Origin of the sequence: Nostoc sp. S13 (assembly GCF_029379315.1) — a bacterium.
Classification (GTDB): Bacteria; Cyanobacteriota; Cyanobacteriia; order Cyanobacteriales; family Nostocaceae; genus Nostoc.
In genome coordinates this window covers 1-57,671 of record NZ_JAQYWQ010000028.1, presented here as the reverse complement: position 1 = coordinate 57,671, position 57,671 = coordinate 1, and the positions used below count along the sequence as shown (strand labels likewise).

Genomic DNA, 57,671 nt, shown 5'->3' with positions numbered 1-57,671 from the left:
GCAATGTCTGTGTCGTGATATTACTAAGCGGATCTCGTTTTGATATAACATGCGGTAAGGACACAGCAATGCTGTGCCCCTTCTATTCCACACAATTAAAATCGGCTATATTGCCTCTACGAAGCATTTTGCAACTCAGCTGTGCGTATTGAAAGCTGCTGTGTCTGATTACCTCGTTGCACTTTCACCTGTAATACTTGACCAAGACGACTGTCTTCCACAACATTCTGCAATTGTTCAGCACTGGTAATAGCTTTACCATCAACTTGCAAAATTACATCCCCGCGCCGGATACCCGCAGATGCAGCTGGCGAATTTGGGACAACTCGCATGACAAAAACACCATTAATTTCTGGTATCTGAACAGGAGAGTTGGGATCGGTGTTATTTTGCTTGGCAAGCTCGGGTGTCAAAGTTAGCATTTGCACACCTAAATAGGGGTGAGCAACTTTACCATCACGTTGCAGTTGCGTGGCGATCGCTTTGGCTTTATCAATGGGAATAGCAAACCCAATACCCATTGCATCAGGACGAATGGCTGTGTTAATGCCAATCACTTCACCTTGGCCATTTAATAGTGGGCCGCCAGAGTTACCAGGATTAATCGCAGCATCGGTTTGTATAAAATCTAAGCGTTTGTCACTAATGCCGACTTGGGCGCTGGAACGTTTGAGGGTACTAACAATTCCCAAGGTAACGGTGTTATCAAATCCCAAAGGATTACCAACTGCGATCGCCCAGTCTCCTACCTGTACATTATTGGAAGAACCCAAGGGCGCCACTGGCAAATCATTGCCAGCGTTAATCTTGACTACTGCCAAATCTGTAACTTCATCAATGCCTTGAACTTTTCCTTCAAAGGTGCGGCCATCTTTGAGGCGGACTGTTACTTTATCAGCCTTATCAACCACATGAGCATTAGTCAGAACTAAGCCGCTTTTGTCAATAATGAAACCTGAACCTAGACCGCGCAACTGTTGCTCAGGAGGCATCTGTTGAGAGAAACCGTCACCAAAAAACCGACGGAAAAAAGGGTCTTCCGAAAATGGATCAACGCGACGAGTAATTGTCCGCTCAGTATCAATTCGGACAACTGCTGTGCCCACACGATTCACTGCTGCTGTGACAAAGCTAGTGCTACTGATCGCCGCAGTAGCTGATGATTGCCGTTGGGCAATTAGTTTTGAACTATCAAGAGCAGTTACTGTGGGTGCTGGTTCGGCTTGGGAGGGTAACACCTGCAATGTACTAACCGTTAGCAGAACTCCGAGCACGATCGCTAAAACATTAGTAGTAAGTTGACGTAGAGACCGGGATATTTTGGGAAATCGCATAATCACAGCCAACATTCTTATAAGCCTAATTGTTGCTTAGTCGTGACAAATCTATATATAGTTATTTTTACCAAGATTAACTAACTTTTGTAGGACTTACACACTTACGACTAAAAAATAAGGCTTTGCGTTCGCGAAGCGTGTCCGAAGGACTTATGCTTCCCTACCCTGGAAGAACGCTAAAAGCGAACGGTCGCAATGACGAAATTACGTTATTGTTGCCTAAGTCCTGTTTTGAACAAGATTTCATTGCGACTGGTTGCGCCTAGCTGGGGTAAAGAGTTGATAACTGAGTGGGGAGTCAGGGCAGCAGGAACGGTTGGAGATACTTGTAATTGTTTTACAACACTTTGCAATAGTTGGTCTTGTCCAGTCCGCAAACCCCAGACATTTGTGCCACGGTTAATAATGGCAAACCAAACCAAACCGCGATCGCGTGTGGGCATCACTCCCGCTAAAGCGCTCACATCCCGGAGAGTACCAGTTTTAATCACAGTCGCAAAGGGAATGTGTCTGGTGTGTAGTGTCCCCCGGTGATCAAATCCAGACATGGGGAACAAGTCAGCTAGATTCAGTTGATGGGTAGATGCCTCAATTTGAATAGCCATCAGCATGGCACAAATAGCCCTGGGGGAAATGCGATTTTCGGGGCCGAGTCCAGAACCATTGATTAACTGAATTTCCACTGGTGACACCCTCGCAAGGCTGGCGGCGGTTGATTGCACCACAGTTGCTCCCCCTACTGAGTCTGCCAGCATCTGTGCCATATCGTTGTTACTGTAAACGTTCATTTCCTTGATTAGTTGCTTCAAGGGCAACGAGCGATGACGCAGTAACAAAGTTTGTTGAGGATTTGGTTGCGCCGTAACTTTCACCCCACCAGCAATCACAACTTGAGGCTTAGGTGTTCCCTTGGGCATAATTGAGTACGTGTAAATAGCGGGGCGGCCCCAAGTCGCACTATTTAGTGTTTGCTTGAGCATCAGACCCGCTAGCATCGGCTGACGTTGGAAATTCATGGCAAAACTGCCAGTAATGATCAAATTTCCTTTTACCTGCTTGATGCCCATTTTATTGAGAGTATTACCAAGAGCGATCGCTTCTTCCCAAACAAACAAAGGATCGCCACGGCCTGTAATCACCAAATCGCCCTGCACAACCCCATTTACCACTGGCCCAGTGACGCTGACCAAAGTATCAAATTGGTAATCTGGCCCCCAAGTTTTCAAAGCAACTAATGTAGTGGCAATTTTGGTTAAGGAGGCAGCAGGCAGAGGTGTCGTACCTTGGTGATTTGCCATCAGCATCGGCCCTGACTGCATCCAAATTCCCTGACTCTCAACCAGATTTGGCGCCACCACTTTTGATGTTATCAGCTTTTTCAGATATTCCTGCACCGTAGTCGCCCCAGCTGGATTGGGATCAGGAGCAAGAACCAAGCCAGGGCTACTTTGCCAAGTCAAAGCATCTAAGGCATCTAGAGGCTTGATTTGTACGCCGGCCATTTCCAGCCAAAGCGACACCAAACCTGAACCCAATAATTCCAGCATGTTTTATTCCTCTGTTAGGATTCTGATATGTTGTTTCCTGTGCTAATATACAAGCTTTTTTAGGATAATCAGTATTGAGTCATAATGACTGCTGTTTTTCTGATGTGTAAGTAGGGTGAATCCGATTGTTTTAGTGACTCCTTTGACTTTTAGAGAACAAGGAGAGAAGCAGGAGCGGCGACTGACGGCATTGGCGCAGCCCGCCGCAGGCATCTGAACTTCGGGGGCAAAGGAAAAAAGAAAAAACCCCTTGTCATAAGGTTTTAAATCGTTTTTCCGGATTAAGCACTTTTAAATTAGCTTTGATCCAAGCGCAGTACTGCCATAAAGGCTTCCTGGGGTACGTCCACAGTACCTACAGATTTCATCCGCTTTTTACCTTTTGCTTGCTTCTGCAAAAGTTTCTTCTTGCGGCTGATGTCACCACCGTAGCACTTGGCTAGGACATCTTTCCGCAAGGCGGGAATGTGTTCGCTGGCGATAACTTTACTGCCAATAGACGCTTGAATTGGCACTTTAAATTGATGGCGGGGAATTAGTTCCTTGAGTTTTTCTGCCATTGCCCGCCCAACGTTGTAAGCTTTATCTCGATGCACAATCATCGCCAAGGAATCCACCGGATCGCCGTTAATCATGATATCCAGCTTCACCAGAGGATTTTCACGGTAGCCAATCAGGTGATATTCCATGCTGGCATAACCGCGCGATCGCGATTTCATCTGATCAAAAAAGTCAGTCACAACTTCTGCTAAGGGAAGCTCATAGGTAAGGGTGGTTCGTCCTTGAGTGAGATATTTCATATCTTTAAAGATGCCACGGCGATTTTGTGATAACTCCATCAAGCTACCGACATAGGTTTCCGGCGTAATCATCTCTACTTTGACGTAGGGTTCTTCAATTCTTTCGCGATCGTTGGGAGAAGGTAAACGGCTAGGATTATCGATGTACATCTCCTCACCTTTAATGGTGATCACTTTATAAACCACCGAGGGGGCTGTAATGATTAAATCTAGGTTATACTCTCGCTCTAGACGTTCTTGGACAATTTCCATGTGCAGCAAACCCAAGAACCCGCAACGGAAACCAAACCCCATCGCGCTCGAAGTTTCTGGTTCGTAGTGCAGCGCCGCATCGTTGAGTTCGAGCTTTTCCAAGGCTTCCCGCAAGTCTTCAAATTGGTCAGCATCAATGGGGAACATCCCACAATAAACCATCGGCTTCGCTTCTGCGTAGCCTGGTAAAGGTACCTCTGCTTTCGCCTTACTCAGGGTAATTGTATCGCCCACCCGTGCATCAGCTACAGCTCTAATTGCCGCTGCCAAATAGCCTACTTCCCCAGCGTGCAGTTCTTCAACTTGCTTTTGAGTCGGAGAAAGGACGCCTAACTCATCAATTTCAAATTCTTTACCGGATGCCATTAAATGGATGCGATCGCCTTTTCTCACGGTACCATCCATCACCCGGAAATAGACAATTACTCCCCGGTAACTGTCGTAATAGCTATCAAAAATTAGCGCCCGTAAGCGTTCATTTATCGTATTCGGCGGTGGCGGTATCCGCTCAACAACTGCTTCTAAAATCTGATCAATACCAATTCCTTCTTTAGCAGAGGCCAGAATTGCCCCACTGCAATCTAGACCAATAATTTCTTCAATTTCGCCAATTACCCGTTCTGGTTCAGCCCCAGGCAAATCGATTTTATTCAAAACCGGGATAATTTCCAGGTTACTCTCTAACGCTAAATATACATTTGCCAAAGTTTGCGCCTCCACACCTTGGGACGCATCTACTACCAATAGCGCTCCTTCACAAGCTACAAGAGAGCGCGAGACTTCATAGGAGAAATCCACATGTCCAGGAGTATCAATTAGGTTTAGCACATACTGCTGACCATCCTTAGCAGTGTAGTTCATCCGGGCAGCTTGCAGCTTAATTGTAATGCCGCGCTCCCGTTCCAGATCCATATTGTCGAGAAACTGTTCCTTCATCTGTCGGTCTTCAACAGTACCAGTAGCTTGCAACAAGCGATCGGCGAGGGTTGATTTCCCGTGGTCGATGTGAGCAATAATACAAAAATTGCGAATGCGAACTGCGGGAACGTCAGTCATATACTATCTTTGCCTTAGCAGCAACCAAAGTTAAAAGAGCAATTTACTTAATGTATTTTAATGCTTTCTTAGCCAAGACGCTGCTAGCTTTTAGTGCGGGGTGGGGAGTGGGGAGTGGGGAGTTTGGAGTAGAGACGCGATTAATCGCGTCTCTACTGGTGTGAAGAGTTATTATTTCCCCACAATGCCCCATGCCAATGCCCAATGCCCCATGCCCAATGCCCCATGCCCAATGCCCCATGCCCAATGCCCCATGCCCCATGCCCAATGCCCCATGCCCAATGCCCAATTCCCATCTTCACCCCATCTTTAACTTTCGATCTAAATAGGTGGACTTTTAAGAATATTATGAAAGTCTATTTGTCGCTGCTAGTATTCAACAGCTAGGAGCGTACAATGAATGTAAATAAGTACATGTAGGGATCATGTAGGGATCATGAGTAATTGCGACTTGTAATTACCCAGAATCCTTGATTTACCGACAAAACTTCTAGAGCCATTGTTTAGTCAGTTATATGAAAAATGCGATTTGAAACTTAAAGCTGTTACTTTGCTGCTATTTTGGGGAACTATGTAATTGTGCCCTTGAAGGTTTTTCAGTTAATTAGCCCAAATGATGAATATAACTACTTCACAAAGCTTTAGACAAAACCAATTCAGAGTATATAAACCTATGAATATGCAAGAGAAAACTACCGAAGCGGAAAACACACGAGCCGATAAGGTAGAAATTGCTGTCCGCCTAGACTCCGAGTTACTAGAGCAAATTCAGCATCTCACTAATGACCCAAGTAAAGTGATTGAGGTGGCGATTCGCCAGTGGTTGCGGGGTGAAATCCTCAGAGATGACGAATTGACCCGCACGCCTGTGCGTACCCCCGTTCCTCCTCGCGGTGAATGGAACGATTGATGCCATCAGTCAGCTATCAATGCAAGTTAAAAAAAAATGAAGTTTGCCAATCTGGATTTCTAAACATCAACAAATACACAATAAAAAACGAAAAAGCTGTAAAAATTTATGCAAAAATTTGAGCAGCTTTAGTAAAATTACGGTCGGATACTTTTTGTATATCCAACTCAATTAATGACTATTACTGCCAATTCCCAATTGCCGAATGTATTTTCCCAAAATCTGGAATCTATTACCAGTCAGACTGATGGCTCATTACCAACTCTAGGAGCCGAGTTGGTATATACGCAAGATGCGGCAGGGCGCTATCTGACCTTTTGTTGGCAGCACAGCGAACTCCTAGGGTTAAATACCGAAAAAATAGTTGACGAGCTCAACCAGACCCAAACTTTTGCCCCGGTGGATAAGGTTAGTTATTTGGAACGCTTGCACCGAATTTTGATAAGTTTAGTGCCAGAAAGGTTTCAGTGTTGGTTTAGCTACCATCAGGAATTATTTGAGTTGGACTTAGTGATTAGTCCGATTATGCCGAGTTTAGGAATGGCAGCCACTACAGTTTTAGTGATGGGACGGTTAGTGCAAGCGACACTCAACAAAAAACAAGTACGTGTGGCATCAAAAACGCCCACACAAATAGAGTTGGCTTTACGTTCACAGCAACACCAAAAACTAGTAAATCGGATTACCAAAAATATTCGGCGGACATTGGATTTAGATATTATTTGGCAGCAAACAGTTGACAGTTTGGGGAAAGCACTACGGTTAGAGCGCTGCATTATTTGTCCTTATCAGTCCTCTAGCTCAAAAGTGGAGGTGAAGGCTGAGTATCGCCAGCCAGAACTCAAATCAATGCTTGGCTTAGAAATAGATATAGCTTCTGAATCTGCCTTTGCTCAAGTTTTGGCAACCCTAGAACCAGTTGTGATGGAAGTGCCTGGATATACGGAGTTTGGGCGGCAGAAAACTTTGGTGGTTGCGACTTGCTATCAAGACCAGGCGAATGGATTGGTTGCCTTGAATTGGCAGGATGAATGCTACACATTAACAGAATCGGAATTAGAACTGGCAAAAGAAGCAGCAGATCAATTGGGAACTGCGATCGCACATGCTACTTTATATAAAGAATTAGAAGCAGCGCGTCAAAAAGCCGAAGAAGCTTCCCGCCTCAAAAGTGAGTTTCTGGCTAATGTATCCCATGAAATTCGTACCCCCCTCAATGGCATGATTGGCTTCATGAAGCTGATTTTAGAAGGGATGGCAGATGACCCAGAAGAACAAAACCAATTTTTGGCAGAAGCTCACCACTTATCGATACATCTGCTAAATATCATCAACGATATTTTGGACATTGCCAAAATCGAAGCTGGTAAAATGGAGCTAGTTTACGCTCCAGTCAAGCTAGATGAGCTATTCAGTGCTGTAGAAAATTTCATGCGTCCCCAAGCAGAAATGAGAAACCTCAGCTTTCGGATGCAAATGCCTGCTATCTCCGATGAGATTATTGTCCAAAGCAACTACCAACGGTTGCTACAAGTTATGCTCAATTTGGTAGGTAATGCCATCAAATTTACCCATGAAGGTGGTATCACCGTCAGCGCTGATTTAGTACTCAAAAAAGCGAAGCCGAACTTTCAAGGTCAGGAATTTCCTGGCATGGTGAGAGTCCGGGTGGCAGACACTGGCATCGGTGTTTCTTTGGACAAACAAGATAAACTGTTTCAATTATTCTCTCAGGTGGATGGCTCCCGCACTCGCCACTATGGCGGTACAGGTTTAGGACTGGCTATATCCCAGAAGCTAGTGGAGGCAATGGGTGGTGAGGTACATTTTTATAGTCTGGGCGAAGGACTTGGCTCAACAGTCACATTTACAGTGCCACTATATCAACAACCTGTCATGGTTTCATCTATTGATAGCGACTCAACAAACAGTTAGGAGTTAGGAGTTAGGAGTTAGGAGTTTGGAGTTTGGATACTTGGCAGTACTGGGTTTTGAGTTTTTAACTTTAAATTATTTGAGCAATTATTATTTAATAACTAAATTAGAAATTGGGAATAATTCTGTTCCTGCCACAAAAATTGTATAATTAAAGATTGGGTTGAAGAACAAAACACAACAAACGCCTAAATGTTGGCTTTTGCTCCGCTCTACTCAATCTACGAAAAATAGATTTTTGACCCCTTTTGACGCAAAGGTGTACTTAGGAGCATTAAATCCTGCCTTCCGTCGGACTGCAAAGCAGAACCAAAAGGCTAGAGTAAAGTAGGAGGCTCAGACGAAAACAATGTTTCAGCTAATCTGATATCAAGTTGCTAAAACCAGTAGTGGTTTAGTCAAAAGTCATCAAAGCTGGAAAATAAAATTTTGGATAATGGTTAATGAGTAACGGCATATACGGCACAAGGATCATTATTATTCAATGCCCAATGCCCAATGCCCAATGCCCAATGCCCAATGCCCCATTCCCAATGCCCATCATTAACTTAGCAGGTCTAAAACTATGGAACTTACAATTGACAACGTTGAAACAGTCTTAGATGAAATGCGCCCTTATCTCATGTCTGATGGCGGCAATGTGGAACTCGTTGAACTCGATGGGCCTGTTGTAAAACTGCGGTTGCAAGGTGCCTGTGGTTCTTGTCCCAGTTCTGCAATGACCCTGAGAATGGGTATTGAGCGCCGCCTCAAGGAAATGATTCCCGAAATTGCAGAAATTGAGCAAGTGGTGTAAAAGTTAGGAGTTAGGAGTTAGGAGTTATGAGTTTTCAGTTAACTCCTAACTCCTCATTCTTAACTCCTAACTATTCCTATGTCCCATCCTCTCTACATCGCTTTTATCTGGCATCAACATCAGCCGCTGTACAAATCCCCTGGCAGCGGCGTTTCGCTAGCTTCTAGTCAGCAGTACCGGCTTCCTTGGGTACGTTTGCATGGGACTAAAGATTATTTGGATTTGGTATTGCTCTTAGAGCGGTATCCTAAGTTACACCAAACGGTGAATTTAGTTCCATCGCTGATATTGCAACTGGAAGATTATATTGCTGGCACTGCTTTTGACCCTTATCTCACGGCAAGCTTGACACCAGATGAACAACTCACCCAGGAACAGCGCGAATTTATTATCCAACACTTTTTTGATGCCAATCACCACACGCTGATTGACCCTCATCCCCGCTATGCCGAGTTGTACCAGCAAAGGCAGGAAAAAGGGCAGGCTTGGTGTTTAGCAAATTGGGAATTGCCAGATTATGGTGATTTGCTAGCTTGGCACAATTTGGCTTGGATCGATCCGTTGTTTTGGGATGACCCAGAAATTGCTGCTTGGTTAAAACAGGGTCGGAATTTTACTTTAAGCGATCGCCAGCGCATTTATTCCAAACAGCGAGAAATTCTCAGCCGGATTATTCCCCAACATCGGAAAATGCAGGAGGCGGGGCAGCTAGAAGTTACTACCACGCCTTACACCCACCCGATTTTACCCTTGCTAGCTGATACTAACTCCGGTCGGGTAGCAGTGCCCAAGATGACACTACCTAACCAGCGATTTCAGTGGGCAGAAGATATTCCCCGCCACTTGCGGAAAGCTTGGAACTTGTATAAAGACCGCTTTGGACAGATCCCTCGTGGTTTGTGGCCTTCGGAACAGTCAGTCAGTCCGGCGGTACTTCCACACATTATTAATCAAGGATTTAAGTGGATATGCTCAGATGAAGCCGTCTTAGGGTGGACACTGAAACACTTTTTTCATCGGGATGGGGCGGGGAATGTGGAGCAACCAGAACTGCTGTACCAACCGTATCGCCTGCAAACCGCAGAGGGTGAATTGTCAATTGTGTTTCGTGACCACAGATTATCAGATTTGATTGGCTTTACCTACAGTGCGATGCCAGCAAAACAGGCAGCAGCAGACTTAGTGGGACATTTGCAAGCGATCGCTAAAATGCAAAGAGAGAGTCAAAGTGAACAACCTTGGCTAGTTACCATTGCCTTGGATGGGGAGAATTGCTGGGAATTTTATCCCGAAGACGGCAAACCCTTCCTAGAAGCTTTATATCAAAGCTTGAGCGATCAACCCCAGCTGAAACTCGTCACTGTCTCCGAATTTCTCGAAGAATTTCCAGCCACAGCCACCATTCCCGGAGAGCAACTACATAGTGGTTCTTGGGTGGATGGCAGTTTCACCACTTGGATCGGCGATCCCGCCAAAAATCGAGCTTGGGATTACTTGACAGAAGCAAGGATTATGCTCGCAAGTCATCCCGAAGCGACGGAAGAAAACAACCCAGAAGCCTGGCAAGCATTGTATGCCGCAGAGGGTTCTGACTGGTTCTGGTGGTTTGGTGCAGGACACTCCTCAAATCAAGATGCCATCTTTGACAGGTTGTTTCGAGAACACCTGTTTGGCATTTACAAGGCATTAAATGAACCAGTACCGCCCTATCTCAAGCAACCAGTAGAAATCCACCAAGCACAGGGAAACCACACCCCACAAGGGTTTATTCATCCCGTCATCGATGGTAAGGGTGATGAACAAGACTGGGATAAAGCTGGACGTATAGAAATCGGCGGGGCGCGGGGGACGATGCACAATAGCAGCGTCATCCAGCGACTTTGGTATGGGGTGGATCATCTGAATTTCTATTTACGGCTGGACTTTAAAAGTGGTGCTGCACCAGGGCAGGATTTCCCAGCAGAGTTGAATTTGCTGTGGTTCTATCCAGAAAAAACAATGCTCAACAGCCCAGTTCCCTTGGCAGATGTACCAGATGCAGCCCCACTTAATTACCTTTTTCACCATCTTCTGGAAATTAACTTGCTGACACAATCGATTCAGTTTCGGGAAGCTGGAGACAATTATCAATGGCAGCCGCGTTTCAGTCGCGCTCAAGTAGCTTTAAATAATTGTTTAGAGTTGGCAGTGCCGTGGGCAGACTTGCAAGTTCCGCCAGATTATCCCCTGCGCCTGATTTTGGTGCTTGCAGATGAAGGGCGTTTTTGCAATTACTTGCCAGAAAATACTTTGATTCCCATTGAAGTGCCTTAGAACTCAATACCGTTGGTGTTATATCATTTCACAAAATAGCTAGTAGGAGCGTACAGAGGTACATACGTGTCAACTTAAGGTGAAAACCAGCCTAAAACCAGCTTTTAGAGATTATCTCGTTAAGAGTCTCAGACTGAGAATGCCCGTCGTTGAGGCTCCGCCTCCGTAACTCGCGGCAGAGCCGCGATGAGGTGCATTTCCAGCATCTGGCTGGAAACGAGGTTTGAAAAGGGTTTTACCTTAAGTACCTGTATACCCCTACAGCCGATTCATGTGTGACAAAGAATAAAATCATATTTAATATTTTTTCTCAATACGTAATTTCTACAAAAATTTATTTTTACTTTTTGAAAGATTTTAATGATTTGGCAAAGATTCAGTAATCTTACTATTGCCAATGAATATTTGTCCTAGAATTAGAGACATTTAAGAGTAAATATTTTATACTAATGAATCGCTTTTTTCAGAAAATAACGAATTCTCAACAGAGCATTTCACAGCAAACTCAACTTGGTCAGATGTGTGGTTCCAAACGGCTATTTCGCGATCGCTATGAAATATTGCAAATTTTGGGTAGGGGTGGTTTTGGGATCACGTTTTTAGCCAAAAATACCCTATTACCTGGGAATCCCCTGTGTGTCATTAAACAGCTTTGTCCGAAAGTGACTAATCCTCAAAGTTGGCAAAGGGCGTGTATGCGCTTTGAAAAAGAAGCAAGAACCTTGGGTCAACTCGGTAGTCATTCGCAAATTCCCATGCTATTAGACTACTTTCAATCGAATGGAGAGTTTTTTTTAATTCAAGAATATGTGCCGGGTTTGACTCTGGCACGAGAAGTGCGGCAAACTGGCCCAAAAAGTGAAGCCTCAGTTAAACAATTTTTACAGGAATTATTACCTGTATTACAGTATCTTCATAAATATCATGTGATTCATCGGGATATTAAGCCTCAGAATTTATTGCGGTGTGAGTATGACGGGCGGGTAGTACTGATTGATTTTGGGGCGGTGAAAGAGCAATTAGCTGACGTTTGTGAAAACTCAATCAATCAACCTGCAAACACCAACTTTATTGGGACTAGGGGATTTGCACCACCAGAACAGTTTTCTTTACGTCCAGTTTATGCCAGTGATATTTATGCACTGGGTATAACTTGTATTTATATGTTGACTGCGAAAAGTCCTTTAGAATTTGACTACGACGCGACCAGTGGTGAGATATGCTGGCAAAAAGAGGTAAATATTAGCTACAGTTTCGCCCAGATTTTAGGAAAAATGGTGAAAACTGCCTTAAATGATCGGTTTAAAAATGCCGATGAAGTGATGAAAGCTTTAGGTAATCAAAGCTATCTACCTACTTTGGCTAACTGTCTAACTACCCAAAAATTGAATAATAAAAGTATTACACAACACGAAAATTCTCACGAAAATCCTGATGTATATCTGCCACCTGTCGCCAGAACTGCTAGTGCGATTCGGAAATGGAGAGGAAGGCTAAAAGAAACGAGATCGTAAAGTTAAGTTGAAGTTGATTGAGCTAAGTATCAAATTAACAATTAATGATGGGTGATTTAAAATATCAAAAACAAATTTAGTAAGGATTTTGACTACATTATCTAGTCAGTAATGCTTGATTAAAGAGGGTTTATCTTTAATACTTAGTCAGTGATTAGTTGCTAATATACAAGCAAAATTACTAGGGCTGGCACATCAAAAAAAATTTCTACTCAGATTATTATATAATCAATAGAATAATTAATCTTATGGCTCTCGTAGTTTTCCATAGACCAGGAAGACTGACTACTATTTACAAACGCTAACTATATTAAGTAATTCCCCAATCCCCAAAACAGGGTTTTCTACCATAAGTAAGCGAGAGTCTATTTTCTTAAGGGAAAGTTCGGGGCAAACTTAGCCTAAGTTATTATGCAGTCGCGCCTGTCAGATCATGATCTGCTGCTTAAATCCCGATTGCCCAAATCCCCTGAATCCCAATGGAAAGAAGTTTTGTCAAAGTTGTAGCACCCCATTGGTGTCACTTTTAAGAAATCGCTTTCGTGTCATCCGAGTCCTTTCAGATGAGGGGGGATTTGGCAGAACCTATCTATCAGAAGATGTAGATAAACTCAATGAACGTTGTGTTATCAAGCAATTAGCTCCAAAATTCCAAGGAACTTGGTCGCAAAAAAAGGCAATGGAATTGTTTGCTGAAGAAGCGCAGCGATTACAAGACCTTGGCGAACATCCCCAAATTCCGACTTTGCTAGCTTACTTTGAGCAAGAGGGCTGCCTATATTTAGTGCAGCAGTTTATCAATGGAGAAAATTTGTTAAAGGAGTTGCAACAGCGCAAAGCGTATAACGCTAGAGATATTCAATATATTTTGCTAGACTTACTGCCTATCCTGAAATTTATCCACGATCGCAAAGTCATTCATCGGGATATCAAGCCAGAAAATATTATCCGTCATAAAAGTGATGGGCGATTAAGCCTGATTGATTTTGGCTCCTCAAAGCAATTCACCGCCAAAGTTCAGCAGAAAGCTGGCACATCCATTGGTTCACATGGTTATTCCCCCCTAGAACAAATTAGAGATGGTAAAGCTTTCCCCGCCAGTGACTTGTTCGGTTTGGGGGCTACCTGCTTTCATCTGCTAACAGGAAATTCGCCCTTTCAGTTGTGGATGGAATCTGGGTACGCTTGGGTGAGTAATTGGCGGGAATATTTGCGGAGTCCATTAAATCCTGAGTTGGATTTTGTGATCGACAAGCTTTTGAAAAAAGACATCCAAGAACGTTATCAGTCAGCCGATGAAGTCCTTAGAGACTTGACTCCAAAACAATTCCTGGCACTGCCACCAGCTGGTAAGTCGTCTGGGAAAATACCACCAACTAGAGCACCATCTTTACCAAAAAGTTATCCCTTACTAAGAATTTTAATCTTAATAAGTGCTTTCATTCTGTTGTTCGGCTTTGGAGAATCTTGGTATAAACATTTTCGCCAGATTCAGACTAGTTTGTTTTCTAGGCTGAGTCAGCATAATAGCCTGGGTAAAGATGAGGCGCTTTTAAGTCAACCGCCAAAAATTACTTTGGGGGAGGTTTCCTTAGTTAACACTCTCCAAGGACACGAAAGCTCAGTTTTATCTGTCGCCATCAGCCCCGATGGGAAAACCATTGCTAGCAGTGGCGACGATAGCACAATCAAACTTTGGAATCTCACAACCGGAAAACAAATCTCTTCACTCAACGGGTATTCTCAGCAGGTGAATGTTGTAGTGATCAGCCCAGATGGGAAAACTCTGGTGAGTGGTAGTAATGACAACACGATCAAAATCTGGAATCTGGCAAGGCGAAAGCTAATTCGCACTTTGGATGGGCATTCTGACTCAGTTCATGCCCTAGCCATCAGTGCTGATAGCGAGACTCTGGTTAGTGGCAGTGATGACAACACGATCAAAGTCTGGGATTTAGCGACAGGAGAGCAAATTCGGACACTGGTAGGGCATACATTTTGGGTGCGATCGGTAGCCATCAGTCCCGATGGTGTGATTCTTGCCAGTGGCAGTTTTGACAAGACGATCAAAATCTGGAATCTGACAAAGGGATACTCAATCCGTACACTGGAGGGAAACTCTCAAACAGTAACAGCCGTAGCTATTAGTCCAGATGGTAAAACTTTAGCCAGTGCTAGCCGCGATGTCTACGACGGGCAACGCCTACGCACCATCAAACTTTGGAATCTACTTACCGGAAAAGAAATTCGCACACTGGTAGGACATACCAACACTGTCACATCCCTAGCCTTCAGTGCCGATGGTAAAATTATTGCTAGTGGCAGCCGCGATCGCGCCATCAAACTTTGGAATCCAGCCACAGGTGAGGAAATTCTGACATTAACGGGGCACACCAACACCGTGACATCCGTCACCTTCAGTCCTGATAGCAAGACACTTGTTAGTGGTAGTGAGGACAATACTATTAAGATTTGGCGATTATCTCAGTGAAATCGGCGGTTAGAAACATTTACCTGAAAATTGCTGTAATCTAAAATCCAAAATCCAAAATCCAAAATTGGTATGAGTGCTCTAACTTTACATTTCCCTCCGGCGCTGAAATAGCCAGACGAACAATTTGAACAGCTGATTGCTGTTAATCAAGAGTTACGACTGGAATTAACTGCTCAAGGAGAATTAGTTATTATGTCACCCACCGGGGGAGAAACTGGGGAGCGTAACTTGGATATAGAAGGTCAATTATGGTTATGGAACCGTCAAAATCAGCTCGGAAAAGCGTTTAATTCTTCTACAGGTTTTAAGTTGCCAAATGGTGCAACTCGTTCCCCTGATGCCTCATGGGTAAAAATCGCCAGATGGGAAGCTCTCACGCCACAGCAAAGAAAGAAATTTCCACCTTTATATCCTGATTTTGTAGTGGAATTGGTTTCTGAAACTGATGATTTAGAAGATACTCAAGCAAAAATGCGGGAATATATCAAGAACGGTTTGCGTCTAGGTTCGTTGATTAATCCTAAAAATAGGCAAGTAGAAATTTATCGCTCTAACCAACCAGTGGAAGTTTTACAATCTCCGCAAAATCTATCAGGTGAAGATGTATTGCCGGGATTTATATTAGATTTAGACCCAATTTTTAGATAATAAATATCGGCATCCGTCATACCTGAAGAGGTAATTTTCGGTTTTAAAAAGAAAAATTTTAGCTTCTGGAATCGAGCTAGCTTTAATGCGATCGGTAACTTAAGTATTGCATAATTTCCCATGCACGGTAATTTATTGTATGCCAAAATGTTTATTTCCTTGAGCACAAATCCAACTTTAAGTGGATTTATATTTGCAGCTAAAGATTGATGCTGGCGCTGTCAGAACTTAATAAAATTTAACTATTACTTACAGCAATTCAATTGAGGAATGTGATCGTGAAACGCTTTAATATCTCCAAAATTTTGGGAAGTAGTCTTCTAGCTCTAAGTTTAGCTACCTTGCCCACAGTTCTACCTGCATCTGCTCAGACAACAACCACTCCTAATGCTACTGTTACGGATACTACTACAGACCGCACTACTACCGACAGAAATTATCGGGATGGTGATTGGGGTTTACTGGGCTTGCTCGGTTTATTTGGTCTATTTGGTCGCAAGAGTCGCAGAGGCAATGATAGTCTAGGTTATGGTGATTCTAATGTGGCAGGTTCCTCTGGCTCCCGTTCTAACTAACTATTAGACTTATCCGGAAATGAGAACTTTATTTGGCTGAAACCTAGCTCTGGAGAGGGTTTTAGAGGTTCCTGTTTTATATAAGCTAAAAAGCCAGCTATGCAAGGGTTTCAGCTATTTTGAGGTTTATTTGTGGATAAGTCTATTAATAACAAGTTGCGTTCAATTTGGCGTAAGTTCTAAAGATAATTACGGGTAAACAAAGCGTGCATCGGCAGGCTTTGTTTTTATCAAACAGAATAAAGGTGCCAGTCGCCAGAATTCACTTGGGTATTTTGTGCGACTGGTGGATGAATAAACGGCGTTTTTGCACCCTCACAAAACAAACAAGTATATACAACTACAAACTTATGATGAAAATAATTCTTAATTGATGAAAAATGGAAGATTCAGTGTTTGTTATATTTCTTGTCTTTGGGTGTATTTGGATTCTGATGGGAGTTGTAGGTTGGATTGCATTTTTAAAATCTGAGGGTGAGGAAATTAAGTTTGGTAAGTGGGGACTTATAGTTGCTATTCCAATCCTAATACCAATAATTGTTTCTCTTATTATTGGTATATTTTATCGTTAGTAAAATCAATATTGATCTGACAATCCTTTTTGTTCACTTGTTAATTGCACCCCTAACCAAAATCACTGTACTTTCTACACCAGAGGCGATCGCTTCTGGAATATTACCTTGAATCGCGTGCTGCAACAATCCCTCGTGCGAAGCTCCTAAAACTACAACATCGTAACCTTCGGTTTTCACTAGGTTAATTACGCCTTCAGCAACTGAATCAGCTTGGACTGGGAGAGCAACTACAGTACTGGACAATTTCCGACGCCGCATCAACTGACGGATAGCTTGTTCTGAAACTGACATATCTGGCTTTAATTCAGATGGCTTAAACACCTGTGCAAGGCGAATTTGTGGATCATTTCCTAATGTCACTAAAGCTGGGAGCAATTTAATCGCCAGCCGGGAATTGGGGCCACCAGCCATTGGTATTAGCCAGCGATTGAAGGAGTGGGGAGTGGGCACAGACGCGATTAATCGCGTCTGTACTGGGGAGTGGGGAGTAGTGCCTAATTTTACTAAAACTACTTCGCAGCTGGCTTGGCGAATTACGCTGTCTACAACGTCACCAAAAAGCCGACCAGGGGTAGATGTGCTACCTTTCCATCCCATTAAAATTAGGTCGATATGTTGTTCGTTGATTGTCTCCAAAATAGCCTGGGCGACATCGTGGGTAACTCGAATCTGCGTGTGCAGGGGAATTTGCCATTTTTTTGCTAAGACTTCCGCCTGTCGTAGCAAGCGGCGACTTTTTGCCGTTCTTACCTCTGTTTCCGATGGAGAACTGTGGCGGGGTATCAGCATCACTTGCACGCAATCTATTTCATAATGGCGATCCCGGGCAATAGCTGCTGCCATTTCTAATAAAATACCGGCTGTTTCGGGATTAGCTACTGGCACTAATAATCTACCACTGCCGATGCTGGGCGATCGCGTTTGGTAAACTACATATGAAGGTTCTGGTCGCAGTCTTGGGGTGGCATTTTCACCATTGAGATGGTCTGCTTCCGCGCGAATAATATCTCCACGGGTAATAATTCCAATCAGTTTCCGTCCATCTAGCACTGGTAAACGACTGATTTGATAGCGATCGAGTAAATACAGCACATTGCTCAGGCTGTGGATGGGTGTTACGCTCATCGGAGTGGTGGTCATAATTTGCCGTAAGGGAGTATCGTTTGCTAAATTGCGATCGCGGATATTTAGTAAATCTGATTGCGTCACAATTCCTACAAGCTTGCTGTCCTCTACCACTGGAAAGCCACGATGGTGCGAACGGGCGAATGCCTGCATCACTTCATCTAAAGGCATTTCTGTATCCAGAGTTTCTACTTGTTGCTGCATGACATCTTTGGCTGTCAAATTTGTCATTATTCCCCCCGCAGGTGCTGCTTTTTCGATAGTTATGCCATTCCACGCCAAAAGTTTGTCGTATAGTGATCCTGGCGCTAACTTTTCGGCGACTAGATACGACGTTGCACAGCCAATCATTAAGGGCAACACTAAGTTGAAATCTGTAGTCATTTCAAACACAATTATTATCCCCGTGATTGGCACTCTGGCGACCGCAGTAAAAAATGCGCCCATTCCTGCCAAAGCATAGGTAATTGGTAATCCAGTTGCTATCCCGAAAGGAAGAAGCAGACTGTGTTCTCCCATACCCACTAAGTAGCCAAGGGCAGCCCCAAGGGTCAAAGCGGGAGCAAATAATCCTCCTGGCACACCAGAGCCATAAGCTACGAGAGTTAGGATAAACTGGGAGATAAAGGCGATCGCGGCCATTGACCAGCTAGCCTCACCTGTAATTAAAATTTCCCGCAGTCCTGTGTTGTCTCGAAACGCTAGCGGTAGTAATGCCACAATTATCCCAGACACTAGCCCAGCTAGTGCCACACGAGCAGGTAATCCAAAACGCAGAGAGCGTCGGTAAACAGTTAAGCTGGCAATAATCCCGCGATTGAACAGCGCCCCCATCAACCCAGCCAGAACTCCCAACACCAAATAGAAGGGAATATCTTGAACAAAAAACTCTGTCTTGGAAGCAGTTAATGCTAGATTCAGATCCAAGCTGCGACCACCCAATAAGCGCGAGACGACGGCACCGATAAAAGAAGCCAGAATTGCAGTGCCTAGAGTAAATTCCGAGAAATCTTGTAACAGTTCTTCTACTATAAACAACACACCTGCAATCGGCGTATTGAAGGCAGCTGCTAACCCTGCTCCTGCACCAGCAGCAATCAACTGGCGGCGGTGGTCTGGTGAAGTGGGAAACCACCGACTGAGTTGAGCTGCTAAAGCGGCGCTCACCTGAACTGTTGGGCCTTCCCGCCCTAAAGCTAGCCCAGAACCCAATGCCAGAATACCACCGACTAACTTGACCAGGGCAACCCGTAAATCTAAAGCAATTGGTATGCGGGCTAGCACTGCTTTGACTTGAGGAATGCCGCTCCCAGAAGTTTCTGGTGCTACGCGCTCAACCAGCCATCCGGCGAGGAATCCCAAGGCGAGTCCGATACCTGGTAGTACAAACCAGGCTGGTAGCAGCACCGATGTCTGCACTCGCCAGGCACCTAGCAATCCCACCCCCGATTTAAGTAAGACTGCTGCCAAGGCTGAAACCAAACCAATCAGACAAGCTTCAAAAATTGCTAAACGACGCCGTGGTTGTAGCAGTTGCCGAAAACGCTGGAAGATAGGTATATACCACATGATGTCAAATTTATCAAGAAGAATTCAGGAGTCAGGAGTCAGAATTCAGAATGAATTCTGTACGACTGGTGGATGAATAACCGGGTTTAAGACCCCCACTAAATCTACGATTTGGTGGTGCAACAATTCAGTGGCGGGTCTGAATCCCCGACTGATAGCGCAGCGTTAGCGAGTCCGCAAGCGTCTTGATTCTGAATTCTGAATTCTGAATTCTGGATTCTGCATTCTTCTTCAACAAGAATAATTCAGAACTCAGAAGCGGAACTGGAGACGCTCCGTCTCCGGTTAGAATTCAGTATTAATTGTGTATGAGTAGGTGATAGCGTAGCGGTAGCGAGTGTCTGAATATTGGTTAAAATCTCGCCCCCAAAGTCGCCACAACGCGGAGCCACTGCGGTAGACGGGTTCCCCGGCATAAAGGAGCCAAGCGCTAACAGCGGTGCCGACTTGTAGCGACTGGCGTTAAGTGGCGTGGGAAAATACGCAAGGCACTTCTCTTCTGGTGGGCGAAACTAGTATTAAATATTCTTCCTGATTAAAACTCTATCCCTTTATTGGGTAAAGTATACAGAATTCTGAATTCTGAATTCTGTATTCTGTATTCTTCTTCAATTGCTTCTCCCCGTAGTGGATAGCCCTTCTACTATCAAAGATGGAGTATAACAAGAACCATTCCAATCGGCATCGTTGCCCAGTGTAACCAATTGCTTCAGGGCTGTGTAGACATTACCTGCAACCATCGTATCCTTAACGCGCCCAATTACGTGACCATTTTGGACACGGTAGCCTAAATCAACGTTGATCGAAAAATCTCCAGAAATACTGCCGCCACCACCCAGCATTTGATCCACAATTAAGCCATCATTTAGTTGTTGAATCAAATCTGGTAGTGATGCCGAACCTGGCTGGATGAGAAAATTAAATAAACCAGGAGTGGGATAGCTGCCTAAACCAGGGCGAAAACCATTTCCAGTGGTGTCAGTACCGAGTTGGCGTCCGGTGATGCGATCGCCATAGAAATGCTGTAAAGTCCCGTTTTCGATAAATACTAAAGATTGAGTCGGACTGCCTTCATCGTCGAAAGGACAACTGTAAGGGCCCGCTTCCGGGTCTTGGTAGAGGGTGAGGCTGGGTGCAACTACTGGGTGCCCCAGACGTTCTGCCCAAGGGGAAGCTGCTTCTAAAACTCGCTTGCCATTCAAAGCTGCTTGCACAGTACCCCAAAGCATATCGGCGGCTTTTGAAGTGAATAAAACCGGGACACGACCAGTCGGAGGTGAGACATTTTCTCTGGCCCAAATTAACCTCTGTAAAATTTGATTAGCTAATGTCTCCGGGTGGAGTTCACCACGCTGAGTTTGTCCATCAGAAACATTCAAAAAATCATCGCCACGCACCCATTCTGCTGATATATAGCAACTGAGGGTAGTATCGGTGTAATGACAATCTAAACCTTTGGTATTGACTAGTCTAGTAGTTTCAACATCACATTCCCAGTCACCATTGCAAACAACATCTGGATAGGCATCACGGATAAGTGCGATCGCTTCTGTGCCCCAGTTTATCAAAATTTCTATCGGCACACTTTCCCCCAAATCTGGGTACGAGGGGTGAAAATTAGAGCCTAATTCTACTGTTTCTGGATGATTAAGTTGACTCAGTGCCAGAGCTTTTTCCACCATTACTTCGGCGAGGACAGAACCGTAAGCCACCGTGAGTCCTGGTCGCCCGTTTCGCCAAAGCCGTAGTGCTGTACCTTCAGATTGGTTGGTTTCTAGCTGTTTGAGTCGGTTTGCCTCAAAAAACACTGGACGAGAAAGCGATCGCGACTGATACACCTCAGCAGCTTCTGCTCCAGATTTTATCGCTAGTTCCAGCAGCTGTTCTGCTAGTGTATCTTGTGAGAAATTTTCAGAACCCATGACCCTTAGTGAATTGTGGATTTTGAACCGCATATCAACGCTGTCTCTTGAAAGTCTGATCCCTAGCGATCGGACTTTCCACTGATGCACGCAGATAACAATCCAAAAATCATCAGCGTATTTCGGCAGTTGCGATTTAGAACCGCAGATCAACGTTGATGGACGCAGTTAATTATCCCAAATCATCGCCATATCTCGACGTATCTAGTCATTTGTCATTTGTCATTTGTCAGGGACTGACAAGAAATAAATTATCCATCTTGTGGGGTGGGCAGGAAAGCCCGCCCTGAATATAGGACGGGTAGAGGACACCCATCCCACAAGAAAATTTGGGATGTTTTTTTATTTTTCAGTCCCTCATTCTCCACCCATGCCCAATGCCCCATGCCCCATGCCCCATGCCCAATGCCCCATTTTAGAGATTAACCTCTTGCAACAGCCAGAAACCAGCAAAAGATTCTGCTTTGGGATCAGACTGTATACCGATAAAATGCACTCCGTTCGCTTTTTGCTTGGCTTCTTCAAAACCTTTGGCTTCTGCTAAGATTTGAGGTTTTTTGATATTTGCCACAATCCAGCTTTCAGTTACACCAGTTTCTAAAAGCAATCTCGCCTCTTCGCTGCTATCAAATCTTAAGAAAGCCAACTCCAAACCAGACATCCAGCCTGCCAAGGGCAACGCTCTCGGTGAGAAAATCAAAATACCAGGAATACGGGCTTCGGGTGAAACTTGCGCCAACTCTAGGGGAAAAGCTTCACCAAACCCAATTTCCCACTCTGGCATCTCTGCCAAATCCGCAGCATCTAAGGTAACAAATACCCATTGCTGTCCTTCCAAAGCATCTGGTAAACGTTGCGGCAAAGGTTTTTCCAAGCGGACTGAAGGATTAGTTCCTCCTTGATACCCTGGTTCTTCAGGATACACTTCTTGCATACGCTGTTCTAACCATTGGTTGAGAACCAAAGTGCGGCGGCTTGCCTGGGCGGGAATTCCCAAGTCTTGGCAAGCTTTAGTAATCATGTTGTTCATTTGGCGGCGGAAAAAGCGGATTTTAATTGGTGCTTTTCCAGCTTGGTTAATAGCCTCCTGCAATGCTGTCCGCAACCAGCCCGAATTTACCTGGGTACTGGGACAATATTCAGCATAGCGAAACAAAGAATCTGCTTTTGTGCTGATATCTAAAGGACTTTCGCAGACTAAGACTTCCCAAATTTTTTTCTGATTAGCGTCCAAAATCGGACGGGAGTAAAAATCGATTTCCCAAATACTGCCCATGTTTTGCGGTAAAAATCTGGCTGTTATATTTTCCTGATATTTTGATCATACGGGTCTTAGGGCAGCATTGGGCATTGGGCATTGGGCATTGGGCATTGGGAATTGAGCATTGGGCATTGGGCATTGGGAATTGGGCACTGGGCATTGGGATGAATAAGTCTTTGAACCTAATACTTCAAGTTCTAACTCTTCCCCATCCCCGTTATCTCTCATCGTTTGAGCAGAACATAGGAAGTTTTTGGAGTAATTAGGTTTTGCAATGACTGGGGAATTGATCAGGCGATCGCTAGAATAGTCAGCTAGCAAAGTGGCGAGAACAGCGCTATCAAGAATCATTAGCTAATTCTTCACCTTTGATGCAACGTTTTAGAACATTAAAGGCGCAACGTGAGCAGGAGTTACTAAACTCTTGGTGAAGGTACGTTTTCTCGTTGATGAAAATTTGTCGCCTAAGCTGAAGATAGCTGTTTTCCGCCTCAATCCAGCAATAGATATTCTGCGCGTAGGCGATGCCGAAGCACCACCATTCGACATCTGGTGAAATTAGATATGAGTTATCTAGAACCCTTGTAGAGACGAGAAATTTCGCGTCTCTACATTCTTTTTCGGAAATGTCTATTAGGTACGCTTGACCCAGATCTTCTGCGCTACCTGGAATTATCGCAACGAATATTGGTTACAGACAACCGCAAAAGTATGCCCGAACATCTGGAAAAACACTGGAGAGAGGGAGGACATATTTGGGGACTAGTACCGCAAGGCGGAATTAAAAATTAAAAATTAAAAATTAAAACAGGTATAGAGGGTAAGCGTTTCATTGTTTTGAAATGGGTGGTTTATTTACGCCGTGTTGTACTAGTTTGGTTGCGTTCCAGTGGGAACCTTAGTATTTGGGTAGAAACAATTTATTTGATTTGGGAAGCGACTGAGGCAGAAGAGTGGATTGATAGATTGGATTGGATTCCACTTTAAAAATTTGGCGTTGCTAAATTGAAAGTATCCCGTCATCCCCCTCATCCCTTACTCCATCGATTCAGATTCATGAGTTTGGGCTGCTACTGGCTCCGGCAGATACAGTCTATCTTCACTAGCATCATACTCAAACAGTTCGGCATAACGCCCCCAATCTACGGACGTGGCAAATTGCCGCTCGGCTTCTTCATGAGGATAGTATTCCTCAAGTAAATCGATAAAGAAATCCGCACGCATTGACCGATTCCGTTTTTCCCGCAATGTCTGCACCATGCTAACTACGACTGGCACATTTTCCAGCACCTGCTGCCGGAACAAGTCTTTACTACGGAGAATGGTTGTGGTAGCAAAATCTTGGCCTATATCGGTCAGCTTGACATCTCCCTGTGCAACTTCAGCAAACCCCAGCATCACGGTTGCATCAAGCATCGGTAGCAAATCATCTACCGATAGTTGGATTCGTTCTGCTAGGCGAGGAATATCATCCTTGCCCTCTGGTTGATCCACAATTAGCTCCAGTAGACCGCTAATACCACCGATTCTGACGTGGGGCAGGGGTTTTGCATAGGGCGATTGTTGGATTGCGCCAGACGAGCGCGATACTTCTACAGCTGATGTAGGTACTGCAACTGCCCCAGTCACTTCCACTCCTGGGTTAGTCATCACCGTGTAGATATAGTCTATCAGCGATTTGAAGCGGATACTGGTGCGGTCATGAGGTCGTGGCATATCAATCACAACCTCACCGCGAATATGCCCCGGATTTGATCCCAAGATAATTACCCGATCTGCCAGAAACAGCGCTTCTTCAATATTGTGGGTAACAATCAAAATGCTTTTGGACGGAAAGGTGCCGGCATTCCATAAATCATCAATTTCACCCCGCAGATTCTCAGCCGTCAACACATCTAAGGCGCTGAATGGCTCATCCATAAATAGTACTTGCGGCTCTAGCACAAATGCCCTGGCAAAGCCAACTCGCTGCCTCATCCCCCCAGATAACTCTTTAGGATAGGCACTCTCAAAACCATCTAAGCCCACTAAGTCAATGGCTTTAAGCGCTCGTTGTCGTCGCTGATCTCGACCAACACCCTGCGCGTCTAGCCCTAACTCGACGTTTTCTTGTACTGTCAGCCAGGGCAGTAGTGCAAAGCTTTGAAATACCATTGCTACACCTGGGTTAGCACCTTGCAGGCGTTTACCATTGCTGATCACCTTTCCTTCACTTGGGGGAATCAAGCCTGCCATAATCCGCAATAAGGTACTTTTGCCACTGCCACTGCGCCCCAGCAACGCTAGTACTTCACCCGCAGCTACCGTCAGGTTGATGTTGCCCAGAACGTTAAACTCGCCTTTGCCCTCTGGCCGGGGAAAACTCTTATTGACCTGTTCAACAGCGATTAGTACATTATTAGTAACTTGCGTAGATGTCATGCTTGCGCCTTTAGTGAGCGATCATTTAAAGATGGTACTTGGTTTCTGCTAGTTCATAGAGTCGTCGCCAAAATACTCTGTTCAGCCCAACAACAAATAGGCTCATCATCCCAATCCCCAGTGTAATACGAGGCCAGTCACCGACTCCTGTTGCATGAGCAATATATGCTCCCAACCCGCTAGCAGTCAAGGTGGTTTGCCCCCAAGTGACAACCTCTGAGACAATGCTGGCGTTCCATGCTCCACCGGTGGCAGTGACGCCACCTGTTACCCAGGCGGAGAAGATGCCGGGAATGATTAACTTGCGCCATAGCCGCCAACCACGCAAACCGAGGCTGGTTGCCATCTCGCGTAGATCCGTTGGGATGCTCATCGCTCCAGCAATGGAGTTGAAGAGGATGTACCATTGGGCGCCCAGTGACATCAACAGAATGCTACCCCAATCAATGCTGATATGGGAACGGATGAAGAATAGTGTAGCGAAGGGAAAGATAAAGTTTGCTGGAAACGAGGCTAGGAATTGCACCACGGGCTGCAACAAAGTTGCCAGTCGGGGATTAAACCCAATTGCCACTCCCACAGGTGTCCAAACGAGAGTTGCAAATACCAGCAACACTAGTACACGTAACAGAGTGAGTAATCCCAGCCCAAAGGTCTTGACGACTTCAGCTAGTCCCACCGTTGTTAAAATGAAGTGCAAGCCGACAACCAACAGCCCACCAATCAGAGCCAGCAGCATCAAGTTGTAAAAGCGATCGCTCACTTGCTGCCGACTAGTCTCCACAGCACGGGGAGTTGGCGGTGGCGTGAGCAATGATAAAATGCGGTTGATGGCTTCAGCCAAGGGAGCTAGCGCTCGCCCCAGCAGACGAGGAATTCGGGCTGCTTTTAGCAGATCGTAGACCCAGGATTCAGGCGCTTGGGCTGCTGCACTTTGTTCTAAGCGGAACTTATCCGCCCAGGCGATTAGCGGTCGCCAGAATAGTTGATTTACTAGCACAATCACCACAGCGATCGTCAATAGCGCCCAACCCAGAGCAGGTAAATTCTCCGCGACAACTGCGGCTGCTACGTAGGAGCCAATTCCCGGTAGTGTGTATTCCTGCTTCAGTACGCTGATCGCTTCACTGGCAGCGACAAAAAACCAGCCACCCCCAAAACTCATCATTGCATTCCAAAGCAGCCCAATCATCGCCGTAGGTAATTCCAGCTTGGTAAAGCGTTGCCATGCCGACAACCGATAGAGTTTCACCGCCTCATCCAGTTCCGGTGGCAGTGTTTTCAGTGAGTGGTAGAACGAAAAGGTCATATTCCAGACCTGGCTGGTGAAAATCGCAAAAATCGATGCTGCCTCTAGTCCTAATAGGCTTCCGGGAAACAGGGCAATAAAACCTGTAACTGTGATGGACAAAAAGCCTAGTACTGGAACCGACTGCAAGATATCGAGTAGTGGGATCAGAACTCGTTCAGCACGAGGGCTTTTGGCAGCAATGTAGCCATAAATTAAGGTGAACAGGGTTGAGTAAAACAGAGCAATAAACATTCGCAGGGTTGAGCGCCCAGCATAATACGGTAGATTACGCGGGTCGAGGCTGATACCTGGTACTACATCTGGGGGTACAAAGCTCACCAAAGTTCCAGCACCGACACGCGCAATTAGCGCCAGTAATACTAATGTGCCAAGAATGAGGGCAATATCAGCTAGGCCAAAAGGGAACCGTCGGAGTGCTTCAGGGGAAGGAAAAGTTTGCTTCAGCATTTAACGATAATTACGGGACTGACATACCTTTTCAAGCTAATAATTCAGACATTACTGCCCTCAGTCTAGAACGGCAAATAATCTAGTCTATGGTCAGAATAACATCATAAAATCCTTCAAAGTGATCGTACCTTCGCCAATTTATGAGTATTGGCATAGAGCAAATCTAGATAAATTTTGCTTTTTCTTAACTTGTCATTAATTTTCAGGGAACAAAATACAAAAGTGGAAATTTTTTGCAACTGGTGAGGTAAGTACAGTCTTGAGGTTTTCTCAAGTCAGTAACTGCCGAACCGAGAGGGCTAATGGACAAGGGCAAAAATATTAAGATCAACAAATTTATGCTGAGTGCAATACCTTTAAGAAAGTTATCGCAAGCAACTGCTACCGCAGCCCTTGGTTTCGCGATGCTTGCAGCTCTTGGCACAGATCCTGTCCAGGCTGTCAATTTGCAAACGTTTAATATTTCAGGAAATTTTGCTCCTGCGGCTCTTGATGGTTCACTAGGGCTACCTGTTAATTTAGCAAATGGTTCTTTTAATGGGACTTACACGGTGGATGTGGATCAATTGCTCCCTTCTAGTTCTTTTGTATATTTGACAAGTTGGACTATAAACTTAGTCAATGATAATACTGTTTTGCGAACATTATCCAACAGTTTGGCTGCCAATACAGCTTACATTCAAGAAAACATACTTGCTTTTTCAGATGCCGGCTTATTGACAGAGGAAAACAATGATTTGTACAGTTTGGAACTGTATTTTGACAGCAATTTTACAGGTACAGGTAGTACCAATGATGGAAAGTTTTTGGACAACAGCGACCTTGGAAGTGTCCAAAGTTCGGGCATTACTGCCGTTACTTTTGCTAAAAGTGAGTCTGTTCCTGAACCTCGGACTTTTGCTGGAACAGCAGTTGTTGCTATTACAGGTTTATGGCTGAGAAGAAGGCAAAAAGGTTAAATAGCGGCATAATTGTGCTTCTGATCAACGGTGTTAAGTTTTTCGGAATTTAAGAACCAATAAAGTATGGCGTAACCAAAATACCTATTTTAAATCAATCAAACACTTGCGGTAGATAAATTACGAATTACCCATAGCGATGTTACCTGGATAGAAATTACTAAGGAGATGTGCTTTGAAACGATTTACGAAGTTATATTTTGCTCTAACATTCTTGCTACTACCGTCCTCTATCGTTCCGGTGATGTTTCTCAACTCGGCGATCGCAGAGGAGTCTTCTCTACACAAAGCATTACCAACACATTCAACCGTCACGACTCAGCCAGATGTAACGCCAGATGTGGCACGATACTTAAACGATCCGGGTAAGGAACCCAAGCTGCCGCCAAAGTTGCTCACGAAGCTGCTTCATGAGCGGATCAAGTACGTCTTTATCATCTTTAACGAGAACCACTCCTTCGACAACGAGTATGGCACGTTGCCCGGTGTTAACGGACTCTACTCAGATGGGCAAAAGCCTCGTGACCCACGGAAAACGCCTGGTTTCACCCAAAGCTACACGGATGTCAACGGCCAGACCGTCACAGTTCAGCCATTCCGGATCGGGTCTGAGCAGAACGCCAGCGCCGTTGACAGCGTTGACCATTCGCACATCGGACTCGCAACTAAGCTTCACGTTGTGGACGGCAAGCCAAAGATGGATCAGTTCGCCTACGATGAGTACACGCGCTTCGCATCGAAGGGTGGAGCAGCTAATATTGCTGAGGGCAAGCAGTTCGCACGCCTTGTAATGTCGCACATTGACTGCGACACCATTCCGTTTTTCTGGAAGTGGGCTAGTCGCTTCACGGTCTTCGACAACATCTTTGCCACCGAGGACACACCCTCAACCCCGAATGCAGTAGCGATGATCGCCGGGCAATCGGGTGAAACGCAGTGGGTCAAGCACGGTTCGAGTGGCAAATCCTACACCGTGGGCAGCCACACTGGCACGACTCAGGGAGTGCCTCTGGTCAACGACCCACAGCCCTTCTATGGCTCCCAGTTCGACACAACAACAGTAAATAAGCAACCTGCTGGCACGAAAGAGAGCTACGCCGATGGCAACATCTCCTCGAACTTGACCTTCGCCAGTCTGCCGCTCACCTTCCAAGGGCGCGATATTCGGTCGCTCTTGGCTAGCAACAGGAATCCTTTATTTGATCTAGCTGACATCCAGCAAGATATTCCCTATATCCAGAAACTGAGGACTGAGCCTGTCAATTGGCGCTGGTATCAAGAAGGCTACGATCTCGAACCTACCGATGCCAAGGGGGTCGCTTCGCACAATGCCTATGTTACCCATCATAACGGCGCACAGTATTTCGGCTATATTGCCAACACGCCGGAGGTGAGTAAAAATCTCCGTGGGCTGAACGACTTCTTTAGCGACATAGCCAAAAATACCCTGCCCAAAGGCGGCGTGTTCTACATTCGTGGCGGCTACACGAATCAGCAGGGTCTGAAGCCACCGATCACGAACCCCAACACGCCTGCGGATGAGATCGCCGCGATTAATGCAGCGAAGTCAGGCGATGACGACCATCCAGGCTACACCGATCGCCAGCTGAGTGAGGCAATGGCGGCCAGGGTGATCAATGCGATCGCCTCAAATCCGAAGCTTTGGCAGCAGAGTGCTATCATCATTACCTACGACGAGTCGGATGGCTTCTACGACCATGTGCCACCGCGTATTTTGTCCTATGGCCCTGACGGGCTACCGCTCTCTCGTGGTGTCCGTGTGCCGCTGCTCCTGATTTCACCCTACGCCCGGACGCATGCCGTCTCCCACGTCGAGGGCGATCACAACGCTGTGATCGAGACGATTAACACAATCTTCGGTTTGCCTGCGCTTGCCAGCCTGCCCGATGAGGCACAGGCACTCGCTGCTGGTAATTCCCCGGAGTTCAACAAATTTGGACCGCCAGGATTCGAGCAGAAGTACCTTGGCCCACGGGACATCAATTCGCCGATCACCGATAGCCTGCTTTCGGGCTTCGATCCGAAGCGCCTGCTTGGTGTCTCACCACCACTGCCAGCCTCCTTTGCGAAGATTCCAGACAGTATTGTGAACACACTACCGCACTACGGCGGTGAAGGCTGCCGGGCGATCGGGATCACGCCGGAAGACAAGCGCCAGGGAATAGTCAACAAAATCCCCAAGGACTTCAACCCATTACCAAGCACTTATCCTGCGGCTAACCCTTAAAGACATAGATGGATGGGTAAACCCTATCCATCGCTCAATCCAAGACATCTTTTGATCGCACTCAGTGTTGAGTAAAGAAGTGAATTCCCAACTCAACACTCTTCATATCCCCCTTTTTCGACATTCCTTGAGGATAATTCATGCGTTTTGTGTTAGTCTTCTTAACTCTGCTTGGTATCTGCTGCTCGATTTCCGATGCTCAGGCGGGTTCAGTTATCAAACGCGTGAAGGAACGCAACGTGGTTCGCTGTGGCAGCGTCGAGCGGACGGGTCTGGCAACTAAAGCCGAACCAGGTGGCTGGAGTGGTCTCAACGTCGATATTTGCCGTGCGATCGCCGCTGCCGTGCTGGGATCTTCTGACCGCATCGAATATCATGAGTATGAGACACCGAAGGACTTCGACTCCGTGCGTAACCAGCAGGACGACGTATACTTCCTCACAGGAGCGGAGATTGACGAGCAGAAGTTGGCGGGTAAGCTGGTGCCTGGCCCTACTGTTTTCATAGAATCTAATGCGGTGATGGTGGCATCCACTTCGACTGCACACCATGTCAACGATCTGGCGGGAGAAAGTATTTGCTTCATGATTGGCAGTCCGGTCGAGCGGAGCCTTACAGCTTACTTTGGTGCCCTTCACAAGAACTGGTTTCGTCGGCCGTTTTCTGAGGACGGAGAAATGATCGACACATATAATGTGCAAAATTGCCACGCCATCGTCGGTGAGATCACGACCCTTGCAAATATCCGCCTCGACCCTGGAGTGAACCAATTATCGAGCCGCATCCTGCCGGAGCCACTGACAACCTTTCCGATAATAGCTGCGACCGGAACCCAGGACGGCCAGTGGTCTGCCATCGTCGCCTGGACAGTGGATACATTGATCAATGCAGAGAGACCGGAAACACGCTGGTATGCAGGCGGTGCTGGGGCGATGCCAATCTCCGCACCAGATTTTGGTCTCGACAAGGAGTGGCAGCACCGCGTTCTTACATCTGTAGGTAACTACGGCGATATCTTTGATCGCCATCTGGGAAAAAGCTCCTTACTCAGGCTCGACCGGGGATTAAATACGAACCATTTCCGCGGAGGACTTCTTGTGAGTCCATTCCTCGAGTAATTTCAACCAAGTATAGAGCGCTGATTTTAGCCAGTGTAGAGAATTCGCTGGAATTTTCTGATAATCTGATCACTAGTAACTTTGTGGCGATCGCGATCAAGTTGGCAGGTATGCGATCGTAAATAACCGCTCGTGTCAGCCCAAACCCTTATTCTTCCGTCACCTTAAGTATCTTCCTCATTTTCCCCGGTTAATCCAAACACCTCTCAAGCCAGCTGCTTTAGCGCCGTGGTAATCTTCTGTGATGCTATCGCCAATATGCCATGCTGCCTCTGGGGAACATTTATGTTTGTCTAAGGCAATAGCAAAAATTTGAGGATCAGGTTTAGCTGCACGTACCTGGGTAGAAATGGTGACGGAGGTAAAAAACTCTCTCAATCCCAAACTTTGCAATACTGAGTAAATCCGAGAATCGAAATTGGACAGCACCCCCAAGCTAACTCCCAACCGTCGCCAGTTAATTAAAGCTGGTAACACATCGGGATAGACAAACCACGGTTCGCCAGTACCAAAGTGGATATAAAGTTCGCTAAAAAAAGCCGAAAAGTCAGAAAATTCCTTAAGAACACCAGCACCTTCAAAAGTGTTCAGGGCAATTATCCGCCACCAATCAAACTCGCGCTGGGGAATATCTTGCACTTCTGCATCTAGAAATATCGGCGGCGGCGCTGCTTTAAAGCTTTGAATGAAGGTTGTATTTAATGTTTCGGCTGGAACTATAACGCCAAATTCTTCAGCTATCTGACTATAAACTTCACCCACACCACCTTTGACATCGAAGAGGGTGCCTACAGCATCTAAAAAAATAACTTTCGGTTGTTCCATTCAAGTCTGAAGATTTTAAATCTTATATTTTAGATTTGCGCTTGTTAAAAACTTTATGACTCGGCTAACTCAAAATTGAATAGGCAATGGGGCATCAATGCCCAATGCCCAATGCCCAATGCCTAACTTGAAGTTACCGAGAAAGTGTTTCTATGATCGGACGGACTAGCCAATTAAAACCAACCTTGAGTTGATGGTCTAAAGTTGGCAATCTATATAAATAGGCAATACGCCGGGCGACGTATCCCAAGCGGCCATCTAGTTTAATTCCCAAACTCGTGAGAGTGGCGTTGTCTATTCCCAATGCCATCATTTCTCCTAGCTGTTGGTAACGGAAGGGAAGGAGGGGGCGATTAGTCAGAGTTGCCCAGATATTCCAAGCAGTATAGTCAGCTTGTTGAAAAGCTGCTTGTGCGGTAGCAGGGACTTGCTGCCCTTCAGCATCATGACAGTCTGCTAAATCTCCCAATGCAAAGATTTCTGGATGATCAAGGACTTGCAGATTAGATGTAGTGCTAATTTGACCACGCTGATTTTGCTTCAGGGGAAGAGATTTCACTACGGGCGCAACCTTAGTTCCCACAGTCCAAATTACCAAATCCACGGGAATCGTGTCTACCTGGTTTTTGTACTCTAGGGAGATGCTATTTTGTTCTATTAATTCTATTTTGGTTTCTAAATCAAGAAACACACCACGGGCTTCTATTGCTTTCTTTGCTGCTTCCCGGTTAAACTCTGGGGAAGTTCGCAAAATTTGGTCAGCAATTTCAATGATCCGAAAGCGTCCTCTTTCCCCTAGTCTGTCGGCTAACTTACAGGCTAACTCTACACCACTGTAGCCAGCCCCAACGATCGCCACCCGAATTTTATCAGCATCCGATTCTTCTAAAAACCGCAGGCGTTCTTCCAAACGATAGGCATCAGAGATTGTGCGGAATGTATAGGCGTAGGATGTTGCACCAGGGACTAAATCTAGTGGTGTCTCACCTCCTAGCGCCAGCACTAATCGGTCGTAAGGGATTTCCGGCCCTGACTGTATATTTACCCGTTGCTGGTCGATGTCAATTCCAGACACAACCCCTTGATAAAAACGCACCCCTGTGCCTTGTAAAATTTCTTCAAAGGGTGGGGCAATTTCCCAGGTTTGCAGTTCGCCAGTAAGTAATTCGTAAAGTAAGGGAGAGAATAGGAAGCGATCGCTTTGATCTACCAGAACAATTTCGGGTTTTTGCGTAGATTCCCAAGGTAACTGGCTTAAGCGCAGGGCTGTGTAGAGACCACCAAAGCCTCCACCAAGGATACAAATTCTAGAAGTTTGTTGAGTCATCTATTCTATTTATGGAACAGTCAATGCTAGTTGGGCAACTAACTTCAGTCTATTGACACTCTCAGCACGTTTGGTGACTGAGATTCTTGGTTCAACGAGATCACTTAGCTTAGACCCCTTGCAGTATCTAAACCAGAGGTGGTTCTTTCCCCTTCGCGCAGCGTCTCAAAGAGAAGCTTTAACTTTCGGTATGCCCTACCGTAGTTGCACTACTGCAAAATTTGTTTTAATTCTAATGCTGGTTGCCCGATTCCTGTGAATCTTTCGCCTACTTTCAGGTACTTTCCTAAATACAAAAAAGCAATCGGAACAACAAAATAGAACCCCCTAGATTCAGTTGTCTTTTTTACAAAAGGCTACGCCAACGCGTTACAGTCTCCCCGAATCCCAAAGGGAGAGGCTAGCGCCTACCGTAGGATGCCCGAAGGCTTTAGGGAGAAGGAGAGACATCTGCGTGTTAGGCAGCAATAGGGTTTTTAGACAGGTTGATTACCCTTCCTGCTAAAATCATTCTAGCAAAAACGTCGGCGACTAAAGTGAGTCACTCCCTTGCGGGGGTTCCCCCATTGTGGAAAGTGGCGTCGCACGAATCGCACTCTCAGCCTAAAGGAATTGAGCTTTACGCTTATTGGAAAACTTGTAAGTCAAAGCGGACTTTTCCAAACCCCCCAAAGTTTTTGAGTCATTAGTCATCAGTTAAACATTAATTTCGATATTTAGACAAAATCTCTCCCCTCGTATTCTTACTTAGTACTTGGAAAGCTCAAATTGGATTCTGATACAAGCAAATATAAACTAAAATAAACTCTCAATAAATTTAAAATTATCACCTTATATCTGTGTTACAAGAGTTTTCAAGTGTAAGTATATTTTCAAAAGCTTTTAAGTTTGAAAAAACAGTTCCCTAAGTACATCGTGGCGGAAGTTTGCCTTGTTAGCTGGATTTACGCCGTGCTGTACTAAAAATTTGGCTATAGAGACCAGTTATTTTTCATACATCTGACACAATGCTGTTTACAACAGCGTAATAGTTCATGCTCTTTAACAAAACTCAGTTCTGAATACTGAGCGAGCAGTAGAAAAAATGCTCAAGACTCCTGTTAGGAAAAAGACGAGTCTTGAGCGCAATATTTATACACCTGAAAAAAATCGGAGTAATCTCAATGTCTCTATTTACGGTCACTAACACCAACAACGGTGGTACAGGTTCACTGCGGCAGGCAATTCTAGATGCCAATGCTCTTACAGGAAGCGACATCATCGAATTTGGTGGACTGTTTACTGATGCGATCGCTCATACCATCAGTCTAACTGGTAGTAGTCTAAGTATCACAGATAACCTTACCATTCAAGGCACAAGTTCGAGCTTACTAACTATTAGTGATGATAGTGCTGACCGTGTTTTTGACATTGGCAGTGGTGTAACAGCTGCAATCAACGGGCTGACTATTACCAATAGCTACAAAAACGCCGGAGGAGGTGGTGCCATCTCTAATGAAGGCGTTTTTACCTTGAGCGACAGCATCATCACTGGCAACTCGGCTGAGAACGGAGGCGGCATTTACAACTCTAGCTCTGGCAGCTTCACTGTCAACAATAGCACCATCACTGGCAACTCGGCTGCGGACGGAGGCGGCGGTATCTACAGCGAAGGCACTATAACCGTGAGTAATAGCACCATCAGTGGCAACAACGCCAGCAACGGCGGCGGTATCTACAGCTCTAGTACCCTATCGGTGAGTACCAGCAGGATCAGTGATAACTCGGCAGGCCGCGACGGCGGCGGCATCTACAGCTCTAGCATCCTTACCGTGGATAATAGCACCATTAGCGGCAACACTGCGGAATACGACGGCGGCGGTATCTATGGTTTTGGCACTATAACCGTGACTGACAGTGTTATTAATAACAACAGCGTCAACTTCAGATCCAGCTACTACGGCGGCGGTGGCATCTTCAGTTCTGGCATCTTATCAGTAAGTAAAAGTACCATCAGTGGTAACAGTGCGGATTACGGCGGCGGTATCTATGGTATCTATGATGGCACTATAACCGTGAGTGATAGCACCATTAATGGCAACAATGCCAGCGACGGCGGCGGCATCTACGCTGGTGTCACCCTATCAGTGAATAACAGCACCATCAGTGGCAACACTGCGTCATACGGCGGCGGTGGTATATATGATGGCGGTGGTATCTATGATGGCGGCGGCAATCTTGACGAAGGCGATGGCACTATAACCGTGAGTGACAGCACCATTAATGGCAACACTGCCTCATACGGCGGCGGTATCTATAATGGCGGCGAGACAGACGGCGGGCCTAATATAATTGCCGGTACTATAACCGTGAATAACAGCACCATTAATAGCAACACTGCGTCATACGGCGGCGGTATTGCTGGTTTTGGCACCATAATTGTGAGTAACAGCACCATCAGTGACAACACGGCAATCGAAGGCGGCGGCATCTATAACCAAGGCTTTATCATTCCCGGCTACCATTCCCCGGATCTTCTCGGATATGGCACCTTTAAGGTGAGCAATAGCACTATCACTAAGAATCAGGCATCCACTGGGGGCGGCATCTACAATAATGGCAATTTATCGGTGAGTAGTGACAGCATTATCAGTGATAACGATGCCAAGGACTATGGCGGCGGCATTTACAACTCTAGCTCTAACGAATACGACGGCTACAATCAATTAGGCATCGTTACTGTGAGTGATAGCAGCATTACTGGCAATCAGGCAGGAAAAGCCGGTGGTGGCATTTACAATAATGGCAACGATGGCGGCGACATTTATGGGTCTACCGTTAATAACGGTAGCTCTGATAAATTAGGCATTATTACTGTGAGTGATAGTACCATTAGTGTTAATCAGGCACCCCTTGGTAGTGACATCTACAATAATGGAACTCTAACGGTAGACATCAGCATTATCAAGCTCAATAACGCTTTCGGGATCGAACTCAGTTCTGATAATTACAAGATAGAGAATGGTACTATTTACAACTCTAACTCTGGCACTATCACAGTGAAATCCAACAAGGCGATCGCTTATAACTCTCCTGATAATAATGTGGTAAGTAACACTATCCCCAACATCGCTATAACCTGATTGGCAGCCTCAGGGGGAATCCAGGCTTTTATACTAACCCTTGGGTGATAACCCTCAATATATTTGGTTTTTGGCTTAACCAAACCGTATTCATTTGACTCCTGACCGGAGAAGACAAAAAACGTCTCCGGTTTTGCTCCGACTTCCTGCTTCTCCAGTTATATAACGATTGTCACGGTTATATAACTGGAGATTCGCTATAGTTAACGGTTAACAGGCAATGGCTAAAAGGAGTTAAAGAGATGGAAATTAAGCCAACTGACCCATCGCTAGCACTCATAGAAATTCCCCCTGGCTATCTCAACATTATGGGTTACGTTGATCAGTCAGAAGTTAATGGCCCTGGTTGTCGTGCAGTCCTTTGGGTGCAAGGTTGTCTTCGTGAGTGTCCTGGCTGCTTTAATACTAACTCCTGGTCATTTGAAGCTAATCAATTGATTGCTGTTGATACTCTTGCCGAGAATATTCTCAGCAATCCCCGCAATATGGGTGTAACGTTCTCTGGTGGAGAACCCTTTTGGCAAGCAACTGCACTAGCATCTTTAGCTCGGAAGGTAAAAGCTGCTGGGTTAAATGTAATGTCTTTTACTGGGTTCACTCTTAAGCAACTACAGTCTCAATCGGCGCCGCCAGGTTCTCAAGCATTGTTAGAACAACTTGATATCCTGATTGATGGGCCTTTTGTAGAATCTCTGGCAATTAATTCTCCCAACTCTCCAGTTTCTTCTAGTAATCAACGAGTTCGGGTGTTAAACCCAGCTTTTCAAGACCAGATTACTTGGGCTAGCGACCAGATAGAAATCCACATCCTCAAGGATGGTGGACGCATTGTCACAGGTTATCAAGGTGGGCTGGAATTGACGTAGTTGGGCATTGAGTATTGGGCATGGGGCATGGGGCATGGGGCATGGGGCATTGGGCATTGGGCATTGGGGATGGAAAGTTAAAATTTAAAAGTTTACCCTCAGAAGGTCAACTTCTAGCCTCAGAAGGTCAACTTCCAGCCTCAAAAGGTCAACTTCCAGCCTCAGAAGGTCAACTTCCAGCCTCAGAAGGTCAACTTCCAGCCTCAGAAGGTCAACCTCCAGTCTCAAAAGGTCAACCTCCAGCCTCAAAAGGTCAATGTTCAGCCTCAGAAGGTCAATGTTCAGCCTCAGAAGGTTAACGTTCAGCCTCAGAAGGTCAACGTTTAAATTTTAACTCCCTCTCCCTCCTATCCAATGCCCCATGCCCAATGCCCCATGCCCAATGCCCCATGCCCAATGCCCAATGCCCCATGCCCCATGCCCAATGCCCCATGCCCAATGCCCAATGCCCAATGCCCAATGTCCCATCCCCAATACATCTATGTTTGAGAAGGATTATATTTAAAAAAAATACATATCTAAATTTGATTAGACCATTTCAGACAATTTTTACTGAACACCGTGTATTTTGGGCTGTTTTACTCTTTGGTACAGCGCTGGTGGTAACGCTAGTGCTGTCGCTTTCTCAAGGAGCAGTACCCTTAAATATGTCGGAATTTTCGCAAGCCATTCTCCGCAAAGGTGATCCGGTTAAACAGACAATTCTCTGGGATTTGCGTCTTCCACGGATTACAGCTGCTCTGATTGTCGGCGCAGCCTTGGGAATGTCAGGGGCACTGCTGCAAGGAATGTTACGCAATAGTCTTGCTGATCCATTTATTTTGGGCATTTCGGCGGGTGCAGGATTAATTGTGATTCTGATGATCGTGTGGCAAATATTCCCGATCGCAATTCCTCTAGCAGCGTGGATGGGAGCAATTTTGACTTCAGCGATCGTGATTTTGATCGGTCGTTCGGGGTCGGGAATTTCTGTTGAGCGGTTGATTTTAGGCGGAGTGGCGGTGAGTTCTTTATTTGGTGCTGTCCAAAGTACATTGCTGCTTTTAGCTGAAGACGGTCAAATTCAAATTGCGCTGAGTTGGCTGGTTGGTAGTCTCAATGGACGGGGTTGGCAAGAAATTGCCACGGCTGGCCCTTACATCATCGTTGCATTGATCGGGGGATGCTTGCTGGCGCGATCGGTAAATGTGCTGGCTTTGGGGGATGATTTGGCTGTGGGTTTGGGGGTTTCGTTGGTGCGATCGCGCCTATTAATTGGTGGTGTCGCCACTCTATTAGCCGCAGGTGCAGTCAGCATCAGTGGTTTGATTGGATTTGTTGGTCTTGTTGTTCCTCACGGTGTCCGCCTGATCGTTGGTACAGATCATCGCTTTGTTCTACCACTTTCCGCCCTTGCCGGTGCATGGTTACTGATTTTTGCAGATTTACTCTCTAGATTAGGAGCAGTAGAATTACCAGTTGGTTCCGTCACTGCCTTGCTGGGTTCACCCTTATTTATCTGGTTACTTTACCGTCGTTCTGCTGGGTTTAATAAATAACAACAAGCCCGGAGAAGACAGGAAAGCTCTCTGGCTTGGCACTGCGTGTCTACGCTTTTATCAAAACAAAATTCTTTTTCAACAGTGAATCCAAAAGTACTTTCCTAGACTCATTTATTTACTTGCATTTATGCCAATTACCCCGATGATTATTAAGGCGATCGACATAAGTTTGATGAATGTGGCAGATTCACGAAACCAGATAATACCAATAATAGCAATTAGGATAGTTCCCAATCCAGCCCAGACAGAATAAGCCACACTCACTTCAAGTTTCTTGAGAGCAAAGGTAAAAAAAGTAAAACAAAGTCCATAAAAAACAAATATTAATACCGAAGGAACTATTCTAGTAAATCCTTGCGATAACTTCATGCAAGTTGTGCCTGAAACTTCAAAAAGGATTGCTGCGATAAGGTAAATCCAACTTGTTAACATATCTGTTATCAGCAGTTTGTGAGGAATTTATTATTATCTCTGTGAAATTCAAAAAATACAACGGGTCTAGTTATTATAATTAGTCGCATGAATATACTAAATATTTGTAGGATACGCTACGCATAGCAAGCTTTAGTCGTAAAGGACGGGTAACACTTGTAGCTATGTTTTAAATATAATTGTTTTATTTCAAGTCTGCTTTTGTGGCAGTATCCCAATACAAGCAAATTTATCAAGATGATAGATTGTCATTGCGAATGTTGGCGCAGCCTCTTGTAGAAAAGCCTTCGCGGTAGCGTCTGCTAGAGTTGCCCAATGTTCGCGTAGCGTCTCGTAGTGAAGGAATCGCAACATCTAGATTTTGCGATTCCTTTACTCGATTTCATTACGTACCCTGCGGGAACGCCAAGGGCGAACGCAATGACAGCTGATGTTTTTACACATTTGAAATGCTCCCGCTTTTGTAGAGTTTACCGAACACAGATATTTGAAATTACCGTACTTGCTATTAAGTAGATTTTTAGTTCGGTAATCTTCCTAAATCAGGTGACAAAAACCGAATTTACACCAATTTTATTTTAAATATTATGAGAACAAAGCAAGGAATCAAATCCTCAATTGGTTCTATAGCAAAGATACTGATTATCCGAGGTAGAGATATGACATTAATACGTTGGAACCCCTGGCAATAATTTAACGCAATACAACGCCAATTCAATCGCTTCTTTGATGAAGATACTTTGCCAACTGCATTTTTCGATACAGGTTTATCTAGAGTTCCCTCTGCTGAGTTAAAAGAAACTGAAGATGCAATTCATCTGAAGCTAGAACTTCCGGGAATTGAAGCTAAAGACGTGGATTTGCAAGTTACAGAAAGTGCTGTATACCTAAGTGGTGAGCGAAAGTCGGAAACGAAATCTGAAGAGAAAGGTGTGATCAAAAGTGAATTCCACTATGGTAAATTCCAACGTGTAATTCCTTTACCTGCTCGGATTCAAAATACCAACGTCACGGCAGATTATAAAGATGGCATCTTGAACCTGACACTACCCAAAGCTGAAGAAGAAAAGAATAAAGTTGTGAAAGTTAATCTAGCATGATCTGGCTAATTTTCGCTTGATATCTGCTAGCTATCTATGAAGCTAAATAAAAAGCGCTCTCAAAAAGGAGAGCGCTTTTTAGTATGAATTATCCAGCTTATACAGATTTATTAGGAAAGTGCAAAATTTTAAATCTTGTAAAGTATGTTATTGCGTAGGATAACGCACCATTTCAGATTTTAGGTACGCTGGGACGAATGTCCTAACGCATCCTACAGAACTTGCTCTTGATTAAATCCACATTTGTTGGTTAAGCGTTAAGCGCATCTTCTTGATTCGTTTCGATTACACAGTCAGAAGTGGCATAGGCAACGCAGGTGAGAACCCATCCCTCATCAATTTGATCGTCGTCTAAGAAATTCTGATCATCTTGGTTAATTGTACCTGAAATTAGCTTCCCGGTGCAGGTAGAGCAAGAACCAGCGTTACAGGAATAGGGTAAGTCTAGCCCATTTTCCTCGTTAGCAATCTCTAGGATGTACTCATCATCAGGGACTTCAATTGTTTTTTCTCCATTTGGAGTACGTAATGTGACCTTGTAAGTTGCCATGTAACAATCCCTAACTAAATCTAAACTCTATGTTCGATACTACGGGTTTATGTGCAGCTAGTCTAGAGTTAAATGTGGTTGATTACCCTACATCTTAAAGTGCTTAGTGTGAACTAGAACTGAGAGTAAAAAATTCTGCGATCGCTTCACCAAATCCCTTAAATGAACTATAATCCGCAGATACAATAGAGACATTCATACCCAACTTTTGGGCGTTAGCAGTTGTATAAGGGCCAAAACATGCAATAATGCAGCCTTCATAATCCCTTTGCGAGTTGACCATTGTCAAAAAGCTTTCTACTTCTGCCGTGCTACTAAAGGCAATTACATCGATCATTCCTTGACGTATCAGGTTTAATTCAATACTGTAGATACTTGTGTCTAAACCCTGTGTAATATATGTGGGTACGCGAGTTATTTCTATGCCCAATTTCTGCAAATCCGTAATTAAATTGGGTACAACATCAGGCTCAGGCAAACCAACAACTTTTGGAGCGGGGATTAGCACTTTTTTCTTATGAATTTCGGGTAGTTTCGCTAGTTCTGCTACAATTCCGGCTGGGCTAGATTCTGTGGGAATTAAATCCACTTTGCCACAAAAAGACAATAAGCTTTCTGCGTCTTTTCCTAAAGCACATAAGTGGCATTTTTGTACCACTGATAGGGGAATATCTAAATCATTCATCCGGTGAAAAAATGCAGTGATGCCATTTCTACTGGTGAAGATAATCCAATCAAATTCTTCTATATGGACTAGAGCAGTATCTAACTTAGTGTAGTTTGATAAATAGCAGGTTTCGATAGTAGGCATCAAAACAGGTAAGCCACCTTGTTTGATGATTTGTTCAGATAACCTATAAGCATAATTTCTTGGTGCTGTTACTAAAATTCTCTTGCCATATAGAGGTAATTCTCTAGATGGAGTGAGCAGGTCGATTTCTGTTGATTGGGTGTACATTTGTTCGTCTTCCATTTGATTGCTATTCCACATAACAAACTTCTTTAATTCGTCAATGAACTTTTTTCACTTGTCAAAACCAAAAGCCCCGGCTGTATCGCCTCGCTCGTCTGATCCTATCCACAAACGAAATCATGGCGGCATCATTTCAGTCATCGGCGTAAAAACTACTTTCTTTGGGTTTGCCTCTTTGTTGGTATTCACCGCAGCTATCTCTTCCCGGATGGCCTCAGCCCACCAAGCGTCCAACCCTCAAAAGACTGACACTGGTAAGTCGATGAGTGAAAAACTTGTTGCCAACCTTCGACCCAAGCCTGATGAGGTGGTACAGCCCACGGTTCTCCCCGAAATCGGCAAATGGATGCTCAATCCAGATTTCACACCGGCTGACTGGTTAGGTGAAATCTACCACGGGAAGACCTTGAGGGAGCCGATCAATATCATCATTGTCGATCCAGTGGCAAATTCGCCCGAAGAAGCCAAGAATCGACTCATCGCGGCTTGTACAGCAGCAGGTTATCCCAGTCGTGAAGGGCACTCAAGTGGGTATTGGGGATACATCGACGAGCAACTTCAGGCACAAGTCCCGCAAACTCAAGATCATGCTTTTTCAAACGAGCCATATATCTTCAACAATAATCATGGCAGGATCTTCGGGCCTTATCGTTACAAAGGGGCGTATATTTTCATCGGCGCATTCAGCCGTGAGAAAGTGGTGCCGTTTTCAAAAATTAAGCACCAGTTCGTCTCCTTCAATCAGGCGCGGGATGATTTTGCCAAGAACATTAATCTAAAAACAGAGTACCAGATAAACGGGTATCTGAACTTAGAAAATGCGATCGTGAATAACCCAAAGATCACGACCGGCGATTATGACGGGATGGCTGTGTTGCTGAAGGCAAAAAAGTAGCTCTTTGTGAAAGCGGTAGATTCAAAGCGATAATGCCTTGCAGATTCTCGTTCATCCATTAGATATCTCCAGAAATTAAATATGCGTTATCTAGAACCCTTGTAGAGACGCGAAATTTCGCGTCTCTACATTTTTTTTCGGAGATGTCTATTTGTAACAAAATTATTTATATCTTGATTCAGCAACCCCAAAAAGCTGATATCAATCCTAGCCATTTTTCTAGGGTGAATTCTCCCCATTTTTCCGATGCCATCTGTGCATACAAAATAGCACGATATGAATATCTAAGAACGTTTGTGAATAAATCTTATGTCTTCATTAGTGGCTTTGTCCAACAGTTTAGCCGACACCGCAGAACAAGCTGGGAGTGCTGTGGTTGCGGTGAATGGGGGTACTCGTGTTTCCCCAAGTGGCATTCACTGGCGTCATGGCATCATTGTTACCTCTGATGAGTCTCTCCAGCGCTATGACGATATCACCATTACTCTATCAAATGGTAGCACTGCACCAGTAACACTCGTCGGTCATGACTCTAGCACTGATATCGCTGTTTTTAAACTAGAAAATGTCGAAATACCTGTAGCAAAAGTTGGCGATGCCAAAACGCTGAAAGTTGGTCATCTGGTGTTAGGACTGGCAAGAGGTAGCGAAGGTGACTTAAGGGCGGCGATGGGTGCAGTGAGTGTGGTTAGCGGTAGTTGGCGGAGTATGAATGGCGGGAATATTGACCAATTCATCCGCCCAGACATCACCCTTTACTCTGGCTTTGCAGGTGGGCCGCTCGTAGATGCTGCTGGTTTTGTAGTAGGGATGAATACATCGGGGCGGCGTGGTACTGCTCTGACTATTCCGACTGTTACAGTCGATCGCGTGGTTGACCAATTAGTAGCAAAAGGGCGCATTTCCAAGGGCTACTTGGGTGTGGGAATGCAACCTGTACGTTTACCAAAGAATCTGAAAACTGCTCTTAATTTAACTTCTGCAACTGGGGTAATTGTCGTTAATGTTGAGCCTTCTGGGCCTGCTGACAATGCAGGTGTGCTGCTTGGCGATGTTTTGGTAACGTTCGATAGCGTCACAGTGGGCGATACAGGTGATGTGCTGGGGCTACTCAATAGTAGCGATCGCATTGGTAAAACTGTCAATGTCCAAGTTGTGCGGGGTGGGGTGTTAGTTGAGTTAGCGATCGCACTTGGCGAAAGACCTACTAAGGAGGAATAATCCCAATTTGGGATGGGTTTAACTAACTCTGTCAAGATTTTCTCAATTTTCTATTCATTTGAGCTTCTGAACTCGGAACTTCCACCTTTTTGCTCCAACGTTAAGCCTTTGAACTCGGAACTTTCACCTTTTTGCTTGAACGTTGAGCTTCTGAACGCGAAACTTCTACCTTTTTGCTCCAACGTTAAGCCTCTGAACTCGGAACTTCCACCTTTTTGCTCCAACGTTAAGCCTTTAAACTCGGAACTTTCACCTTTTTGCTCCAACGTCCAAGCTTTGAACTCGAAACTATCAAACTTTGCTTTCCAAAGTTGGGTTAACTGATATCTTGCAGCATTCTCAATTATTTCAACCCGACTAAAAACTATTGTCAGCGCACTGATTCTACTTTGACATCCTCAAAAATTGTATAACATGGCAAACACAACATTAACTAACATCGCGGCTGAATTGATAGAGGTAGCTGCTAAACTACGCGATCGCACTGTGAAAGTGAAAAGCGGCTCTTTGGGAGTCGGTTCCGGTGTAATTTGGCAACCTGACGGACTAATTATCACTAATGCCCATGTGGCAACCAGCAACCGCGCAACTGTGGAATTGGCAGATGGAAGGGTATTTGATGCAGTGCGGACACAATTTGATCCACAGCAAGATTTAGCAGCCTTAAAAATTGTCGCCACTGATTTAACTGCTGCAACCATTGGCAATTCTGAGGGACTGCGAGTCGGTGAATTAGTCTTGGCGGTAGGTAATCCGTTTGCTGAGAGTGGTGCTGTGACAACTGGGATTATCTATGCAAATAATTCGCGTGCAGTTATGGCCGATTTGCAGTTGTATCCTGGAAATTCTGGGGGGCCGCTTGCCGACTGTCAAGGCCTTGTCGTGGGAATTAACACCATGATTGTTAATGGTTTGGCTGTGGCAGTTCCCAGCAAGACCGTTGAGCGTTTTTTACAGGGCAATAGTCGTCCGCAACTGGGAGTCACACTGCAACCTGTGCTTTTAAATCGGCGTAGCTTGGGTTTATTGGTGTTGTCAATTTTACCTAACAGTCCTGCGGAAACTGCTGGTGTACAAATCGGTGATGTTTTAATTGGAGTTTCGGGGCGATTATTCACTAGCATGAATGACTTATCCAAATATCTCCATGAAAGTAAAGAATCTGTGCCGCTACAACTCCTACGCGGTGGGCAGCAATTCGTGATTTATGTTGCTGTGCAGTTTGGGAAAACTGCTGTGGAGGCGACATGATCCGAGTGATGGTAGTTGCCACTTCCCCTGTAGTCCGGGCAGGGTTATCAGCTGTGGTAACTACCAATCCTCGGCTAACGGTTGTGGGGAGTGCATCCGATTTGGATGTATTGGCAAGGGAAGTTGGGCAATTACAACCAGATGTGGTGCTGGTAGATTTGAGCAGCAATCTTCAACAATCGGTGTGGGAAAAATTGCTGCTTATTCAAGAGGAACAATACCCATTAGGAATGATCGTCATTGTTGAGGGACTCGACAGCATCGACTTAGAGACGGCATTACGTTCTGGTATCCGGGGGATATTGCCCAGTAGTAGCACAGAGTCAGAAATTGTCGCTGCTGTGGAGGCGATCGCTTTTGGTTTAGTGGTGCTGCACCCGGATGCTGTAGAATTACTCTCTATCCGGGAAAAAGTGGTAACGAATCCTGTACAAAGCTTGACACCACGGGAGATAGAGGTTTTAGGAATGCTGGGGTCAGGGTTGGGAAATAAAGCGATCGCTAAACGTTTGCATATTTCTGAGCATACCGTCAAATTTCATCTCTCATCGATTTTTCAAAAGCTCAGTGTCTCCAGCCGCACTGAGGCTGTTGCTGTGGGTGTGCGACTGGGTTTGATTATGCTGTGATCTGTAGTCATTATCAGTTGAATGCAATTGATCATCAGTTAAGATCCCGTCTAAGGAGCGCTTGAAGTCTTCCCGGTCTTGAAGGGGTATACCGAGAATTTCTGCTCATGATATCCTTTATTGATGACACGCCCCTGAAGGTACACATTTCTACGATTGAAAGAATTACTATGACTTATGACAAACATTCTGTATCCTTGGATGACGCACGACGAATACTAGCGGCTGGAGAAGCGAAGGCTCGTGCAATCGGACAACCAATGAATCTTGCGGTTGTTGATGCTGGCGGGAATCTTGTTGCTCATATTCGGATGGATGATGCGTGGATCGGAAGTATTGATATCTCAATTAATAAAGCATTTACTGCTCGTGCGTTTAATCTCTCTACCAAATCCCTTGCTGAGGATGCTCAACCAGGAGGACAATTTTATGGTATTCACGCCTCAAATGGAGGACGAATTATGATCTTTGCCGGGGGTATACCACTTCAACGCGATGAGCAGATAGTTGGTGCGATCGGAGTAAGTGGTGGTAGCGGTGAACAGGATCAAGCTGTAGCTGAGGCAGCTGTCGCAGCTTTCTAATACCATTACACTAGTAGTCTGTCAAATACATTTTGACGGATACTAGGAGATATATTTCCGGCAATATATAAGCTATGCCTGCAAAACGATACATTGTCTCCCTGACTCCTGAAGAACGCCAAAGTATAGAAAAATTAACCAAAACGGGTAAAGCTGCCGCCGCCAAAATCAATGATGTTTGAACCTTTAGTCGGATGGAGGCACGTAGAAGTGACCGACCAACGTACCCAAATTGACTATGCTCAACAAATAAAATATTTGGTTGATGAATGTTATCCCCAAGCCCAAAAAATTCAACTGGCTCAGGATAACCTTAGTACCCATATTAGAGCCTCTCTCTACAAGGCATTTCTACCAGCCGAAGCTAGATGAATTCAAGGGTAAAATCGAGTTTCACTATACGCCAAAGCATGGAAGTTGGTTAAATATGGCTGAAATTGAGTTGAGTGTTTTAAATCGACAATGCCTTGACCGACGTATTGCTCACAAAGAGGTTTTGAAACAGGAAATCGCTGCCTGGGAAAAATGCCGAAATGAACTTTTGTGTAAAGTCGATTGGCAATTTACTACCGAAGATGCACGTATTAAATTGAAGCGTCTCTATCCGTCAATTAGTTCTTGACAGACTACTAGTTATGCATTATACCTTTTTTTATCTTTTACTTTTGTTTAAGTCCCAATAACCAACTTGGCTTAGTTTCTTCCTTAATCCTCTTATATAGGGATGTTAGCAGGCGATCGCCGCTGTCCCTTCATGAAAAATTTTTAGGAAGTTAGCCCCACTGACTTGACTTAAATTTTGCATAGACAACACAAGAGCTAATCTCAGTCTTGCAGATTGAAAAAGACGGGGGAGATGTTGAAGATTTTATTAGCTACCCAGTGGAGGTGCGATCTCTTAATGGCGATCGCAAATTCTGTGGGACATTCACCAACTGGGATGATAAGAATGCGATCGCCACTGTGACAATCAAGGATGGAGAGGTTTCTGTATATTCCAAGGAAGTTTTTGTGATTCGCTCAGTGAAATCGACTTAAAGTTTCACGCGTAGCGATCGCAAAAAGGTTTTTACTGCTTGTCGATGTTTGGCGAGATTCCCAGTAACAGCCTATCCAAACTTGCGCTTGATCTGCAAAAAAACACCACCGAACAGCAATGCCGTGATTGCAGTTCCAGGTTCAGGAACGTCAACTGGGGGTGTTGACAGTGTCGCTGTATACGTTCCTATCGTTTGAGTCGAAGAAAACGGGTCTTCAAAGTAGGTATTAGAGGAACTATCGAAAAATAAGGCAGAGCCAAGCCCTTTAATTATAAAAGGTGAAAAAACTTGGCTGCCTCTCACTCCAGCAAAAAAACCGGACTGCGGATTGAAGCCTAACTTAAAGCCAGGTTGAGAAGGCACATAGTTGGCAAGGGTTAATGACTTTTCTTGAGGTGTTGTGATCGCAAAATCAGTTATTTCAACGAAACCAACACTAAGTTTGCTTGCATCATCAATGTCAAACGTGCCAATGGCTTCAGTATTTGTAAAATCTTCAATCAAAGTTAAATCAAAACTTAATGTTGCCGCCTGAGCAGGATGAGCTTCAAGCCCCCATAAAGCCAGCGTAGCTCCTGCCAAAAATCCCATAAACGTAGCTAGCACTTTCATGATGATTTTTCCTAGAATCTATTACTTACATTGCCCTTAGCAACAGCTTCTCTATATTTAGGCTAATAAGTCAACCAACGAGTTTGCCAAGACTTGATAGTTTGGACTTGACACTAGCTAATCTGTTCTCATGCTCAGCAAGGAGAGATTTTATAGCTTTTGGGGTCTGTCTTGCCCAAATATTGAGCGATCGCTGTCTGTTCGGAGTCTGCCTCTACACCGGCACTCGCATTGCCAAAGCTTGCTCACTGCAACGTACAACGAGCGAAGCGATCGCTCAAATCATTAGTTCTAAAAGCCGGTGGGGTAACTGGTACCACTGCTCGTTTTTCCTGCGATCGCGATCAGGTATTGGCATATAAGCGCCTCCTACTCAGCCCTAGAAACGATGCGGACGGCAATTCCATCACCCCTAAGTTTTCATCCATTGGATTTTTAGCAATAACTTGAGTGATTGGCTTGAACAAATCTATGGTTAGTGATCGCCTACCGAGCGGTTACATCATCGCTTCAATAGTTATGCAATATTTATTTTTTTTGGCGTTCTTCAGGAGTCAGGGAGATAATGTATCGTTTTGCAGGCATAGCTTATATATTGCCGGAAATATATCTCCTAGTATCCGTCAAAATGTATTTGACAGACTACTAGTACCCCACGGCGTAAATAGAGCAACCTATATTCTTGTCCAACTCCCATCATTGGGGTTAACACGGTATAATCCCGCACCTTGGGTGATATACAGCCAGCCATTTAAAGCTGTCATAGTTGTGGAACCACTCCAATTTCCTGACCCTAGTCTTATCGAACTCCCATCCTCGGGGTTAGCACGGTATAATCCCTCACCTTGGGTGATATACAGCCACCCATTTAAAGCTGTCATACTTGTGGAACCACTCCAATTACCTGATCCTAGTCTTATCCAACTCCCATCACAGGGGTTAGCACGCCATAATCCCTGACCTTGGGTGATATACAGCCTGCCATTTAAGGCTGCTATAGTTGTGGAACCAATCCAATTACCTAAAGTTGGTATTCCCGAACTTCCATTACAGGCTTCAGGTATCGCAAAAGCCTTATTAGTGGAGCTTATAAGCAAAACTGTAGCACTAGCTAAAAGACTCATTAAACTTTGTGAAGGACTGAGTTTAAACTTCATAACAGTGTTCATTTAGAAATACTCCAAACAGTCTTAAGTTCCAGTATTTAAAAAATTCATTCACAGGTATTGGGATTTAAACTGTGTACACTTTAGCCTTTTTAAAGAAGGCTACTAATGACATACAGCCTCTAATGAGGTCATGGTGTACATATATCACATTTGATTTATTACTTATATGAACATTTTAATGCTATCTTCCACCTTTCCCTACCCACCAACGCGCGGAGGAACCCAAGTTAGGACATTTAATTTACTTAAATACCTGAGTCAACGCCATACTGTTACCCTCGCGACTCAACGCGAGGGCGATGTTACAGACGCAGAATTAGCAGGATTACGCGATTGCGTGGATCATCTAGCTATTTTTGAACGCCCGCCAGATTCGGCAACCACCGGAATATTCCAGAAAATACAGCGATTTGGGAGATTTTTGCAGCAGGGGACACCGCCTAGTGTACTCAACCGCTACTCAGTTGAAATGCAAACATGGGTTGATAACTGGGTGGAAGCGGGGAAATGTGATCTAATTACCTGCGAACATAGCGTCAATGAAATTTATGTACGATCGCATTATCAGAAACAGCTAAAAACCATAGTTAATGTTCATAGTTCTGTTTACGCTACCTGTCGTAACCAACTAGCAACCGGCATTTCGGAAAATTCCCTTAGAGACAAAATTAATCTCCCACTTTTGCATCGTTATGAGCAAAACTATTGTGTTAAATTTTCGGTAATTGTCGCCACAACAGAAGAAGATAAAATTCAACTACAAGAATTTAACCCCAATAGTGAAATTACAGTTATTCCGAATGGCGTAGATTTAGTTTCTTTCCCCAACCGTACCACCGATCCAGGAGGACATCGCTTAATTTTCATCGGTGCAATGGATAACTTAGCAAACATTGATGCTGTCTGCTTTTTCAGCAACGAAGTTTTGCCAGAAATCCAAAAATTGTATGCCGATACAACTTTCGATATTGTCGGTTCTCATCCAGTGCCAGCAGTTTTAGCACTTGATCAAAAACCAGGAATTAATGTAATTGGGCGTGTGCCTTCGATGGTAGAATATTTACATCAAGCCACCATCTGCGTTGTACCCATGCGGACTGGGTTTGGCATTAAAAATAAAACTTTAGAAGCAATGGCAGCTGGTATACCTGTAGTAGCGAGCGATCGCGGCTTAGAAGGATTAGCCGTAGATGGTGCTAGTCATACACTACGCGCATTGCGAGCGAATAAACCGGCAGAGTACGTTACCGCTATTAGTAAACTATTTGAGCATCCACATCTGCGTTCAGAATTGTCTCACAACGGCAGACAACTGGTAGAAACAGAATTCACTTGGGATATCGCTGGTAAAAGCTATGAACAAGTTTGTCTTGGGAGAAAGTAATACTAATTCGTAATTCGTGGTGTCCAGATCCCCGACTTCTATGAGAAGTCGGGGATCTAACTTTTCACTAATGATTTAGGATTGCTATATGTGTAGAGACGTTGCAATGCAACGTCTCTACATCGGTCGAGTAAATTATCTTATCTAAATTGTATTCTTTCAGGGTTAGCTCATGAAAATGCACTTCAATTATTCTCAAACCTAGTTGAATATCCGAACACAAGTAATTTCTTCTGCTTACGCTTATTCTTATTCTTGAGGATAATCAAATAATTCTCAACGTAGCGAAAAGCAGCTGCACAATCGTAATCAGCAATGGCTATAGCTTGCAAAAAAACTTTTGGGGGAATTTCAAACCCTAAAAATTTTTCTATTAAAATTAACAAATTTTTATCTGTGGCAGGGAAAGTAGTTTTTTCTGCCCCTTCTGAATCATGAAATGTATCTTCAATTAATGCTTTATACACTTTGTACCTCCCCAAAAGCATAAGATGCAAAGCCTGTGATAAAGTTTAGCTGCTGATCACGAGTTTGTAAGTTAACTGGAAGTTCAGTACTACCACATCCGATCTCCCGTAAAATCTCCAAACAATAACTACTCAATTGAGTATATGGAGCAAGCTCCAATTGTTGAGCTACTTCTAGAGCCATCTCCACATTGACTTGGATAACCGTCTTTACAGGGTTGGTCATAAACACGCCCTAATAAACTGGATGCTCTAAGTTTTGATCACAAGCGCAAATAGCGTAACAGTGTTTTTGCGGAATTTATGAAGAGGGGAAATTAAAGTATCAGCGCATTTGCGGTAATATATCCAAAGTTACCCTCTCCTAAAATCAGAGCTAGGCAATTTCGATCTAACTGCGATCGCTACTCCATAATAAATAGAAATACTTAATAAATAGTAGCAATTCATACAAAAGGAATGTATGAACATTCCCTATTTTGTACCTTCACAACAAAAAACTAACAATTCTACTCACCACTACTAATGTTTTTTTGCTGTTGATAACGCTGTTTAAACTGCTGTTGCTGTATTTTATGATCTACAATTGGTTCAGGATAGCCAACAGCATGACGTTCTAAAGATGGAATTTTACCAGTAACTAAATATTCTGGATCTACAGACCGCAATTGTGACACCCATTGCCGAATATATTCCCCTTCTGGATCGAATTTTTGTGTTTGACTGGCTGGGTTGAAAATTCGCACAGGTTTAGGGTCCATGCCGCTAGAAGCACTCCATTGCCAACCGCCATTGTTAGCAGATAAATCTCCGTCAATCAATTTCTGCATAAAGTATTTTTCTCCCAATTGGGGATTAATTAGTAAGTCTTTAGTCAAGAAACTGGCGACAATCATCCGACATCGGTTGTGCATCCAGCCGCTTTCGTTTAACTGGCGCATTGCTGCATCTACAATCGGGTAGCCAGTTCTCCCCTCACACCAAGCTTGGAAATATTCTTCGTTAGTTTCCCAAGGAAAGTTCTTAAAGATGTCGCGGAAAGCACCATCAGCCAATTCGGGAAAATTATACATTGCATTTTGATAAAACTCCCGCCAACCTAATTCCTGTTGCCATGTGCGGATAGCGGCGGCGGCTTCCTCACTGCGGCTGTTTTCTTGTGCTTCTATGGTGGCTTGCCAAACGGTGCGAATGCCAATTACCCCAAATTTCAAAGCTGCACTTAGTTGTGATGTTCCGTCAACTCCGGGAAAATTTCGCTGTTCTTGGTATTCAGTAATTGCTTTAGTAGTAAATTCCTCTAATCGTGATTGCGCCGCCGTCTCTCCCGGTGAAATAATCAATTCTTCATCCCAAATAAACCCTAAATCTTTTGCCGAGGGTAATGCGATCGCTCCAGTAAGTTTTGCAATTTCCTGTTCAGCTTCTGTTAAGCCCTCAACATTTTGCAGTGTTTCTACTGGTTGACTTTTTGGTTTAGTAATCCAATTTTTCCAGAAGGGGGTGTAAACCGTGTAAGGACTGTTATTACCGGTGCGGATCTCCTCTGGGGAGTTGAGGATTTGATCCCAGTTTTGGTTAAGAAACGCAATACCTTTTTCTTTGAGGACATTTATAATAGCGCGATCGCGTACTTGTGAATAAGGTTCTACATCCCAATTCCAAAAAACAGCTTTGGCATTTATTGCCTCTGCTAAAGCTGGTATCGCTTGTACAGGATTGGCGTGGAGTATTAATAACTGGCTACTAACTTCGGCATATCGCTGTTGTAGTTTCTGTAAACAGCCAATCATATAAGTTACTCTCACAGGAGCGACATCATCCCGTTCGAGAATATGTGGATCAAGGCAAAACACGCCCACCACTTTCGGACTCTGCCGTTTTGCCGCAGCCAGTCCCGTATTGTCAGAAATGCGTAAATCACGCCGATGCCAAAACAGAATTAAGTCAGACATTCCATACTGGATATAGTTCACCCGTACTAGCTTAGATGCTAGTGGTACCAATGAGCATCATTCTGGCGATCAATTTATTTTGTTAATAGGCATTGGGTATTTGTCATTAGTTATTCCCCATGCCCCATGCCCCATGCCCCATGCCCCATGCCCCATGCCCCATGCCCCATTCCCCGGTTTGTCAATCGGTAATAGTGGCTTTATAGTTCAAAATTGAGTATACTCTTCTTAACAGTTAATTAGTCCTTTTCTCATGGCTAACCTACTACTTGACGACGGCACAATTGAGAGTGATTTAGGCGAAATAGCTCGTGAACTTGCCCCTCTTGGCATTCAACTCAGACACTACGACCCAGGAACATCGCTTCTCTTCCCCAACCTGTTAGACCAACATGTTTTAACTGAGTCTGAGAAACGTTATTGTGTAGAACTCCATAACAGCGTCTTTGAATTTATTCAGCAAGAGAATGGCGCTATCTGGTGTGACTTGCTAAATGTGCATCCAGGTTCCTTCAATCTTCACCACCTGATAGCAACCTACGGTCGTTACCATACTCATCCTGTCGCTGAACCCCTCTACGTGTTGGCAGGAGAAATGATCTATGGCTTCGTGCGACCTGATGGCAGCCAAGTACAGCTTTTAGTTCAGGCACAAGACTATCTCTACATCCCCCTTGGCGTTGAGCATTGGTGCAGCCCAAGTGCTTCGTTGAATTTCAAAGCGGTACGCTATTTTGCGATGCCTGATGGCTGGGTTCCTAATTATACAGGAACTCAAGTGAGTGATTCGCTCAACAAGCCGCGTTAAAGCTCAAAGTTGAGTTAAATTCGCGTTTTTTTATGTGCCTCTGCAATTTCTTGTTTGGCAGCAGCAATAAGTTTTAATTGTGTTCTTTGGAACGATTCATTCCATGTAATTTCATCTTGTAAATCATCAATGTAGTCCCGCAGATGCTCTGCAATCTGATCTTGTACCTCAATAGGTAAAGACTCCATCATTTTGATCACGGTGATAATTGCTGCTGACGACATAGTGAATTGCTCTCACGCAACGCTTTGCTCTTAAAGCTAACACCAATTACCTCTTTTTATTTATCAAGCTCTCATGCCTGACCACATCATTGACTCTAACCTAAACGTAATGAGCGAGTGTGGTGCGTAAGCGTAGCCCGTGGTAGACATTGCTCAAATAGACAATTATTTTACAATGTTCAACAAATGCAGTGTTAGCCTACGTCACTACTTATAATAGTCGGCAAACCTGACTAGAATAAGTACTTGCTATGCTTGATGTAGTAGAAAAGACTTTTTATTAATGAGATAGCTGTCAGTATCTTGCCAATAGCTGCTGTTAAGCTTAGTTCCCATCGCTCCATAGATTTGGCTTCCATACTATGAGCTTAACAAATTGTTACTATTTTATAGTATCTCTTGTGTCTACTTGTGTTTTATAAGCCCATAACCGTGCGATAATATGCTTCAATTTGCGCGACGGTTTCAGACTTGCGCTTTGTCTCCCATTGACTACGGTTAAATAATTCTTGTCGCAAATCATCAACATTGATTGTTGTCACTTTACCATCGGCAATAATTTGCTTACCATTTACCCAAGCACTATTAACAATATTCGTGGAACGACCTAAGATTAATAAGCCAATGGGATCTGTACGCGGAAGCAATGATAAATTGGTAAGGTCATAAAGTACCAAATCGGCTTGTTTGCCAACGGTTAAAGAACCGAGTTTATCTGCTAAATTCAATCCTTTTGCACCTCCCAAGGATGCCATTTCTACGGCTTGCCGGGGCGTAATCCAGTGTTGATAATCTGAGTCTATAACATTATGTAAAATAGAACCTATTTTGATGGCTTCTAGCAAATCTTGAGAGTCATTACTCGAAGCACCATCACAACCAAAAGTTACATTTATTCCAGCTTGGCGATATTTTAAAATCGGGGCGATGCCACTGCCTACACGCAAATTACTTAAGGGATTATAAACAACTGTAGATTGAGTTTCGGCAAGGATGGTGATATCAGTATCATTTAACCAAACACAATGAGCAAGTGAAGTCCGAGCGCTCTAAAACCCGATTCTTTTCAAATGTTCCACAGCAGTACAACCGTACTTTTCTTGGGCGAGTTTTTCCTGTGCCCTGGTTTCGAGTAAATGGGAGTGACGACAAAGATTATAGCGATCGCTTAACTCAGTACACACCTCAAATAAAGCATCAGTACACAATTGTATTCCTGTTGGTGCGACCAATATATTTACACCCTCATCTGGGCGATGAAATTGTCTGACTGCCTCTTCGAGAATTTCCAATGTTGCCGCAGTTGAGCGAAAATAAGGCTCATGACTTTAGGCTGATTCCCCAGATGGTATACCTGCGGTGAGGGATTCATCTTGAATTAAGGGGGCGATAAAGGCACGAATTCCCACTTCTCTGTAAGCACGAGTTGCAATAGCGATCGCTTCTAACTCAAGTCTGGCGATTAACCCCAGATGATCTACCACACTGGTACCGCCGGAAAGTAGGGTTTCCACGGCAGTACCCAAAGCACTTAGATAAACCTGTTCGGGATCGAAGGGAGCAAAATCATACAGTTGGGCCAACCACAATTCTAAGGGAACATTGACATGATTCCTCGCTGCCACATCTCTGATGAGTGGGTATGGGTGTTGAAAAAGCCAGGTAGCAATAGCTTATTTTTGCCATAGATGGCAGTGCCGATTACTTGTAGATTCGGGGCGAGCGCTGTGATGCCTCCGGCGAGCTTCTCTACCAGAGGCTGCGCCAACGCTAACGCACCATCTACAATCTGTACATCTACGGTTGTATAATCCTCACCGACGGCAATCATCACATTCTGGACGGTGAAACTTACCATATTTAACCTTGATTAAGTAATCGTATTTTCAACCGAATTTCAAGTTACAAAATAGAAAATGGTGTTGGGTACTGCAATTTATGAATTTGCCTTTTCGGACATTGGGAGTTGCGCCAAATGCGTGGACAGTGAATCATGCGATCGCAGACATCACTCGTCTTCAAAAAACTCCACAACCTGTTATTTTATCAACAGAAACTAAAACCCTGCGCCTAGACTTGGCAAAAGCTGCTATCCTCGTCATTGATATGCAGAACGACTTCTGTCACCCTGATGGCTGGTTAGCGCATATCGGCGTGGACGTAACTCCGGCACGTCAGCCTATTGACCCTTTAAACAACTTACTTCCAGAACTGCGTGAGGCTGGTGTTCCAGTCTTTTGGGTAAATTGGGGAAATCGTCCCGATTTGCTCAATATTAGTGCTGGTTTGCGTCATGTCTATAATCCCACAGGAGAGGGTGTGGGATTAGGCGATCCACTGCCAAGTAATGGTGCTAGAGTACTCATGGCAGGTAGTTGGGCCGCGGCTGTAGTAGACGAACTAGAACAGATTCCCGAAGATATTCGTGTGAACAAATACCGCATGAGTGGGTTTTGGGATACGCCATTAGATAGTATCTTGCGGAATCTGGGAAGGACAACATTATTTTTTGCTGGTGTTAATGCTGATCAGTGTGTGCTAGCCACATTATGTGATGCCAATTTCTTAGGATATGACTGCGTGTTAGTTAAAGACTGCACTGCCACAACTTCTCCTGAATATTGTTGGCTGGCAACATTGTACAATGTCAAACAATGCTTCGGTTTTGTCACTGACTCGCAAGCGATTTTAACAGCGTTGCAAAAGAGTGAGGAGTCAGGGGTCAGGAGTTAGGGGTTAGGAGTTAGGAGTTAGGAGTTAGGAATATTTAGTAATTACTGATTCTGTAATTGAGAGATACAACTAACAACTCAATATTCAGGATTTGGATTTTAGGAATTTTCATACCCAACAATCACTTCAGAGGGGATAAATAAATGTACGCGACTCGTTGTGTAATTCCGGTTATCAAATCTCCCAAAGATTACCAAGTATATCGCATTAGTCCCAAAGACTCTAATCGATTAGCAATTATCTTCGATTCTACAAATGCTAATACTTCATTGACTTGCTGCATAGAAATTTTTGATGTTGGTGGTCAAACACCGCCAAATCGCCATCAGTGGGCGGTGGAAATGTTTTTCATTCTCAAAGGGGAAGCGATCGCTATGTGTGACGGCAAGAGTGCCATGATCAAAGCTGGAGATAGTTTATTGGTGCCTGCCACTGGTACTCATTTGATTAAAAATACTGGTTCTACTCGCTTGTATACGTTGACTGTTATGGTTCCCAATGAAGACTTTTCAGAATTGATTCGTAGTGGTATTCCGGCGGAGTTAGATGCAGAAGATATGGCAGTACTGGGGAGATTAAATGCTTTGATGCCCTGTTAAAATAATTCGTCATTCAATTAGTTGGGGATTTATCGCGTTTTCTAATAAGAATAAGGTACAGCTTAACCTTATCGAATTTTAGACTTCGGCGTGAGCGCTACTTCGACAATGCTCACGCCGAAGTCTGAAATTAAATGACAGAGCAAGTGACTTGATTGTTTTTTCAATCTATCCCTCTTCTGTCACTTTCCGGAATAAGCAAGTAGTAAATAAGCTAAATCATCCAG

The 57,671-nt window shown here is 44.5% G+C and carries 50 protein-coding genes and 3 pseudogenes; 32 read left to right on the top strand and 21 right to left on the bottom strand.

What is annotated here, in order from left to right; all coding sequences use genetic code 11:
• Window positions 1-116: 116 nt before the first annotated feature.
• The 3 genes from PUQ00_RS11800 to lepA all read right to left on the bottom strand — a co-directional run bounded on the left by PUQ00_RS11800 (window position 117) and on the right by lepA (window position 4,992).
• On the bottom strand, window positions 117-1,334 hold the full coding sequence (locus PUQ00_RS11800) for an HhoA/HhoB/HtrA family serine endopeptidase (RefSeq protein WP_300416320.1): 1,218 nt from the start codon (window positions 1,332-1,334) through the stop codon (window positions 117-119).
• Between the two features lie 212 nt (window positions 1,335-1,546).
• A complete protein-coding gene (locus PUQ00_RS11795; RefSeq protein WP_300416309.1) occupies window positions 1,547-2,884 on the bottom strand; it encodes a D-alanyl-D-alanine carboxypeptidase in 1,338 nt (445 codons plus the stop codon).
• A 296-nt stretch (window positions 2,885-3,180) separates the two neighbouring features.
• Window positions 3,181-4,992, bottom strand: coding sequence for a translation elongation factor 4 (gene lepA / locus PUQ00_RS11790; RefSeq protein ID WP_300416307.1), 1,812 nt, complete (start codon window positions 4,990-4,992; stop codon window positions 3,181-3,183).
• Between the two features lie 100 nt (window positions 4,993-5,092).
• On the opposite strand from lepA, the gene PUQ00_RS11785 reads away from it, so the two are divergent.
• The 10 genes and pseudogenes from PUQ00_RS11785 to PUQ00_RS11740 all read left to right on the top strand — a co-directional run bounded on the left by PUQ00_RS11785 (window position 5,093) and on the right by PUQ00_RS11740 (window position 16,177).
• Window positions 5,093-5,305, top strand: coding sequence for a hypothetical protein (locus PUQ00_RS11785; protein WP_300416305.1), 213 nt, complete (start codon window positions 5,093-5,095; stop codon window positions 5,303-5,305).
• Window positions 5,306-5,665: 360 nt separating this feature from the next.
• The gene (locus PUQ00_RS11780; RefSeq protein ID WP_012408258.1) at window positions 5,666-5,902 is read left to right on the top strand and encodes a hypothetical protein; all 237 of its coding nucleotides are present in this window, start codon (window positions 5,666-5,668) and stop codon (window positions 5,900-5,902) included.
• 174 nt (window positions 5,903-6,076) lie between these two features.
• Complete coding sequence (locus PUQ00_RS11775) at window positions 6,077-7,837, top strand: ATP-binding protein (protein WP_300416301.1); 1,761 nt, start codon at window positions 6,077-6,079, stop codon at window positions 7,835-7,837.
• Window positions 7,838-8,280: 443 nt separating this feature from the next.
• Window positions 8,281-8,439, top strand: coding sequence for a hypothetical protein (locus PUQ00_RS11770; protein WP_300416299.1), 159 nt, complete (start codon window positions 8,281-8,283; stop codon window positions 8,437-8,439).
• On the top strand, window positions 8,403-8,633 hold the full coding sequence (locus PUQ00_RS11765) for a NifU family protein (RefSeq protein ID WP_012408256.1): 231 nt from the start codon (window positions 8,403-8,405) through the stop codon (window positions 8,631-8,633). Before PUQ00_RS11770 ends, PUQ00_RS11765 begins: the two co-directional genes overlap by 37 nt.
• Before the next feature lie 78 nt (window positions 8,634-8,711).
• The gene (locus PUQ00_RS11760; protein WP_300416296.1) at window positions 8,712-10,946 is read left to right on the top strand and encodes a glycoside hydrolase; all 2,235 of its coding nucleotides are present in this window, start codon (window positions 8,712-8,714) and stop codon (window positions 10,944-10,946) included.
• A gap of 449 nt (window positions 10,947-11,395) precedes the next feature.
• Window positions 11,396-12,460 carry a serine/threonine-protein kinase gene (locus tag PUQ00_RS11755; protein WP_300416294.1) on the top strand — a complete coding sequence of 355 codons (1,065 nt, stop codon included), beginning with the start codon at window positions 11,396-11,398 and terminating at the stop codon, window positions 12,458-12,460.
• A gap of 433 nt (window positions 12,461-12,893) precedes the next feature.
• The gene (locus tag PUQ00_RS11750) at window positions 12,894-14,951 is read left to right on the top strand and encodes a serine/threonine-protein kinase (protein ID WP_300416291.1); all 2,058 of its coding nucleotides are present in this window, start codon (window positions 12,894-12,896) and stop codon (window positions 14,949-14,951) included.
• 72 nt (window positions 14,952-15,023) lie between these two features.
• A pseudogene (locus PUQ00_RS11745) lies at window positions 15,024-15,602 on the top strand (Uma2 family endonuclease).
• Window positions 15,603-15,880: 278 nt separating this feature from the next.
• Window positions 15,881-16,177, top strand: a complete 297-nt coding sequence (locus tag PUQ00_RS11740; RefSeq protein WP_300416289.1) for a WGxxGxxG family protein — start codon at window positions 15,881-15,883, stop codon at window positions 16,175-16,177.
• Window positions 16,178-16,782: 605 nt separating this feature from the next.
• Here the strand turns inward: PUQ00_RS11740 and PUQ00_RS11735 are convergent.
• The 4 genes from PUQ00_RS11735 to PUQ00_RS11720 form a co-directional block, all read right to left on the bottom strand.
• A complete protein-coding gene (locus PUQ00_RS11735; RefSeq protein ID WP_300416287.1) occupies window positions 16,783-19,446 on the bottom strand; it encodes a chloride channel protein in 2,664 nt (887 codons plus the stop codon).
• Window positions 19,447-20,054: 608 nt separating this feature from the next.
• Window positions 20,055-21,368 (bottom strand): TldD/PmbA family protein, encoded by a 1,314-nt coding sequence (locus PUQ00_RS11730; protein WP_300416285.1) that lies wholly within the window; start codon window positions 21,366-21,368, stop codon window positions 20,055-20,057.
• A gap of 415 nt (window positions 21,369-21,783) precedes the next feature.
• The gene (locus tag PUQ00_RS11725) at window positions 21,784-22,644 is read right to left on the bottom strand and encodes a Tab2/Atab2 family RNA-binding protein (RefSeq protein WP_300416283.1); all 861 of its coding nucleotides are present in this window, start codon (window positions 22,642-22,644) and stop codon (window positions 21,784-21,786) included.
• Window positions 22,645-22,689: 45 nt separating this feature from the next.
• Window positions 22,690-22,980: a hypothetical protein gene (locus PUQ00_RS11720; RefSeq protein ID WP_300416281.1), complete on the bottom strand. Its 291-nt coding sequence runs from the start codon at window positions 22,978-22,980 to the stop codon at window positions 22,690-22,692.
• A gap of 73 nt (window positions 22,981-23,053) precedes the next feature.
• Between PUQ00_RS11720 and PUQ00_RS11715 the strand changes: the two genes are divergently transcribed.
• On the top strand, window positions 23,054-23,185 hold the full coding sequence (locus tag PUQ00_RS11715) for a hypothetical protein (protein ID WP_300416279.1): 132 nt from the start codon (window positions 23,054-23,056) through the stop codon (window positions 23,183-23,185).
• A gap of 479 nt (window positions 23,186-23,664) precedes the next feature.
• Here PUQ00_RS11715 and PUQ00_RS11710 read toward each other — a convergent pair whose 3' ends face one another.
• Window positions 23,665-25,050 (bottom strand): nitrate/sulfonate/bicarbonate ABC transporter ATP-binding protein, encoded by a 1,386-nt coding sequence (locus PUQ00_RS11710; protein ID WP_300416277.1) that lies wholly within the window; start codon window positions 25,048-25,050, stop codon window positions 23,665-23,667.
• A gap of 25 nt (window positions 25,051-25,075) precedes the next feature.
• Complete coding sequence (locus PUQ00_RS11705; RefSeq protein WP_300416275.1) at window positions 25,076-26,809, bottom strand: ABC transporter permease subunit; 1,734 nt, start codon at window positions 26,807-26,809, stop codon at window positions 25,076-25,078.
• 341 nt (window positions 26,810-27,150) lie between these two features.
• Between PUQ00_RS11705 and PUQ00_RS11700 the strand changes: the two genes are divergently transcribed.
• The 3 genes from PUQ00_RS11700 (at window position 27,151) to PUQ00_RS11690 (ending at window position 31,137) form a co-directional block, all read left to right on the top strand.
• On the top strand, window positions 27,151-27,771 hold the full coding sequence (locus PUQ00_RS11700; RefSeq protein ID WP_300416273.1) for a PEP-CTERM sorting domain-containing protein: 621 nt from the start codon (window positions 27,151-27,153) through the stop codon (window positions 27,769-27,771).
• A 175-nt stretch (window positions 27,772-27,946) separates the two neighbouring features.
• Window positions 27,947-30,019, top strand: coding sequence for an alkaline phosphatase family protein (locus PUQ00_RS11695; protein ID WP_300416271.1), 2,073 nt, complete (start codon window positions 27,947-27,949; stop codon window positions 30,017-30,019).
• Between the two features lie 140 nt (window positions 30,020-30,159).
• Window positions 30,160-31,137: a hypothetical protein gene (locus PUQ00_RS11690; protein ID WP_300416269.1), complete on the top strand. Its 978-nt coding sequence runs from the start codon at window positions 30,160-30,162 to the stop codon at window positions 31,135-31,137.
• A 177-nt stretch (window positions 31,138-31,314) separates the two neighbouring features.
• Here the strand turns inward: PUQ00_RS11690 and PUQ00_RS11685 are convergent, their stop codons facing one another.
• Together PUQ00_RS11685 and PUQ00_RS11680 are read right to left on the bottom strand one after the other, a co-directional pair.
• A complete protein-coding gene (locus tag PUQ00_RS11685; RefSeq protein ID WP_300416267.1) occupies window positions 31,315-31,962 on the bottom strand; it encodes an HAD family hydrolase in 648 nt (215 codons plus the stop codon).
• Window positions 31,963-32,095: 133 nt separating this feature from the next.
• A complete protein-coding gene (locus PUQ00_RS11680; RefSeq protein ID WP_300416265.1) occupies window positions 32,096-33,289 on the bottom strand; it encodes an NAD(P)/FAD-dependent oxidoreductase in 1,194 nt (397 codons plus the stop codon).
• A gap of 1,163 nt (window positions 33,290-34,452) precedes the next feature.
• Between PUQ00_RS11680 and PUQ00_RS11675 the strand changes: the two genes are divergently transcribed.
• The 5 genes from PUQ00_RS11675 (at window position 34,453) to PUQ00_RS11655 (ending at window position 38,815) form a co-directional block, all read left to right on the top strand.
• Complete coding sequence (locus PUQ00_RS11675) at window positions 34,453-36,411, top strand: hypothetical protein (RefSeq protein WP_300416263.1); 1,959 nt, start codon at window positions 34,453-34,455, stop codon at window positions 36,409-36,411.
• Between the two features lie 242 nt (window positions 36,412-36,653).
• The gene (locus PUQ00_RS11670) at window positions 36,654-37,277 is read left to right on the top strand and encodes a 4Fe-4S single cluster domain-containing protein (protein WP_300416261.1); all 624 of its coding nucleotides are present in this window, start codon (window positions 36,654-36,656) and stop codon (window positions 37,275-37,277) included.
• A 20-nt stretch (window positions 37,278-37,297) separates the two neighbouring features.
• Window positions 37,298-37,576 carry a hypothetical protein gene (locus PUQ00_RS11665; protein ID WP_300416259.1) on the top strand — a complete coding sequence of 93 codons (279 nt, stop codon included), beginning with the start codon at window positions 37,298-37,300 and terminating at the stop codon, window positions 37,574-37,576.
• A 55-nt stretch (window positions 37,577-37,631) separates the two neighbouring features.
• On the top strand, window positions 37,632-37,766 hold the full coding sequence (locus tag PUQ00_RS11660; protein ID WP_300416257.1) for a hypothetical protein: 135 nt from the start codon (window positions 37,632-37,634) through the stop codon (window positions 37,764-37,766).
• The gene (locus tag PUQ00_RS11655; RefSeq protein WP_300416318.1) at window positions 37,751-38,815 is read left to right on the top strand and encodes an iron ABC transporter permease; all 1,065 of its coding nucleotides are present in this window, start codon (window positions 37,751-37,753) and stop codon (window positions 38,813-38,815) included. The genes PUQ00_RS11660 and PUQ00_RS11655 overlap by 16 nt, the downstream gene beginning before the upstream one ends.
• Before the next feature lie 114 nt (window positions 38,816-38,929).
• Here the strand turns inward: PUQ00_RS11655 and PUQ00_RS11650 are convergent, their stop codons facing one another.
• Window positions 38,930-39,250: a multidrug efflux SMR transporter gene (locus tag PUQ00_RS11650; RefSeq protein WP_300416255.1), complete on the bottom strand. Its 321-nt coding sequence runs from the start codon at window positions 39,248-39,250 to the stop codon at window positions 38,930-38,932.
• Between the two features lie 701 nt (window positions 39,251-39,951).
• Here PUQ00_RS11650 and PUQ00_RS11645 point away from each other — a divergent pair.
• Complete coding sequence (locus tag PUQ00_RS11645) at window positions 39,952-40,350, top strand: Hsp20/alpha crystallin family protein (protein WP_300416317.1); 399 nt, start codon at window positions 39,952-39,954, stop codon at window positions 40,348-40,350.
• 250 nt (window positions 40,351-40,600) lie between these two features.
• On the opposite strand, the gene PUQ00_RS11640 is transcribed toward PUQ00_RS11645, so the two are convergent.
• Together PUQ00_RS11640 and PUQ00_RS11635 are read right to left on the bottom strand one after the other, a co-directional pair.
• A complete protein-coding gene (locus tag PUQ00_RS11640; protein ID WP_300416253.1) occupies window positions 40,601-40,900 on the bottom strand; it encodes a 2Fe-2S iron-sulfur cluster-binding protein in 300 nt (99 codons plus the stop codon).
• Between the two features lie 103 nt (window positions 40,901-41,003).
• Window positions 41,004-41,873, bottom strand: a complete 870-nt coding sequence (locus PUQ00_RS11635; protein ID WP_300416251.1) for a uroporphyrinogen-III synthase — start codon at window positions 41,871-41,873, stop codon at window positions 41,004-41,006.
• Between the two features lie 55 nt (window positions 41,874-41,928).
• Here PUQ00_RS11635 and PUQ00_RS11630 point away from each other — a divergent pair, with 55 nt between their 5' ends.
• From PUQ00_RS11630 to PUQ00_RS11600, 7 genes and pseudogenes are all read left to right on the top strand, one after another.
• On the top strand, window positions 41,929-42,768 hold the full coding sequence (locus PUQ00_RS11630; RefSeq protein WP_300416249.1) for a hypothetical protein: 840 nt from the start codon (window positions 41,929-41,931) through the stop codon (window positions 42,766-42,768).
• Window positions 42,769-43,077: 309 nt separating this feature from the next.
• Complete coding sequence (locus PUQ00_RS11625; RefSeq protein ID WP_300416247.1) at window positions 43,078-43,989, top strand: PDZ domain-containing protein; 912 nt, start codon at window positions 43,078-43,080, stop codon at window positions 43,987-43,989.
• 414 nt (window positions 43,990-44,403) lie between these two features.
• Complete coding sequence (locus PUQ00_RS11620; protein WP_300416245.1) at window positions 44,404-45,240, top strand: trypsin-like peptidase domain-containing protein; 837 nt, start codon at window positions 44,404-44,406, stop codon at window positions 45,238-45,240.
• Entirely contained in the window at window positions 45,237-45,869 is a 633-nt protein-coding gene (locus PUQ00_RS11615; protein ID WP_300416243.1) for a response regulator transcription factor, read from the top strand. The genes PUQ00_RS11620 and PUQ00_RS11615 overlap by 4 nt, the downstream gene beginning before the upstream one ends.
• Before the next feature lie 107 nt (window positions 45,870-45,976).
• The gene (locus PUQ00_RS11610; protein ID WP_300416241.1) at window positions 45,977-46,453 is read left to right on the top strand and encodes a heme-binding protein; all 477 of its coding nucleotides are present in this window, start codon (window positions 45,977-45,979) and stop codon (window positions 46,451-46,453) included.
• Between the two features lie 171 nt (window positions 46,454-46,624).
• A pseudogene (locus PUQ00_RS11605) lies at window positions 46,625-47,075 on the top strand (transposase); the annotation flags it as partial.
• A gap of 209 nt (window positions 47,076-47,284) precedes the next feature.
• A complete protein-coding gene (locus PUQ00_RS11600) occupies window positions 47,285-47,491 on the top strand; it encodes a hypothetical protein (protein ID WP_300416239.1) in 207 nt (68 codons plus the stop codon).
• A gap of 71 nt (window positions 47,492-47,562) precedes the next feature.
• On the opposite strand, the gene PUQ00_RS11595 is transcribed toward PUQ00_RS11600, so the two are convergent.
• On the bottom strand, window positions 47,563-48,105 hold the full coding sequence (locus tag PUQ00_RS11595; protein WP_300416237.1) for a hypothetical protein: 543 nt from the start codon (window positions 48,103-48,105) through the stop codon (window positions 47,563-47,565).
• Between the two features lie 231 nt (window positions 48,106-48,336).
• Between PUQ00_RS11595 and PUQ00_RS11590 the strand changes: the two genes are divergently transcribed.
• Window positions 48,337-48,555 (top strand): hypothetical protein, encoded by a 219-nt coding sequence (locus PUQ00_RS11590; protein ID WP_300416235.1) that lies wholly within the window; start codon window positions 48,337-48,339, stop codon window positions 48,553-48,555.
• Between the two features lie 224 nt (window positions 48,556-48,779).
• Here the strand turns inward: PUQ00_RS11590 and PUQ00_RS11585 are convergent, their stop codons facing one another.
• Window positions 48,780-49,274 carry a hypothetical protein gene (locus PUQ00_RS11585; protein WP_300416233.1) on the bottom strand — a complete coding sequence of 165 codons (495 nt, stop codon included), beginning with the start codon at window positions 49,272-49,274 and terminating at the stop codon, window positions 48,780-48,782.
• Between the two features lie 166 nt (window positions 49,275-49,440).
• Here PUQ00_RS11585 and PUQ00_RS11580 point away from each other — a divergent pair, with 166 nt between their 5' ends.
• Window positions 49,441-50,658 carry a glycosyltransferase family 4 protein gene (locus tag PUQ00_RS11580; protein ID WP_300416231.1) on the top strand — a complete coding sequence of 406 codons (1,218 nt, stop codon included), beginning with the start codon at window positions 49,441-49,443 and terminating at the stop codon, window positions 50,656-50,658.
• A 185-nt stretch (window positions 50,659-50,843) separates the two neighbouring features.
• Here PUQ00_RS11580 and PUQ00_RS11575 read toward each other — a convergent pair whose 3' ends face one another.
• The 3 genes from PUQ00_RS11575 to PUQ00_RS11565 form a co-directional block, all read right to left on the bottom strand.
• Window positions 50,844-51,125: a hypothetical protein gene (locus tag PUQ00_RS11575; protein WP_300416229.1), complete on the bottom strand. Its 282-nt coding sequence runs from the start codon at window positions 51,123-51,125 to the stop codon at window positions 50,844-50,846.
• The gene (locus tag PUQ00_RS11570) at window positions 51,118-51,351 is read right to left on the bottom strand and encodes a hypothetical protein (RefSeq protein WP_300416227.1); all 234 of its coding nucleotides are present in this window, start codon (window positions 51,349-51,351) and stop codon (window positions 51,118-51,120) included. The genes PUQ00_RS11575 and PUQ00_RS11570 overlap by 8 nt, the downstream gene beginning before the upstream one ends.
• Before the next feature lie 283 nt (window positions 51,352-51,634).
• On the bottom strand, window positions 51,635-53,080 hold the full coding sequence (locus tag PUQ00_RS11565; RefSeq protein ID WP_300416225.1) for an FAD-binding domain-containing protein: 1,446 nt from the start codon (window positions 53,078-53,080) through the stop codon (window positions 51,635-51,637).
• Window positions 53,081-53,333: 253 nt separating this feature from the next.
• Here PUQ00_RS11565 and PUQ00_RS11560 point away from each other — a divergent pair, with 253 nt between their 5' ends.
• A complete protein-coding gene (locus PUQ00_RS11560) occupies window positions 53,334-53,888 on the top strand; it encodes an acireductone dioxygenase (RefSeq protein WP_300416223.1) in 555 nt (184 codons plus the stop codon).
• A 14-nt stretch (window positions 53,889-53,902) separates the two neighbouring features.
• On the opposite strand, the gene PUQ00_RS11555 is transcribed toward PUQ00_RS11560, so the two are convergent.
• Window positions 53,903-54,112, bottom strand: a complete 210-nt coding sequence (locus tag PUQ00_RS11555) for a hypothetical protein (RefSeq protein WP_300416221.1) — start codon at window positions 54,110-54,112, stop codon at window positions 53,903-53,905.
• A 416-nt stretch (window positions 54,113-54,528) separates the two neighbouring features.
• Window positions 54,529-55,970 (bottom strand): annotated as a pseudogene (locus tag PUQ00_RS11550) (amidohydrolase).
• A gap of 80 nt (window positions 55,971-56,050) precedes the next feature.
• Here PUQ00_RS11550 and PUQ00_RS11545 point away from each other — a divergent pair.
• Both PUQ00_RS11545 and PUQ00_RS11540 read left to right on the top strand, forming a co-directional pair.
• Window positions 56,051-56,845 (top strand): isochorismatase family cysteine hydrolase, encoded by a 795-nt coding sequence (locus PUQ00_RS11545; RefSeq protein WP_300416219.1) that lies wholly within the window; start codon window positions 56,051-56,053, stop codon window positions 56,843-56,845.
• Window positions 56,846-56,988: 143 nt separating this feature from the next.
• Window positions 56,989-57,444: a cupin domain-containing protein gene (locus tag PUQ00_RS11540; protein WP_300416217.1), complete on the top strand. Its 456-nt coding sequence runs from the start codon at window positions 56,989-56,991 to the stop codon at window positions 57,442-57,444.
• Window positions 57,445-57,671: the final 227 nt, after the last annotated feature.

What these genes read in the sequence shown, in the direction of transcription:
- PUQ00_RS11565 (WP_300416225.1), bottom strand. Translation starts at nt 53,080, where the DNA reads ATGTCTGACTTAATTCTGTTTTGGCATCGGCGTGATTTACGCATTTCT.
- PUQ00_RS11780 (WP_012408258.1), top strand. Translation starts at nt 5,666, where the DNA reads ATGAATATGCAAGAGAAAACTACCGAAGCGGAAAACACACGAGCCGAT.
- PUQ00_RS11635 (WP_300416251.1), bottom strand. Translation starts at nt 41,873, where the DNA reads ATGGAAGACGAACAAATGTACACCCAATCAACAGAAATCGACCTGCTC.
- PUQ00_RS11735 (WP_300416287.1), bottom strand. Translation starts at nt 19,446, where the DNA reads ATGTGGTATATACCTATCTTCCAGCGTTTTCGGCAACTGCTACAACCA.
- PUQ00_RS11700 (WP_300416273.1), top strand. Translation starts at nt 27,151, where the DNA reads ATGCTGAGTGCAATACCTTTAAGAAAGTTATCGCAAGCAACTGCTACC.
- PUQ00_RS11670 (WP_300416261.1), top strand. Translation starts at nt 36,654, where the DNA reads ATGGAAATTAAGCCAACTGACCCATCGCTAGCACTCATAGAAATTCCC.
- PUQ00_RS11570 (WP_300416227.1), bottom strand. Translation starts at nt 51,351, where the DNA reads ATGACCAACCCTGTAAAGACGGTTATCCAAGTCAATGTGGAGATGGCT.
- PUQ00_RS11705 (WP_300416275.1), bottom strand. Translation starts at nt 26,809, where the DNA reads ATGCTGAAGCAAACTTTTCCTTCCCCTGAAGCACTCCGACGGTTCCCT.
- PUQ00_RS11760 (WP_300416296.1), top strand. Translation starts at nt 8,712, where the DNA reads ATGTCCCATCCTCTCTACATCGCTTTTATCTGGCATCAACATCAGCCG.
- PUQ00_RS11720 (WP_300416281.1), bottom strand. Translation starts at nt 22,980, where the DNA reads ATGATTCTTGATAGCGCTGTTCTCGCCACTTTGCTAGCTGACTATTCT.
- PUQ00_RS11725 (WP_300416283.1), bottom strand. Translation starts at nt 22,644, where the DNA reads ATGGGCAGTATTTGGGAAATCGATTTTTACTCCCGTCCGATTTTGGAC.
- PUQ00_RS11620 (WP_300416245.1), top strand. Translation starts at nt 44,404, where the DNA reads ATGGCAAACACAACATTAACTAACATCGCGGCTGAATTGATAGAGGTA.
- PUQ00_RS11800 (WP_300416320.1), bottom strand. Translation starts at nt 1,334, where the DNA reads ATGCGATTTCCCAAAATATCCCGGTCTCTACGTCAACTTACTACTAAT.
- lepA (WP_300416307.1), bottom strand. Translation starts at nt 4,992, where the DNA reads ATGACTGACGTTCCCGCAGTTCGCATTCGCAATTTTTGTATTATTGCT.
- PUQ00_RS11610 (WP_300416241.1), top strand. Translation starts at nt 45,977, where the DNA reads ATGATATCCTTTATTGATGACACGCCCCTGAAGGTACACATTTCTACG.
- PUQ00_RS11765 (WP_012408256.1), top strand. Translation starts at nt 8,403, where the DNA reads ATGGAACTTACAATTGACAACGTTGAAACAGTCTTAGATGAAATGCGC.
- PUQ00_RS11680 (WP_300416265.1), bottom strand. Translation starts at nt 33,289, where the DNA reads ATGACTCAACAAACTTCTAGAATTTGTATCCTTGGTGGAGGCTTTGGT.
- PUQ00_RS11585 (WP_300416233.1), bottom strand. Translation starts at nt 49,274, where the DNA reads ATGAACACTGTTATGAAGTTTAAACTCAGTCCTTCACAAAGTTTAATG.
- PUQ00_RS11685 (WP_300416267.1), bottom strand. Translation starts at nt 31,962, where the DNA reads ATGGAACAACCGAAAGTTATTTTTTTAGATGCTGTAGGCACCCTCTTC.
- PUQ00_RS11595 (WP_300416237.1), bottom strand. Translation starts at nt 48,105, where the DNA reads ATGAAAGTGCTAGCTACGTTTATGGGATTTTTGGCAGGAGCTACGCTG.
- PUQ00_RS11690 (WP_300416269.1), top strand. Translation starts at nt 30,160, where the DNA reads ATGCGTTTTGTGTTAGTCTTCTTAACTCTGCTTGGTATCTGCTGCTCG.
- PUQ00_RS11775 (WP_300416301.1), top strand. Translation starts at nt 6,077, where the DNA reads ATGACTATTACTGCCAATTCCCAATTGCCGAATGTATTTTCCCAAAAT.
- PUQ00_RS11650 (WP_300416255.1), bottom strand. Translation starts at nt 39,250, where the DNA reads ATGTTAACAAGTTGGATTTACCTTATCGCAGCAATCCTTTTTGAAGTT.
- PUQ00_RS11770 (WP_300416299.1), top strand. Translation starts at nt 8,281, where the DNA reads ATGAGTAACGGCATATACGGCACAAGGATCATTATTATTCAATGCCCA.
- PUQ00_RS11560 (WP_300416223.1), top strand. Translation starts at nt 53,334, where the DNA reads ATGGCTAACCTACTACTTGACGACGGCACAATTGAGAGTGATTTAGGC.
- PUQ00_RS11640 (WP_300416253.1), bottom strand. Translation starts at nt 40,900, where the DNA reads ATGGCAACTTACAAGGTCACATTACGTACTCCAAATGGAGAAAAAACA.
- PUQ00_RS11675 (WP_300416263.1), top strand. Translation starts at nt 34,453, where the DNA reads ATGTCTCTATTTACGGTCACTAACACCAACAACGGTGGTACAGGTTCA.
- PUQ00_RS11750 (WP_300416291.1), top strand. Translation starts at nt 12,894, where the DNA reads ATGATCTGCTGCTTAAATCCCGATTGCCCAAATCCCCTGAATCCCAAT.
- PUQ00_RS11710 (WP_300416277.1), bottom strand. Translation starts at nt 25,050, where the DNA reads ATGACATCTACGCAAGTTACTAATAATGTACTAATCGCTGTTGAACAG.
- PUQ00_RS11755 (WP_300416294.1), top strand. Translation starts at nt 11,396, where the DNA reads ATGAATCGCTTTTTTCAGAAAATAACGAATTCTCAACAGAGCATTTCA.
- PUQ00_RS11615 (WP_300416243.1), top strand. Translation starts at nt 45,237, where the DNA reads ATGATCCGAGTGATGGTAGTTGCCACTTCCCCTGTAGTCCGGGCAGGG.
- PUQ00_RS11660 (WP_300416257.1), top strand. Translation starts at nt 37,632, where the DNA reads ATGCCCCATGCCCAATGCCCCATGCCCAATGCCCCATGCCCAATGCCC.
- PUQ00_RS11540 (WP_300416217.1), top strand. Translation starts at nt 56,989, where the DNA reads ATGTACGCGACTCGTTGTGTAATTCCGGTTATCAAATCTCCCAAAGAT.
- PUQ00_RS11665 (WP_300416259.1), top strand. Translation starts at nt 37,298, where the DNA reads ATGGGGCATGGGGCATGGGGCATGGGGCATTGGGCATTGGGCATTGGG.
- PUQ00_RS11545 (WP_300416219.1), top strand. Translation starts at nt 56,051, where the DNA reads ATGAATTTGCCTTTTCGGACATTGGGAGTTGCGCCAAATGCGTGGACA.
- PUQ00_RS11555 (WP_300416221.1), bottom strand. Translation starts at nt 54,112, where the DNA reads ATGTCGTCAGCAGCAATTATCACCGTGATCAAAATGATGGAGTCTTTA.
- PUQ00_RS11795 (WP_300416309.1), bottom strand. Translation starts at nt 2,884, where the DNA reads ATGCTGGAATTATTGGGTTCAGGTTTGGTGTCGCTTTGGCTGGAAATG.
- PUQ00_RS11580 (WP_300416231.1), top strand. Translation starts at nt 49,441, where the DNA reads ATGAACATTTTAATGCTATCTTCCACCTTTCCCTACCCACCAACGCGC.
- PUQ00_RS11730 (WP_300416285.1), bottom strand. Translation starts at nt 21,368, where the DNA reads ATGGGTTCTGAAAATTTCTCACAAGATACACTAGCAGAACAGCTGCTG.
- PUQ00_RS11625 (WP_300416247.1), top strand. Translation starts at nt 43,078, where the DNA reads ATGTCTTCATTAGTGGCTTTGTCCAACAGTTTAGCCGACACCGCAGAA.